Annotated in this window: 44 protein-coding genes, 1 tRNA gene and 1 pseudogene (1 of these 46 running past the window's edge); 21 read left to right on the top strand and 25 right to left on the bottom strand. The window is 62.2% G+C overall.

The window, feature by feature from the left end; all coding sequences use genetic code 11:
- From QYH69_RS13820 to QYH69_RS13765, 12 genes are all read left to right on the top strand, one after another.
- Positions 1 to 648, top strand: partial view of an HlyD family secretion protein gene (locus QYH69_RS13820; RefSeq protein ID WP_308832432.1) — the 3' portion only. The gene continues 447 nt to the left of window position 1, outside the view; 648 of the gene's 1,095 nt are visible here — the last part of the coding sequence; its start codon lies beyond the left edge, outside the window; it ends in the stop codon at positions 646 to 648.
- 86 nt (positions 649 to 734) lie between these two features.
- Positions 735 to 2,315: a DHA2 family efflux MFS transporter permease subunit gene (locus QYH69_RS13815; RefSeq protein ID WP_308832431.1), complete on the top strand. Its 1,581-nt coding sequence runs from the start codon at positions 735 to 737 to the stop codon at positions 2,313 to 2,315.
- A 22-nt stretch (positions 2,316 to 2,337) separates the two neighbouring features.
- Positions 2,338 to 3,840: an efflux transporter outer membrane subunit gene (locus tag QYH69_RS13810; protein ID WP_308832430.1), complete on the top strand. Its 1,503-nt coding sequence runs from the start codon at positions 2,338 to 2,340 to the stop codon at positions 3,838 to 3,840.
- Between the two features lie 113 nt (positions 3,841 to 3,953).
- The gene (locus tag QYH69_RS13805; RefSeq protein WP_308832429.1) at positions 3,954 to 5,138 is read left to right on the top strand and encodes a thiolase family protein; all 1,185 of its coding nucleotides are present in this window, start codon (positions 3,954 to 3,956) and stop codon (positions 5,136 to 5,138) included.
- Positions 5,139 to 5,299: 161 nt separating this feature from the next.
- Positions 5,300 to 6,238 carry a 2-dehydropantoate 2-reductase gene (gene panE, locus QYH69_RS13800; protein ID WP_308832428.1) on the top strand — a complete coding sequence of 313 codons (939 nt, stop codon included), beginning with the start codon at positions 5,300 to 5,302 and terminating at the stop codon, positions 6,236 to 6,238.
- A gap of 63 nt (positions 6,239 to 6,301) precedes the next feature.
- On the top strand, positions 6,302 to 6,604 hold the full coding sequence (locus tag QYH69_RS13795) for a hypothetical protein (protein ID WP_308832427.1): 303 nt from the start codon (positions 6,302 to 6,304) through the stop codon (positions 6,602 to 6,604).
- Positions 6,605 to 6,707: 103 nt separating this feature from the next.
- Entirely contained in the window at positions 6,708 to 7,130 is a 423-nt protein-coding gene (locus QYH69_RS13790) for a hypothetical protein (RefSeq protein ID WP_308832426.1), read from the top strand.
- Between the two features lie 451 nt (positions 7,131 to 7,581).
- On the top strand, positions 7,582 to 8,028 hold the full coding sequence (locus QYH69_RS13785; protein WP_308832425.1) for an HU family DNA-binding protein: 447 nt from the start codon (positions 7,582 to 7,584) through the stop codon (positions 8,026 to 8,028).
- Between the two features lie 577 nt (positions 8,029 to 8,605).
- Positions 8,606 to 10,015: a circularly permuted type 2 ATP-grasp protein gene (locus QYH69_RS13780; RefSeq protein WP_308832424.1), complete on the top strand. Its 1,410-nt coding sequence runs from the start codon at positions 8,606 to 8,608 to the stop codon at positions 10,013 to 10,015.
- A 22-nt stretch (positions 10,016 to 10,037) separates the two neighbouring features.
- Positions 10,038 to 10,988 carry an alpha-E domain-containing protein gene (locus QYH69_RS13775; protein ID WP_308832423.1) on the top strand — a complete coding sequence of 317 codons (951 nt, stop codon included), beginning with the start codon at positions 10,038 to 10,040 and terminating at the stop codon, positions 10,986 to 10,988.
- A 24-nt stretch (positions 10,989 to 11,012) separates the two neighbouring features.
- Positions 11,013 to 11,819, top strand: a complete 807-nt coding sequence (locus tag QYH69_RS13770; protein WP_308832422.1) for a transglutaminase family protein — start codon at positions 11,013 to 11,015, stop codon at positions 11,817 to 11,819.
- 139 nt (positions 11,820 to 11,958) lie between these two features.
- Positions 11,959 to 12,864, top strand: a complete 906-nt coding sequence (locus QYH69_RS13765; protein ID WP_308832421.1) for a proteasome-type protease — start codon at positions 11,959 to 11,961, stop codon at positions 12,862 to 12,864.
- A 136-nt stretch (positions 12,865 to 13,000) separates the two neighbouring features.
- Here QYH69_RS13765 and QYH69_RS13760 read toward each other — a convergent pair whose 3' ends face one another.
- Positions 13,001 to 14,206, bottom strand: coding sequence for a porin (locus tag QYH69_RS13760; protein WP_308832420.1), 1,206 nt, complete (start codon positions 14,204 to 14,206; stop codon positions 13,001 to 13,003).
- A gap of 376 nt (positions 14,207 to 14,582) precedes the next feature.
- A complete protein-coding gene (locus QYH69_RS13755; protein ID WP_308832419.1) occupies positions 14,583 to 15,956 on the bottom strand; it encodes a YhjD/YihY/BrkB family envelope integrity protein in 1,374 nt (457 codons plus the stop codon).
- A 246-nt stretch (positions 15,957 to 16,202) separates the two neighbouring features.
- Here QYH69_RS13755 and fdnG point away from each other — a divergent pair, with 246 nt between their 5' ends.
- The 7 genes and pseudogenes from fdnG (at position 16,203) to QYH69_RS13720 (ending at position 25,494) form a co-directional block, all read left to right on the top strand.
- Positions 16,203 to 19,274: a formate dehydrogenase-N subunit alpha gene (fdnG, locus tag QYH69_RS13750; RefSeq protein WP_308832418.1), complete on the top strand. Its 3,072-nt coding sequence runs from the start codon at positions 16,203 to 16,205 to the stop codon at positions 19,272 to 19,274.
- 8 nt (positions 19,275 to 19,282) lie between these two features.
- Positions 19,283 to 20,245, top strand: a complete 963-nt coding sequence (fdxH, locus tag QYH69_RS13745; RefSeq protein WP_308832417.1) for a formate dehydrogenase subunit beta — start codon at positions 19,283 to 19,285, stop codon at positions 20,243 to 20,245.
- Positions 20,242 to 20,733 (top strand): annotated as a pseudogene (locus QYH69_RS13740) (formate dehydrogenase subunit gamma); the annotation flags it as partial. The gene fdxH and the pseudogene QYH69_RS13740, both read left to right, overlap by 4 nt.
- Positions 20,734 to 21,037: 304 nt before the next feature.
- Positions 21,038 to 21,970 (top strand): formate dehydrogenase accessory protein FdhE, encoded by a 933-nt coding sequence (gene fdhE / locus QYH69_RS13735; protein ID WP_308832416.1) that lies wholly within the window; start codon positions 21,038 to 21,040, stop codon positions 21,968 to 21,970.
- Between the two features lie 82 nt (positions 21,971 to 22,052).
- Positions 22,053 to 23,462, top strand: coding sequence for an L-seryl-tRNA(Sec) selenium transferase (gene selA / locus QYH69_RS13730; RefSeq protein WP_374992415.1), 1,410 nt, complete (start codon positions 22,053 to 22,055; stop codon positions 23,460 to 23,462).
- Positions 23,459 to 25,384: a selenocysteine-specific translation elongation factor gene (gene selB / locus QYH69_RS13725; protein WP_308832414.1), complete on the top strand. Its 1,926-nt coding sequence runs from the start codon at positions 23,459 to 23,461 to the stop codon at positions 25,382 to 25,384. The genes selA and selB overlap by 4 nt, the downstream gene beginning before the upstream one ends.
- Positions 25,385 to 25,401: 17 nt before the next feature.
- Positions 25,402 to 25,494: transfer RNA gene (locus QYH69_RS13720), tRNA-Sec, on the top strand.
- Positions 25,495 to 25,611: 117 nt separating this feature from the next.
- Here QYH69_RS13720 and QYH69_RS36095 read toward each other — a convergent pair.
- The gene (locus tag QYH69_RS36095) at positions 25,612 to 26,253 is read right to left on the bottom strand and encodes a helix-turn-helix domain-containing protein (protein ID WP_374992406.1); all 642 of its coding nucleotides are present in this window, start codon (positions 26,251 to 26,253) and stop codon (positions 25,612 to 25,614) included.
- Positions 26,254 to 26,607: 354 nt separating this feature from the next.
- Here QYH69_RS36095 and QYH69_RS13715 point away from each other — a divergent pair, with 354 nt between their 5' ends.
- Positions 26,608 to 27,003 carry a TetR/AcrR family transcriptional regulator C-terminal domain-containing protein gene (locus QYH69_RS13715; protein ID WP_308832413.1) on the top strand — a complete coding sequence of 132 codons (396 nt, stop codon included), beginning with the start codon at positions 26,608 to 26,610 and terminating at the stop codon, positions 27,001 to 27,003.
- A 94-nt stretch (positions 27,004 to 27,097) separates the two neighbouring features.
- Here QYH69_RS13715 and QYH69_RS13710 read toward each other — a convergent pair whose 3' ends face one another.
- From QYH69_RS13710 to QYH69_RS13645, 14 genes are all read right to left on the bottom strand, one after another.
- Positions 27,098 to 27,238: a hypothetical protein gene (locus QYH69_RS13710; RefSeq protein ID WP_308832412.1), complete on the bottom strand. Its 141-nt coding sequence runs from the start codon at positions 27,236 to 27,238 to the stop codon at positions 27,098 to 27,100.
- Positions 27,238 to 28,296, bottom strand: a complete 1,059-nt coding sequence (locus QYH69_RS13705; protein ID WP_308832411.1) for a GntR family transcriptional regulator — start codon at positions 28,294 to 28,296, stop codon at positions 27,238 to 27,240. The genes QYH69_RS13710 and QYH69_RS13705 overlap by 1 nt, the downstream gene beginning before the upstream one ends.
- 18 nt (positions 28,297 to 28,314) lie before the next feature.
- Complete coding sequence (locus QYH69_RS13700) at positions 28,315 to 29,493, bottom strand: extracellular solute-binding protein (RefSeq protein WP_308832410.1); 1,179 nt, start codon at positions 29,491 to 29,493, stop codon at positions 28,315 to 28,317.
- A 62-nt stretch (positions 29,494 to 29,555) separates the two neighbouring features.
- Positions 29,556 to 30,650: a GTP-binding protein gene (locus QYH69_RS13695; RefSeq protein ID WP_308832409.1), complete on the bottom strand. Its 1,095-nt coding sequence runs from the start codon at positions 30,648 to 30,650 to the stop codon at positions 29,556 to 29,558.
- Positions 30,647 to 30,970 carry a hypothetical protein gene (locus QYH69_RS13690; protein WP_308832408.1) on the bottom strand — a complete coding sequence of 108 codons (324 nt, stop codon included), beginning with the start codon at positions 30,968 to 30,970 and terminating at the stop codon, positions 30,647 to 30,649. Before QYH69_RS13690 ends, QYH69_RS13695 begins: the two co-directional genes overlap by 4 nt.
- A gap of 15 nt (positions 30,971 to 30,985) precedes the next feature.
- Positions 30,986 to 31,744, bottom strand: a complete 759-nt coding sequence (locus QYH69_RS13685; RefSeq protein ID WP_308832407.1) for an SDR family NAD(P)-dependent oxidoreductase — start codon at positions 31,742 to 31,744, stop codon at positions 30,986 to 30,988.
- A gap of 40 nt (positions 31,745 to 31,784) precedes the next feature.
- The gene (locus tag QYH69_RS13680) at positions 31,785 to 32,540 is read right to left on the bottom strand and encodes an SDR family NAD(P)-dependent oxidoreductase (RefSeq protein WP_308832406.1); all 756 of its coding nucleotides are present in this window, start codon (positions 32,538 to 32,540) and stop codon (positions 31,785 to 31,787) included.
- A 23-nt stretch (positions 32,541 to 32,563) separates the two neighbouring features.
- Positions 32,564 to 33,901: an MFS transporter gene (locus tag QYH69_RS13675; RefSeq protein ID WP_308832405.1), complete on the bottom strand. Its 1,338-nt coding sequence runs from the start codon at positions 33,899 to 33,901 to the stop codon at positions 32,564 to 32,566.
- A 78-nt stretch (positions 33,902 to 33,979) separates the two neighbouring features.
- A complete protein-coding gene (locus tag QYH69_RS13670) occupies positions 33,980 to 34,861 on the bottom strand; it encodes a polysaccharide deacetylase (RefSeq protein WP_308832404.1) in 882 nt (293 codons plus the stop codon).
- A 493-nt stretch (positions 34,862 to 35,354) separates the two neighbouring features.
- Positions 35,355 to 36,371: an alpha/beta fold hydrolase gene (locus tag QYH69_RS13665; protein ID WP_308832403.1), complete on the bottom strand. Its 1,017-nt coding sequence runs from the start codon at positions 36,369 to 36,371 to the stop codon at positions 35,355 to 35,357.
- 13 nt (positions 36,372 to 36,384) lie between these two features.
- A complete protein-coding gene (locus QYH69_RS13660; RefSeq protein ID WP_308832402.1) occupies positions 36,385 to 38,088 on the bottom strand; it encodes an amino acid ABC transporter permease/ATP-binding protein in 1,704 nt (567 codons plus the stop codon).
- 59 nt (positions 38,089 to 38,147) lie between these two features.
- Entirely contained in the window at positions 38,148 to 39,152 is a 1,005-nt protein-coding gene (locus QYH69_RS13655; RefSeq protein WP_308832401.1) for an ABC transporter substrate-binding protein, read from the bottom strand.
- A complete protein-coding gene (locus QYH69_RS13650; protein WP_308832400.1) occupies positions 39,076 to 39,978 on the bottom strand; it encodes a polysaccharide deacetylase family protein in 903 nt (300 codons plus the stop codon). The genes QYH69_RS13655 and QYH69_RS13650 overlap by 77 nt, the downstream gene beginning before the upstream one ends.
- Positions 39,979 to 40,104: 126 nt before the next feature.
- Positions 40,105 to 42,498, bottom strand: coding sequence for an acetamidase/formamidase family protein (locus QYH69_RS13645; RefSeq protein ID WP_308832399.1), 2,394 nt, complete (start codon positions 42,496 to 42,498; stop codon positions 40,105 to 40,107).
- A 510-nt stretch (positions 42,499 to 43,008) separates the two neighbouring features.
- Between QYH69_RS13645 and QYH69_RS13640 the strand changes: the two genes are divergently transcribed.
- Positions 43,009 to 48,060, top strand: a complete 5,052-nt coding sequence (locus tag QYH69_RS13640; protein WP_308832398.1) for an AAA family ATPase — start codon at positions 43,009 to 43,011, stop codon at positions 48,058 to 48,060.
- Position 48,061: 1 nt separating this feature from the next.
- Here the strand turns inward: QYH69_RS13640 and QYH69_RS13635 are convergent, their stop codons facing one another.
- The 8 genes from QYH69_RS13635 to QYH69_RS13600 all read right to left on the bottom strand — a co-directional run.
- Positions 48,062 to 49,354 (bottom strand): FAD-dependent monooxygenase, encoded by a 1,293-nt coding sequence (locus tag QYH69_RS13635; RefSeq protein WP_308832397.1) that lies wholly within the window; start codon positions 49,352 to 49,354, stop codon positions 48,062 to 48,064.
- Positions 49,355 to 49,485: 131 nt separating this feature from the next.
- Entirely contained in the window at positions 49,486 to 49,926 is a 441-nt protein-coding gene (locus tag QYH69_RS13630) for a MarR family winged helix-turn-helix transcriptional regulator (protein ID WP_308832396.1), read from the bottom strand.
- An 81-nt stretch (positions 49,927 to 50,007) separates the two neighbouring features.
- Positions 50,008 to 52,773, bottom strand: a complete 2,766-nt coding sequence (locus QYH69_RS13625; protein ID WP_308832395.1) for a molybdopterin cofactor-binding domain-containing protein — start codon at positions 52,771 to 52,773, stop codon at positions 50,008 to 50,010.
- A 1-nt stretch (position 52,774) separates the two neighbouring features.
- On the bottom strand, positions 52,775 to 53,605 hold the full coding sequence (locus QYH69_RS13620; protein ID WP_308832394.1) for an FAD binding domain-containing protein: 831 nt from the start codon (positions 53,603 to 53,605) through the stop codon (positions 52,775 to 52,777).
- A gap of 47 nt (positions 53,606 to 53,652) precedes the next feature.
- Positions 53,653 to 55,110, bottom strand: coding sequence for a sodium:solute symporter (locus QYH69_RS13615; RefSeq protein WP_374992405.1), 1,458 nt, complete (start codon positions 55,108 to 55,110; stop codon positions 53,653 to 53,655).
- Positions 55,111 to 55,130: 20 nt separating this feature from the next.
- Positions 55,131 to 55,337 carry a permease gene (locus QYH69_RS13610; RefSeq protein ID WP_308832392.1) on the bottom strand — a complete coding sequence of 69 codons (207 nt, stop codon included), beginning with the start codon at positions 55,335 to 55,337 and terminating at the stop codon, positions 55,131 to 55,133.
- A 226-nt stretch (positions 55,338 to 55,563) separates the two neighbouring features.
- Positions 55,564 to 56,556, bottom strand: a complete 993-nt coding sequence (locus tag QYH69_RS13605) for a zinc-dependent alcohol dehydrogenase family protein (RefSeq protein WP_308832391.1) — start codon at positions 56,554 to 56,556, stop codon at positions 55,564 to 55,566.
- Between the two features lie 50 nt (positions 56,557 to 56,606).
- Positions 56,607 to 57,671 (bottom strand): AraC family transcriptional regulator (locus QYH69_RS13600; RefSeq protein WP_308832390.1); only part of this gene is annotated, 1,065 nt, incomplete at its 5' end.

Raw genomic sequence — 57,671 nt, 5'->3', positions numbered from 1 at the left:
GCAGATCAGTATCGCTATCGCGCACTCGTGAAGGACGAAGCCGTATCGGATCAGGTGGTCGAGCGCGCCGATGCGGACCTGCAGAAAGCCCGTGCCGCCGTCGATCGCAGCAATGCGTCGCTGGTTGCCGCGCAGCGTCAGCTTACCGTGCTCGATGCGCAGATTGGCGACGCACAGGCGCGTGTGGCGACGGCAAATGCCGCGCAGCGCGTCGCGGAACTGAATGTCGAATACACGACGATCCGCTCGCCCGTAGACGGTTACATCGGCAACCGCACGGCGCGCGTCGGCATGCTCGCCAATGCCGGCATCTCGCTGTTGACCGTGGTGCCCGAGCACGGCCTGTGGATCGATGCGAACTTCAAGGAAGACCAGCTCAGGCACATGCAGGCGGGCGACAAGGTCGACGTGAAGCTAGACGCATCGAGCGAACCGCTTACCGGCGTCGTGCAAAGCCTCGCACCGGCCACAGGCGCGACCTTCAGCATCCTGCCCGCGGAAAACGCGACCGGCAACTTCACGAAGATCGTGCAGCGGGTGCCCGTGCGCATCTGGCTCGACGTGCCGAAGAACCTGCATCACGTACTGCGGCCGGGCCTGTCGGCGACGGTGAGCGTGCATCTGAACGAACAGCGCGCAGGCGCATGACCGACCCCAACGCAAGCGCTCGCAACCACTCGCAACCGATCGCGACCGCTCGGTAAGCGCGTGCCGCGCAACGGAAAACGCTCACCATGACCCACCCCGCCGCCCCCCCGATCGACCCGATGAATCTGCCGATGCGCGAAAAAGTCTTCGCGTTCACGCTGATGTGCATCGGCTTTTTCATGGCGACACTCGATATCCAGATCGTCGCTTCTTCGCTTCGAGACATCGGCGGCGGACTTTCCGCGAGCCAGGACGAGCTGTCCTGGGTGCAAACCGCGTATCTGATCGCTGAGATTCTCGTGATTCCGATGTCGGGCTGGCTCACGCGCGTGTTCTCGACGCGCTGGTTGTTTACCGCATCGGCCTTCGGCTTCACGGTGACGAGCATGCTGTGCGGCCTTGCATGGGACATCAATTCGATGATCCTGTTTCGAGCGCTGCAAGGCGCACTCGGCGCGGCGATGATCCCGACCGTGTTTACCACTGCATTCATGATATTCCCGGGCCGCCAGCGCCTGATTGCGTCGACGGCGATCGGCACGCTTGCGACGATCGCGCCGACCATCGGCCCGGTGATCGGCGGCTGGGTGACCGACCAGTGGTCATGGCACTGGCTGTTCTACCTGAACCTCGTGCCCGGCGCGCTGGTGACGGTACTGGTGCCGCGCTTCGTACACGTCGACCACGCCGACATCTCATTGCTCAAGCGCGGCGATTACCGCGGCATTGTGCTGATGAGCGGTTTTCTCGGCTGCCTCGAATACATGCTCGAGGAAGGCCCGCGCAAAAACTGGTTCGGCGACCCTGTGATTCTCGCGTGTGCGTGGATTTCCGGCATCTGCGGTTTTCTGTTTTTCGTCCATGCATTCACCGCGAAAGATCCCATTGTCGACCTGAAGGCGCTGGCGCTGCGTAATTTCGGCATCGGTAGCCTGTTGTCGTTCGTCACCGGCATCGGCATTTTCTGCACCGTGTATCTGACGCCGGTGTTTCTCGCACGCGTGCGCGGCTTCGATTCGCTGCAAATCGGCCTTGCGCTGCTTTCGGTCGGCGTGTTTCAGTTGATGGGGCTCGTCATGTATACGACCGCTGCGCGGTTTATCAGCCTGCGCACGCTGCTCGTATTCGGGCTGATTCTGTTCGGCCTCGGCTGCTATCTGTATGTGCCGATCACGCACCAATGGGGCTGGTATGAGTTTCTGATTCCACAGGCGCTGCGCGGCTTCGGCCAGCAGTTCTGTATCGCGCCGATCGTCACGATGGCGCTCGGTTCGCTGCCGCCGTCGCGGCTCAAGTCGGCGAGCGGACTTTTCAATCTCATGCGTAATCTTGGCGGCGCGATCGGCATCGCCGTGGTCAGCACGATGTTGAACGACCGGTTCAATCTTCATTACGAGCGGCTCGACGAACACGTCACCGCTGGCCGGCCTGTCGTCGAATCGTTCCTGCGCGATCGGGCCGCACATCTGTCCGCGGCCGGCGGCGATATGGTCAACGGTCTGCAGGGCAGCGTCGCATCGCTGCATGCGCTGTTGACGCGCGAAGCGCTGACGCTGACTTTTTCCGACACCTTTCTGGCGGTCGCGCTGTGTTTCGGCGTCGCGCTCCTCGCGATGCTGTTTTCAAAACCGTTTGGCTTTAACGCGCCGCCCCCCGATGCTCACTAGAAGATTCAGTCAAGGAACCGCCATGAAACCGATTCTGATGAAAGTGCTGGCTGCCGCAGCGGTGCTGACGCTCGCGGCCTGCGCGGTTCAACCCGCGACGCACGCCGATTTGCCGGAAACGGTGAAGACGGCTGCGCCGGCCGCCTGGAGCGTCGATGCACCGCAAGATAACGTCGACGCGAACAGATGGTGGACGCGATTCGGCGACCCTGTCATGCACGATCTCGTGCAGTCGGTGCTTAACGATAACCTCGATGTGAAAGCGGCTGTCGAGCGCGTGAAGCAGGCGCAGGACGACGTGAAGCAACGCCATGCGGCGCTGCTGCCGGAGCTCGATGCGACCGCGATCGCGTCGCATACGCGGCAGATTCTGCCGCCGCCGCTCGGTTACGTCGATGCCGCAGGCGCGGGGCTTTCGGCAAGCTGGCAGCCGGATGTATTCGGCGGCGAACGCCTTGCCGTGCTCGCGGCCAGGGCGCAGGTCTCGGGACGCGAATCCGCGCTGAACGAATTGCGGCTCGCGCTTGCCGCAAACACCGCGGCCGCCTATATCAATCTGCGCTGGGCGCAATCGGAACTGCAGATTCTCAACGACAACGAGCAGATCCGCAGCCGCGCGCTGAAGCTCACGCAGGACAGGCTCCGCTACGGCCTTTCGACGCAGCTCGACGTCGCGCGTGCGCAGAACCAGTTGCAGGACCTGCAGGCGCGCATTCCGCGTGTACAGTCGGAAATTCAGCATCAGCTGAGTCTGATTGCGGTGTTTTCGGGCCGCACGCCCGAAAGCGTCGGACAGCTCGTCCTCACCGATGCGCGTGCGGTTCCGGTGCCGTCGCAGGGTGTGCCCGTAACGCTGCCGTCCGAGGCATTGCTGCGCCGTCCCGATGTGCAGACCGCGTACGCAAGAGTCGAGCAGCGCGCTGCGGAGGTCGGTTTGGCACGTTCCGAGCGTTACCCGAAGTTTGAACTTAATCTGACGGACGGGTTGCTTGCCGCATCGTGGGTCGGTACGCCGACGCTGACCGATAACCTGTTTAGTGCCGCATTGAGTGCGACGAGCCCGATATTCAACGCGGGCCGTATCAACGCGAATATCGACGCAAGCGAAAGCCGGATGCGCGAATCGCAACTCGGGCTGCAGCAGACGATGCTCAACGCGCTTAAGGAAATCGAGGATACGCGCAGCGACCTCGTTAGCGGCGCAACGCAGGTCGACCGGCTGGGCGGCGCGCTCGATTCATCGAACAAGGCATTGAAGCTGTCGACGCAACTGTATAAGAACGGCGCGTCGAGTTTTCTGGATGTGCTCGATGCGCAGCAGGCCTACCTCGTCGACGCGGAAGCGTTGAACGAAGCGAAGCGCACGCATGCACAGGCGGCCGTCGCGCTGTACCGGTCGCTCGGCGGCGGATGGAATGCGCCGGCAGCGGACAGCGCGACGGCAGCGAATGCGGGCAGGCCGGTTATGCCATCACCGGCTGCTGCGTCGATGGCAACGGCTGCGGCGGCCGTCGCCGCAAACTGATTGGCGGGTGAGCCGGGCTGCAAGCCGCTTCGACCGCCGCCTATGAACATCGGCGCCTCGCGTGCGGCGCGAGCGAGGCTTCCACGTGTAGCACTTCCTTGTGAGGAGCAGCAATGACTACTCGAGAAATCGTGATCAGCAATCCCGTCAGAACCGCAATCGGCGCGTTTGGCGGCACGCTCAAGGACGTACCGGCCACCGACCTCGGCGCGCTCGTCGTGCGCGAAGCGGTGCGCCGCAGCGGCTTCGATGCGAGCAGGCTCGGCTCCGTCGTCATGGGCAACGTCGTGCAGGCCGGCAACAAGATGAACCCGGCACGCCAGGCCGCGATTGCCGGCGGCGTGCCCGTGTCGGTGCCGTCGCAGACAGTGAATCGCGTATGCGGCTCGGGCGCACAGGCGGTCGTGTCGGCCGCGCACGAAATCTGGCTCGGTTTCGGCGACGTCGCGGTGGCGGGCGGCATGGAGAACATGGACCGCGCGCCGTATCTGCTCGACAAGGGCCGCTGGGGTTACCGCATGGGTAATGCGCAGATCTACGACAGCGCATTGCACGACGGTCTCGTCGACGCGTTCTCGGGCGAGCATTCGGGCTGGCACACCGAAGATCTCGTTACGAAGCTTTCGATTACGCGCGAAGCGCAGGATCGCTGGGCCGCGCGTTCGCATCAGCGGTTCGCGGCCGCGCAAGAGCGCGGCGCGTTCGAAGCGGAACGTGTGGCGGTCGAAGTGCAGGGCCGCAAGGAAACGATCCGCTTTACCGACGACGAGCAACTGCGTCCCGATACGACCGTCGAAACGCTGGCGAAGCTGCGTCCCGCGTTTCGCCGCGATGGCAGGATCACGGCCGGCAATGCGCCGGGCCTGAATTCGGGCGCGGCGGCAATGCTGGTTGCCGAACGCGCTTACGCGGAAGCGAACGGCATCGAGCCGCATGCGCGGCTCGTCGCCTATGGCATCGGCGCGGTCGAGCCCGGCATGTTCGGCCTGGGCCCGGTGCCGGCGGTGCGCATGGCGGTCGAACGGGCGGACTGGAAGCTGACCGACGTCGAGCGCTTCGAGATCAACGAAGCGTTTGCCGCGGTGCCGCTCGCGATCATCCAGCAACTGGGTCTCGCTGAAGACGTGGTCAACGTCGAAGGCGGCGCGGTCGCGCACGGCCATCCGATCGGCGCGACAGGCGCAATTCTCACCACGCGTCTGATTCATTCGATGCGGCGCGACGGCCTCAAACGCGGCGTGGTCACGCTGTGCATCGGCGGCGGGCAGGGCATCGCGCTCGCGCTTGAAATGTTCTGACTCGTTAACGTTTATCGGCGCATGCGGGCCCAAATGTCGCCGCGGGGCCGAGCGGTGGTCTAGGCGGCTCGCGGCATGCGCCGCGTGCCGCACGCGTTCCAGGCTTCTCCTGCATACTTGCGTACGTTTTTATCCGGCACTCGACAATCGAAGGAACGAAGATGCGAATTCTCGTAGTGGGCGCGGGTGCGCTAGGCGGTTATTTCGGCGCGCGCCTGATCGAGGCGGGCCGCGACGTGACGTTTCTCGTGCGCGCCGGGCGTGCGGAGGAACTGAGACGCTCGGGTCTCGTGGTCAGAAGCACGCATGGCAACGCAACGCTGCACGATGTGCCGACGGTGCTCGCCGACGGCATCCGCGAACCGTACGATCTCGTGTTGCTGAGCTGCAAGGCCTACAACCTCGACGACGCAATCGAGTCGTTTGCGCCCGCGGTCGGCCCGTCGACGATGATCCTGCCCGTGCTCAACGGCATGAGCCATATCGATACGCTCAAGGCGAAATTCGGCGCCGCGAACGTGCTCGGCGGCATCGCGTTCATTGCTGCAACGCTGAATCGCAACCGCGAGATCGAGCATCTGAACGACTCGCACTCGATCGCCTACGGCGAGCTCGCTGGCGGCATGTCGGACCGCATCCGCGAAATCGAGCGCACGTTCGACGGCGCCAACTTCGTTTCCCAGGCGGTCGACAACGTCGGCCAGCGGATGTGGGACAAATGGACGTTCCTCGCAACGCTTGCCGCAAGCACCTGCGTCACCCGCGCAGCGATCGGCGACATTCTGAAGACGCGGGACGGCAAGCGGCTGATCGAAGGCATCTACGGCGAGTGCCTCGGCATTGCGCAACACAACGGCTTTCCGGTCAGCGACGCCGTGCAGACGCGCGACCGCGGCGTCCTGCTCAAGGAAGGCTCGCCGCTGACCGCTTCGATGCTGCGCGACATCGAGAATCGCTCGAAGATCGAAGCCGACCATATCGTCGGCAATCTGATCGAACGGGGCGGCGAGGCGCAACGGGCCGCGGCGCCGCTATCGCTGCTGCGCGTCGCGTACACGCATCTGAAAGCCTATGAAGCGCGGGAAACGCGCGGCGGCTGAAACGTCAAATGCTTGAAGTAGAATCGACGGCACGATAAAAAGCCTTGTGACAGGAGGTGAACCATGCCGAGTCCCCAAGGATCGGTGGTGGCGATCAGTTCCGCTTCGGCAACGGTCTTTTCGATCGGCATGGCGTTTCTCGGCTACTGGGGAATCAACGAGCCAGGCGGCTGGACGCGCGCGGACCGGCTCATCGCGGCACTCGCGCTGATCGGATTCGCCTGCCTCGGAGTCGTGCCGTGGATGGCCACCGCGCCTGTCGAACCCGACACCCCCGACGCCAGGATGCGCATCGCGCGGCATCTGTTTATGGCCGGTGCCGCGTTTATCTGGATCGCAATCGTGGTGGCGGTGGTGCTCATCTGAGCAGCGCTCGAGGCCGGAGCCCGTATCCGCGTCCACCCGTTTCCGCATTCGTGTGCCGCAGTCAGTCCTGCGAGTCAGCTTTGCCAGTTAGCCCTGCAATACGATGACAGACATATTGCGAACCGCCATCATCTACATCGCTTATCTGATCGATCCGCACGCCTACCCAACCGGTAGCGCACTGCCGCGCCTGATTCTCTACGTTGCCGCTGCGCAAGTCGCAGTGGCCGCGCTGCTGTTCGTGAGGCGCGTGCGAAAAAGCGCATGCTTCGGCGTGCTCGCGTTGCTGAGCGCGGTGATCGTGCCCATCGGTTTATGGCTTGCCGGCACGGGCGAGGCAAGCATATTGACGAGCGTACCGGTGTGGATCTTCTGCGCGCTGCAACTGGTCGTCGCGCTCTATTGGCTCGCGATGCGGCACGCGCGAGCCGTCGCGCACGTTGCGTTATTTATGGTGTTTGCCATGCCTTGCGTGAGCTTTGTCGTTGCCTCGCATCTCGCCGACCCTTCCCATCGCACTTACTGAACGCCATTCGGATCAACTGAAGCGGGCGGCGAAGCGGACCCGGCGAGCGGCCGGAGCCGGCGGACCTGCACTAACGGCGCAGCCGGCTCGTGAGGGTACGCGATGGCACGCTGATGGCCGAAGGCCGGCACGCGGCCGTCGCTGGGGCCGAAGGTCTTCGGGTGTCCGGGCGTCGCCGCGCATCGGGACGAGCGCCTCATTCAACGTGCATCCCGACAGACGCCCGATTCCAAAAGGTGGTGTACAGGTACCTACGAAATGCGACGGGATGACTTTTAACCCGTAAAACAAGCGTCAAAATGTGTCGCGTAGTCTGCGGCACGCAACAAAAGAACGTATCGACGCATAAAAGATTCGCGCGAAACGCCTTTGCGCTTGTAGAATCCCGCGTGAAGCGTACACATGTCGTGTACGCTTCGTGGCTCACTGACCAACAACAGGTAGGAGAAACATGCCGACTTCCGCAAAGAAGGTTGCCAAGAAGGCGACCACCGCAGCGACCAAGAAGGCCGCTGCAACGAAAGCTCCCGCAAAGAAAGCCGCGGCTAAGAAGGTCGCCGTGAAGGCGTCCGGCGTACCGTCGCCGATCAAGGACACCTTCACGAAGGCCTCGCTGGCCAATCACGTGGCTGAACGCGCGGGCGTTGAACCGAAGTCCACGAAGGCTGTTCTGGCCGCGCTCGAAGACACGATCCTCGGCGCAGTTCACAAGAAGGGCGCCGGCGAATTCACGCTGTCGGGTCTTCTGAAGATCTCGGTGCAAGCTGTCCCGGCCAAGAAGAAGCGCTTCGGCAAGGACCCGTTCACGGGTGAAGAGCGCTGGTTCCCGGCAAAGCCTGCTTCGGTGCGCGTCAAGGCACGTGCGCTGAAGAAGCTGAAGGACGCGGCATCGGCCTAAGGATCGGCACGGCGTGGTTCGATCGTCGCCGTCTTCGGGCGGTGGCGATGGACCCACCGATGTCTGTCTTTGAATCCCCGCGAGGAACACTCGCGGGGATTTTTTTATTCCGCGGTCCTGGTAACCGCCGGACTTATCCAGCCGTGTTCGTGTAGACGGCTTCCTTTGACTGCGCGCTTTTAACCGGCTGCTTTTCTCCACCTGCTTTTAGCCTGCTACTTCCCGCTGGATTCCCTAACTCGGGTCGCCGCTGCATCGAACCGGTCCTGGTGCGCTGCATCGCGCACCTTGGTAGCGCATCGCCGCCCTGCGCGGTACGATCGAATCAAGCCATTTGCGGCCTCGCTCAACGCTCGGGCAGCTTCTTCGGGCAGCTTCTACGTTATTGCGCGTTCGCAGTGCATAGCGGTGTGCATTTCGCTCGTCGCCATGGGTTACATTGTGATGCCCGGGCCACGTCCATTGCCCCTGCAAAACACGGCCTGTCGGCTCAATGGCATAACGCTTGCTTGAAACAGCCGGACACCGAATGCGCAGCGCATTCGCCTTCTATCCGACAAAAAGAGCGGGGCGTGACATGCGATGCTATGACGAGATGCGTCATCACGACGAAGCCGTGCGGCCGCACTACACGCGCTTTGCGAACTGGCTCGAGCAACAGGGCAATGAAGCGATTGCGCGCAAACGCGCCGAGGCGGATCTGCTTTTCAGGCGCGTCGGCATTACGTTCGCCGTGAATGGCGACCTGTCCGGCACCGAGCGGCTCATTCCATTCGACCTGATTCCCCGCATCATTCCGCGCGACGAGTGGCGCACGCTCGAAGCCGGCTTGCGCCAGCGCGTGCAGGCGCTGAACCTCTTTATCCATGACGTCTATCACGAGCGCAATATCGTGCGCGCCGGCGTCGTGCCCGCGGACCAGGTCTACACGAATGCGCAGTACCGGCCCGAGATGCAGGGCGTCGACGTGCCGCTCGGCGTGTACGCGCATATCGCCGGTGTGGACGTGGTGCGTGCCGGGATGGACGGCGAGTTCTATGTGCTCGAGGACAACCTGCGCGTGCCGTCCGGTGTCTCGTACATGCTCGAGAACCGCAAGATGATGATGCGGCTCTTCCCCGAGCTGTTCGTGCAGAACCGTATCGCGCCGGTCGCGCATTATCCCGACCTGCTGCTCGACATGCTGCGCTCGGTCGCGCCGGCGGGCGTCGACGATCCAGTCGTCGTCGTGCTGACGCCGGGCATGTACAACTCGGCATACTTCGAGCACACGTTTCTCGCGCAGCAGATGGGTGTCGAGCTCGTCGAAGGCAAGGATCTGTTCGTCGACGACAACTACGTATTCATGCGCACCACGCAAGGACCGCGGCGCGTCGACGTGATCTACCGCCGCGTCGACGACGATTTTCTCGATCCGCTCGCGTTCCGCCCGGATTCGGCGCTCGGCGTGCCCGGGCTTCTCACGGCATATCGCGCCGGCCGCGTCGCGCTCGCGAATGCGATGGGCACCGGTATCGCCGACGACAAGTCGATCTATCCGTACGTGCCGCAGATGATCGAGTTCTACCTTGGCGAGAAGCCGATTCTCAACAACGTGCCGACTTACCAGTGCCGCAAGCCCGAGGATCTCGCCTATACGCTCGCCCACCTTCCCGAGCTCGTCGTGAAGGAGGTGCACGGTGCGGGCGGCTACGGCATGCTCGTCGGCCCGGCAGCGACCGCGGATGAAATCGAAGCGTTTCGCGCGCGCCTCCTCGCGCGGCCGGCCGGCTATATCGCGCAGCCGACACTCGCGCTGTCCGCGTGTCCGACCTTCGTCGAAGCCGGCATCGCGCCGCGCCATATCGACCTGCGTCCGTTCGTGCTGTCCGGCAAGACTGTGACGATGGTGGCGGGCGGCCTCACGCGCGTCGCGCTGCAACAGGGGTCGCTCGTCGTCAATTCGTCGCAGGGCGGCGGGACGAAAGACACGTGGATGGTCGACTGAACAACAATAAAGGAAGGTCATCATGCTGAGCCGCACTGCCGACCACCTGTTCTGGATGGCGCGCTACATGGAGCGCGCCGAGAACACCGCGCGCATGCTCGATATCAACCTGAAAGCACAATTGCTGCCGCAGACGTCCGAACAGGAAGCCCGCACGCAGCGCGCGGTGCTGCGCATTTCCGAGCTCGAAAGCGCCTTTTCGCAGCGTTACGCCGAACCGGCGCGCGAGCATGTGGTCGACTTCATGGTGGCCGATGCGGCCAACCCGTCGAGCATCCACTCGTGTCTGCAGGCGGCGCGCGAAAACGCGCGCGCCGTGCGCGGCACGCTGACGACCGAATGGTGGGAAACGATCAACGACACATGGCTCGAGTTCAACGAACGCATTGCGGCGGGCCAGCTGGCCGTCAATCCGGCCGCGCTTTTCGAGTGGGTGAAGTTCCGCTCGCACCTGTCGCGCGGAGTGACGATCGGCACCGCGTTGCAGGATGACGCGTTTTTCTTCACACAGCTCGGCACGTTTCTCGAGCGCGCGGACAACACCGCGCGGATTCTCGACGTGCGTTTCGCCGACGCGGCGCCCAATTCGCGCGACGCCGCGCGCCAGCTCGAAGACTTCTATTACTGGACGTCGATCCTGAGTTCGGTGTCGGCGCTCGAGATTTACCGCAAGGTCTATCGCGATGTCGTGACGCCGGCGCGCGTCGTCGAGCTGATGATCCTGAACTCGCAGATGCCGCGTTCGCTGCTCGCGTCGCTTGACGGCGTGTGCGCGAATCTCGCGATGCTGCGTACCGAAGGCTCGAATACGTGCGAGCGGTTTGCGGGCAAGCTTCGTGCCGAGCTGTTATATGCCGATATCCGGCAGATTTTCGAAGCGGGGCTGCATGCATGGCTCACGCAATTCCTCGCGCGCGTGTTCGAGCTCGGCAATCTCGTCGCTCGCACCTATTTACTGCTGCCGGTGGCCTGAAGAAAGCCTGTACGGAGTGCCCTTATGTTTCTGACGATCCGCCATGAAACGGTCTATCGCTACGATGCGACGGTCCACTATTCGATCCAGCAACTGCGGCTGACCCCATTGAGCGGTTCGTCGCAGACCGTGCGGCGCTGGTTTCTCGACGCACCCGGCAAGCTCGATTCGGCGTTCGACGCGTACGGCAACGTGCTGCACACGCTCGTAATGAACCGTCCGCACGACGAGATTCGTGTGCATGTGTCGGGCGAAGTCGAAACCATACCGCTTTTCGACGGCTGTCTGAACGAAGACGCCGGTCCGATTCCGCTCGAACACTTCACGTGCGCGACGCGTTTGACCGACGCCGATCCGGCGATCAGCGAACTCGCGCACGCCGCGCCTCCGCTCGACACGCCAGCCGCGCTGATTACGCTTGCCGAGCGGATCGTCGAACGCGTGCCGTTCCAGTCGGGCATCACCGAGGTGACGAGCACGGCGGCGCAGGCGCTCGCGCTTGGCCGCGGCGTCTGCCAGGACCACACGCATCTGATGCTTGCCTGCTGTCGCGCGCGCAACGTGCCGGCACGCTATGTGAGCGGCTATATCGAGCCCGGCGAAGTCGACGACGCCGCGAGCCACGCATGGGTCGACGTCTGGCTGACGGGCGTCGGCTGGGTGTCGGTCGACGTCACGCATGCGGCGTTTGCTTCGAACGTGTATTGCCGGCTTGCCGTCGCGCGCGACTACGAAGCGGCGTCGCCCGTGCGCGGGCGACGCATCGGCGGCCACGGCGAACGGCTCGACGTAACGGTTGCAGTCAGCGCGTTCGAGCAGTCGCCGCAATAGCAGCAATAGCGGCGATCGCATCGATCGCATCAGTCGCACGGATAAAGTCGGAGGCCAAGCGGTCTTAGGAAGACAAAACATTCTACCAACTCCTTGGCTCACAGAACGACATGGCTACGATCCGACTTAGGAATTTGTCATGACGTATTGCGTCGCACTGAGCGTCGATGAAGGAATCGTGTTTCTGTCTGACACGCGAACCAACGCCGGCGTCGACCATATCAGCACGGCACGCAAGATGTCCGTGTTCGAGCAGCCGGGCGAACGCGTGCTCGTGTTGCTCGGCGCCGGCAACCTGTCGCTCACGCAGGCGGTGCTGCGCGAATTGTCCGAACCGTCCGACCCGCTCGAGCCGACGCTGTGGACCGTGTCGACGATGGCCGATGCGGCGGCCGTGGTCGGCCGCGCGGTGCGCAACGTGCATCAGCGGGATTCTCAGGCGTTGCAGCAGTTCGGCGTCGAATTCAATTGCAGTTTCATTCTTGGCGGCCAGATCGCGCAGGGCGATGCCGGTGACGCCGACGAACATGCTCCCCGTACCGTGCCGCGGCCGCGCCTTTTCATGATCTATTCGGCCGGCAATTTCATCGAGGCGTCGAGCGTGAATCCGTATTTTCAGATCGGCGAATCGAAATACGGCAAACCGATTATCGACCGTGTGCTCGTGCCGCAGACGCCGCTCGACGAAGCGGCCAAATGCGCGCTGATTTCGATGGATTCGACCTTGCGCTCGAATCTGTCGGTCGGTTTGCCGCTCGATCTGCTTGTCTACGAGAAGGATGCACTGCGCGTCACGCGTTTCGTGACAGTCACGCAGGATAACGCCTACTACCAGATGATTCACCGCACATGGGGCGACCGGTTGCGGCAGGTGTTCGCCGAAATTCCGGACCCGGACTGGCGCGATACGGCGGCGATTCCGCACGCCGATATCGAAGGCGAGAGCCTGCTGGTTCGCGCACCTTCGGCCGCTGCTCACGATGCGCTCGACGTGCGGCCCGCTCAAACGCTGGCCCAGTCCGACAAGCCGAAAACGCCGCGCTGAACGGCCGCCGGCCGCCGAACATCGAACAACCGCACACAAGAACGGACACAAGAAAAAAGCCAGCCTCGGCTTGCGCCTTCGGCTGGCTTTGAACTGCAGCGTAGAGCTTCACGCTGCGCAGTTTTTGTTGTTGCTTTTAGAACTTGTGACGGATACCGATGCTGACCATTTCCTGCGTGTTCGAGCCAGCCTGGAAGCCGTACGAACCGATCGAAGCCTTCGCGTCGGTCGTCGTCGTCGCGTCGACGCGTTGCGTGCCGCTCGCGTGCTGGTATGCGCCCATCAGGTAGACGTCGGTACGCTTCGACAGCGAGTAGTCGGCACCGGCCGAAACCTGGTGGTAGTTCGATGACGTATCGCCCGCACCGTGCGTCCAGGTGTAGCCGAGGCCGAGCAGCAGGGCCGGCGACAGCTGGTAGCCCGCGTAAGCGCCTGCGACGTGGTACTTCTCCTGATTGCTGAACGCCGAGAATGCGTCCGGCTTGTACTGTGCGAAGCTGTAACGCGCGTTGAACGTGAACGGACCGACCACGTACTGGGCAGCCGCCGACGTGATGCTGATCGACTTCGCCGATGCGTAGGCGCTGTTGATCGTCGAGCCGTCGAACGTAGCGTCCGACGTCGCGCCCGTGCTCCAGCCCGGCGCCGTGCCGAGCGGGTTGGCGGCCGTCGGCAGTGCGCCGCCGCGAGCGGCGAAGCCATTCGCGTTGTCCATGCGGAAGTAGCCCGCGGCAACGTTGAACGGACCCATGCCGTACGTTGCAGCACCGCCCCACGACTGGCCGGAACCGGTCGTGCCGGCCACGCCGCCGAACGCGTACATGCCTTCGAACTGGAAACCGCTCCAGACCGGCGAGACATACTTGAACGAGTTGTTCGTACGCGAGCTGTTGTCGTTGTTGTCGACGTCGCCCGGCGTGGCGAACATGCTGCCCCAGAAGTTGTCGGCGGTGATCGGCTGGATCATGTCGACGAGCGGGTCATACTGGCGGCCCACCGTCAGCGTGCCGTACTGGTCCTGCGTCAGACCGACGTATGCCTGACGGCCGAACAGGCGACCGCCCTGGCCGGCCCTGCCGTTATTCGGATCGAAGCCGCTTTCCAGCTGGAAAATCGCCTTGAGGCCGCCGCCGAGGTCTTCGGTACCTTTCAGACCCCAACGATTACCTTGGATGTTTCCTGACTGCAGGTGATAGAGGTTGTCATTCGCCGGGTTCGCGTGGTGTACCCACTGGAACGCATCGTCGAGGACGCCATACAAGGTCACGCTGCTCTGGGCGTGCGCCGCGCTGGTAGCACCGAGCAGAGCCAACGAGAGGGTAGACAGTGCGATTCGTTTCATCCAAATCTCCACGCAGATGATTGTTTAGTTGTTGCGAAACGGAGAATAACGCAGGGGGTCCATGCACAAGAAACGAAAAAAATAAAGGTGTATCGAAAATGTGACAGGTAGGCGAAACCCTTGTCTAACAAGCCCAAACGTGATTATTGCAATATGGGCAATGTTTTATCATCGAACCAGCATTATTGTCGATTTGGTGTGATATATCGTCCGGCGATTGCATAAGTGGCTGTTCGGTGACAGTTTTTTGTAATGTATTTGTCCGGGACGAATCGCTGGCTGGGCGGGAAGTAAACATGTTAACTGTCCGCTTTCAATCAGAGCGGATGGACAGTCGTGCGCAAATGTGGTTTGACGCAGAGGCGGCGTAGCTGATCTAGCGGTTGTCGCCGTTGCGGCCGGCCACTGCGGCGACGACGATCGCCGTGCCCGCCGCGACCAGCACCGAGCTCCACGGGTGTCGTCGCACGTAGCGGTCGGCCGCCGCCGCGGTGCGTCCCGCCTGGACGAGCGTCACGGCCGCGGCCTGGGTCGCCCGCGTTTCGGCGTGCGCGACCGAGCGGCACACGCGGACGGCTTTGCCGATTGCGCCGGGCTTATCGCCGGGAGTCTGTTCGATGCCGCCAGCCGTAGCGGTTGGAGCGGCAGATTCAGCGGCGGTTCGAGCGTATCCACCCACGCTCGCGGCTTTCGTCGCAGCCGGCGCTTGCGCCGCGTTCAGCGTTTCCGGCGCTGCTTGCGCGAGATCCTGCGATCTGCCGCGCAGCGCCGCGCCGCGGCGCGCGGGATCGACGCCGGCTGTCGGCGCGGCGAGGACCGATGCGATCATCGCGCGACTGCCCGGCGGCGTCGCGTGCAGAAATGCCCATGCGCCGCGCGGGTCGTGAAGCCGGCCGCGCGCCGCGGCGAACTCCGCGCCGAGCAGCAGTACGAGTGCCGAGAAGTACAGCCACATCAGCAGCACCGCAAGGGAACCGGCCGCACCGAACGAATTGGCCGTGCCCGCATGCGCGAGATATAGCGCAAACAGCTTCTTGCCCGCCGAGAACAGCACGGCCGCGACAAAGCCGCCGACCAGCGAATCGCGCCAGCGCACGGGCGCATCGGGGAGAAACTTCAGCAATCCCGCAAAGGCCAGCGACAGCACGAGCAGCCCCACGCCCAGTTGCAGCAGATTGCCGATCACGACATAGGGTGAATCGCCCCACAGCCAGTTGCCGACGAACGTAATGCCCGCATCGAGCACGAGCGACACAATGAGCAGGAAGGCGACGCCGAGCACGAGGCTGAACGAAATCAGACGCACACGCACGAGCGCGATGACGCTCGACGCACGCGGGCCGGTCGAGGGCCACACGATATTGAGCGCGCTATTCAGCGACGAAAATGTTGCGGATGCACCGATCGCAAGCAACACGAACGAAATGATCGCAGCGGTGCCGCCCGCGCCGCCGCTGCGGTGCGCGTTCTGCACGATGGTCGTGATCGCGGCTGCGGCGTCGTTGCCGAGCACGGTATGCACCTGACGGTAGAGCTCGCCGCGCGCGGCTTCGCCGCCGAGAAACCAGCCCGCGACCGCGATCACCATGACCAGCGTCGGCGCGAGCGAGAACGCTGCGTAGAAGGCGATACTCGCGGCCAGTGCCGGACACCGGTTTTCGATGAACTGCCGCAATGCGCCGACGGCCCACGACGCCTGCAACCGGGCGGCTTTTTCGATCTTTTGCGCGGAAAGAGATTCGAGTTCCATGGCGATTCTTCCTGTCCGGGGGATGACACGGGAACTGCTCGGCGACCCAGGAGACTGACGACCGACGGCGCGCTGCCCACTGCGCCGGTAGCGGTGCAATCCGTATGCCCGTTGTTGCGGTGCGGGGCTCGCCCCGGTTCGCTGTCTGCCAGCTTAACCGCGTTTTCCCGCATATTGGCCGAAGCTAACAGGCCGCGATAACGACTTATACTTTTTATTACCCCACCACCGAACGCGAGGGCTTCCATGCTACAGATGTCCCGGCGTCAGTTCCTGAAGGTGAGTGCAACCACACTCGCGGGGTCGAGCCTGGCTTTGCTCGGCTACTCGCCCGACGTTGCGCTTGCCGAAGTGCGGCAATACAAACTGTCGCGTACCACTGAAACCCGCAACACATGTCCTTATTGCTCGGTCGGCTGCGGCATTCTGATGTACGGTCTCGGCGACGGTGCGAAGAACGCGACCGCAAGCATCATTCATATCGAAGGCGACCCCGACCATCCGGTCAATCGCGGCACACTGTGCCCGAAGGGGGCGAGCCTGATCGACTTCATTCATAGCGAGAGCCGGTTACTCGTACCCGAGTACAGGCCGCCCGGCGGCAAGGACTGGCAACCGATCTCGTGGAACGACGCGCTCGACCGCATCGCGAAGCTGATGAAAGACGATCGCGATGCGAATTTCATCGAGACCACCGCGGACGGCAAAAAGGTCAACCGCTGGCTCACCACCGGCATGCTGGCCGCGTCCGCGAGCAGCAACGAGGTCGGCTATCTGACGCACAAGGTGATCCGCGCGACAGGGATGCTCGCATTCGATAACCAGGCGCGTGTCTGACACGGCCCGACGGTGGCAGGTCTTGCCCCGACGTTTGGCCGCGGCGCGATGACGAACCATTGGGTCGACATCAAGAACGCCGACGTGATTCTGGTGATGGGCGGCGACTCGGCCGAGGCGCACCCGTGCGGTTTCAAATGGGTCACCGAGGCGAAAGCGCATCGCCGCGCAAAGCTGATCGTCGTCGATCCGCGTTTCAACCGCACCGCGTCGGTCGCGGACTTTTACGCGCCGATCCGGACCGGGACGGACATCGCGTTCCTCGGCGGCGTGATCAATTACCTGTTGGCGAACGACAAGATCCAGCACGAATACGTGAAGAGCTATACGGACTTCACGTTCCTCGTGCGCGAAGATTTCGCGTTCGACGACGGCATTTATTCAGGTTACGACGCGCAGAACCACAAATACGCGGACAAGACCTCGTGGAATTACGAACTCGGCGACGACGGCTTCGTGAAAACCGACGAGACACTGCAGAATCCTCGTTGCGTCTACAACCTGATGAAACAGCACTATTCGCGCTACACGCCCGAGATGGTCGAAAAGGTGTGCGGCACGCCGAAGGACAAGTTCCTCAAGGTCTGCGAAATGCTCGCGACCACCGCGACACCGAACCGTGCCGGCACGATTCTCTATGCGCTTGGCTGGACGCAGCACTCGATCGGCTCGCAGATGATCCGCTGCGGCGCGATGGTGCAATTGCTGCTCGGCAACATCGGAATTGCGGGCGGCGGCATGAATGCGTTGCGCGGACACTCGAATATTCAGGGCCTAACCGACCTCGGTCTGATGTCGAATCTGCTGACCGGGTATATGACCCTGCCGAACGAGGGCGAACAGGATTTCGAGGGATATATCAAGAAACGCGCGGCGCAACCGTTGCGGCCCAACCAGTTGAGCTATTGGAAGAACTACCGCGCGTTCTTCGTCAGCATGATGAAGTCGTGGTACGGCGACGCGGCAAGCGCCGACAATAACTGGGGCTACGACTATCTGCCGAAGCTCGACAAATCGTACGACATGCTGCAGATCTACGAACTGATGGCACAGGGCAAGGTGAATGGCTATCTCGCGCAGGGCTTCAACCCGCTTGCATCGGCGCCGAACAAGGCGAAGATGACTGCGGCGTTCTCAAAGCTCAAATGGCTCGTGATCATGGATCCGCTTGCCACCGAGACATCCGAGTTCTGGAAGAACTACGGCGAATATAACAACGTCGATTCATCGCAAATCCAGACTGAGGTGTTCCGGCTGCCTACGACCTGCTTTGCCGAAGAGCGCGGCTCGCTCGTCAGTTCGTCACGCGTGCTGCAATGGCACTGGCAGGGCGCGCAGGCGCCGGGCGAAGCAAAGAGCGATCTCGAGATCATGTCGGGCATTTTCCTGCGGATGCGCGCCGCTTATCAGAAAGACGGCGGCAAGTATCCCGATCCGCTGCTGAAGATCAACTGGCCGTATGGGCATCCGGACAGCCCGACGCCGGAAGAGATCGCGATGGAGTTTAGCGGCAAGGCGCTCGCGGATGTGACCGATCCGAAAGATCCGTCGAAGGTGCTGGCCAAGGCCGGCGACCAGCTATCGAGCTTTGCGCAACTGCGGGACGACGGCACGACCGCGAGCGGTTGCTGGATTTTCTGCGGCTCGTGGACGCAGGCCGGCAACCAGATGGGCAGGCGCGACAATTCGGATCCGACCGGCATCGGTCAGACGCTCGGTTGGGCATGGGCGTGGCCCGTGAATCGCCGTGTGCTGTACAACCGCGCCTCGTGCGACCTGAACGGCAAACCGTTCGACCCGTCGCGCAGGCTTATTTCGTGGAACGGCAAGGCGTGGACCGGCGCCGATATTCCCGACTTCAAGGCGGACGAGAATCCGGACGCCGGCATGGGTCCGTTCATCATGAACCCCGAGGGCGTCGCGCGTTTCTTCGCGCGCGATGCGATGAACGAAGGGCCGTTTCCGGAGCACTACGAGCCGTTTGAAACGCCGCTCGGCTACAACCCGTTTCACCCGCAAAATCCGCTTGCGACGAATAACCCCGGTGCGCGGGTATTCCCTGACGATCGCGCGGCGTTCGGCAAAGCGTCGGCGTTCCCGCATGTGGCGACCACCTATCGCATCACCGAGCATTTCCACTTCTGGACCAAGCACGCGCGCCTCAATGCGATTACTCAGCCGCAGCAGTTTGTCGAGATCGGCGAAGACCTCGCCAACGAGCTCGGTGTGGTGGCGGGCGACCGTGTCAGGGTGTCGAGCAACCGCGGTTATATCGTCGCGGTAGCGGTCGTGACGAAGCGGATCAAGCCGTTGACGGTCGACGGCAAGAAGATTCAGACCGTCGGCATTCCGCTGCACTGGGGGTTCAAAGGCCTGACCAGGCCCGGCTATCTGACGAACACGCTGACGCCGTTCGTCGGCGACGCTAATACCCAGACGCCGGAATTCAAGTCGTTCCTCGTGAAAGTCGAGAAGGCATAGGGGGCGCCATGGCACTGCAATCACTCGATATCAGACGCCAGTCGGCTACCACCGTGCAGCCGCCGTCGGTGCGCGAACCGGCTACCGGCAGCGTCGCGAAGCTGATCGACGTTACGAAGTGCATCGGCTGCAAGGCGTGTCAGACCGCATGTATGGAATGGAACGACTTACGCGATGAAATCGGCATCAACACGGGCGTCTACGACAATCCGCGCGACCTCACCGAACATTCGTGGACGGTGATGCGCTTTGCCGAATACGAAAACCCGAACGGCAATCTCGAATGGCTGATCCGCAAGGACGGCTGCATGCATTGCGAGGATCCGGGTTGTTTGAAAGCGTGTCCGGCGCCGGGCGCGATCGTGCAGTACACGAACGGCATCGTCGATTTTCATCAGGAAAACTGCATCGGCTGCGGGTATTGCATTGCCGGGTGTCCGTTCAATATCCCGCGAATTTCGAAGGCGGATCATCGCGTCTACAAATGCACGCTCTGTTCCGATCGCGTCGCCGTAGGCCAGGAGCCCGCTTGCGTGAAGACGTGCCCGACCGGTGCGATCGTGTTCGGCACCAAGGTCGACATGATCGCGCATGCGGAGGAACGCATCGTCGACCTCAAGGAGCGCGGCTTCGAGCATGCGGGCTTGTACGACCCGGCCGGCGTAAGCGGTACGCATGTGATGTATGTGCTGCACCATGCGGACCAGCCGTCGCTGTATCACGGTTTGCCCGACAACCCGGCGATCAGCCCGATGGTGCGCGTCTGGAAGGGCATTGCCAAGCCGCTTGCGCTGGCAGGCATCGCGCTGACCGCGCTTGCTGGCTTCTTCCACTACACGCGCGTGGGTCCCAACGAAGTGAGCGAAGACGACGAAGTCGCGGCGCGCGACGAGGCCCGCAGAATCCGCGAGCGGCGCGGCACGCAAACCGTCGACATGCCGGAAGGCAAAACCGAGGAGCCGACGAAATGAAAGAACACGATCCGAACCTGATCGTGCGCTATACGGCGAACGAGCGCACGAATCACTGGATTACCGCGATTACGTTCGTGCTGCTCGCGCTATCCGGTCTCGCGATGTTTCATCCGGCCATGTTCTGGCTGTCCGCGCTGTTCGGCGGCGGACAGTGGACGCGCATTCTGCATCCATTCGTCGGGCTCGTGATGTTCGTGTCGTTTCTGATTCTTGTGCTGCGATTCTGGCGTCACAACTATCTCGACGACAACGATTGGCAATGGATGCGTCAAATGGACGACGTAATCGCCAATCGCGAGGAAAAACTGCCGGAAGTCGGGCGCTACAACGCCGGGCAGAAGCTGCTGTTCTTCGTGATGGTGGCGTGCCTCGTACTGCTGCTGCTGAGCGGCATCGTGATCTGGCGCGCGTATTTCTCGTTTTATTTTCCGATCGGATTCGTCAGGGCGGCGGCGCTCGTGCATGCGATCACGGCGTTCGTGAAGTCGGAGGCCAAGCGGTCTTAGGAAGACAAAACATTCTACCAACTCCTTGGCTCACAGAACGACATGGCTACGATCCGACTGGCACGGTCACGCTCGGTTGGGCCAGAAAACATCATCCGCGCTGGTTTCGCGAGAGCATCAAATAGCGTGCGCCGACGCATGCGTGCATGCGTGTGGCCGGCGATTCGCGCAGGCTGGGGGTTTTGCGCTTGCCGATCGGCGAAACCGACGCCAGAATCGGGAATGGCAGGCACGCGTTAGCGTGTGCCGATCATCCACATGACGCGCAACCGGAGCCACGCAATTGGTGCAGCGCATACTCGAGCCGGGGCAGATCGAATCGCTCGATCCGTCCGCCATCCCGCGCATCCGTCTGCCCGAACGGGCATCGTTCTTTTCCACCCGCGCGGCGCGCTTGCGTACGCTGGCGAACGGCAATCCGATCGGCGGCTATTTGCGGCTGATGGCGTCGCTTGCCGAGGCGCAACAACAGGTGCTCGCAAAGTTCGAGGCGGCGATGCCGGACGCCGACGCAATTGCGCGGGCACAGCAAACCTCGATGCCTCTCTTGCCGGCGCTTATGCCGCAACGCGACCCCGCATGGCGCGACGTGTTGCAACGCGTGCTCGATCGCATCGAGGCCGCGGGCGCGGTGTCGCCCGCGCTCGGCAAAGTGCTCGACGGACTGCGTCTGGCGAGCGCCGCGCAGCTCGATGCGCAAGCGGACGCGATTCTGTCGCAGCGCTTCAACGAAGTCGATCCGGCTACCGCGCCATTCATCGTGGCTGCGCTGCAGGTCGTATGGTGCGATCTGGCGAGCCGGCTCGACCTGCGCGACATTCCTTATCTCGACACGCCGGGCGCGTGCCCGGTCTGTGGTGCGCAACCGGTAGCAAGCGTCGTGCGCATCGGCGGTCCGTACCAGGGTTATCGCTATCTGCAATGCGGATTGTGTGGCACCGAAACGCATATGGTTCGCGTGAAATGCTCGAATTGCGATTCGACGAAAGGCATTGCGTACCACGGCGTCGAAGGCGGCAACGAGGCGTTGAAAGCCGAATCGTGCGACGAATGCCATACGTACCGGAAGATCGGATACCTCGAAAGGGATGTCGATATCGAGCCGCTTGCGGATGATCTCGCCAGCCTCACGCTCGATCTGCTGATGAACGAAGCGGGCTATCGGCGCAGTGCGCCGAACCCGCTGCTGTGGCCTGAAGCAACCTCGGACCGTTAAGCGGGAGGCACGCGTGAGCGATGCGGCGACGAGTGAGCGGCGGCGCGCGCAACTGGCGCGCTTGCCTGCAGTCGAGCGGGTGATGTCGGCGCACGCGGTGCAGCCGTTGAGCGACGCATATGGGCGCACGCAGGTCCTCGATGCAGTGCGTGCAGCGCTCGATACGTTGCGCGCGGAGTTGCTCGCGCAAGCGTCGGCGAACACCGATGCAACGGCTGCGACGGATGCGAACCAATTCGACGGCGCCGGTGCTTCGTGCGAAGAACGAATCGTCGCGCACGCGAGCCGCATGCTCGAAGCACGCGCGCGCAGCCGTCTGCGCGCCGTATTCAATCTCACTGGCACGGTTTTGCATACGAATCTCGGACGCGCCTTGTTACCCGATGAAGCAGTGCGCGCGGTCGTCGGTGCGCTGACGCGGCCCACCAATCTCGAATTCGATCTCGCTACCGGCGCGCGCGGCGACCGCGACGATCTGATCGACGATCTGATCTGCGAACTGACGGGCGCCGAAGCGGCAACCGTCGTCAACAACAACGCGGCCGCGGTTTTACTGACCCTGTCGGCGCTTGCGCCGAAGCAGGAAGTGGTTGTCTCGCGTGGCGAACTCGTGGAAATAGGCGGCTCGTTTCGAATTCCCGACATCATGTCGCGTGCCGGCGCGCGGCTGCGCGAAGTCGGGACGACGAACCGCACGCATGCAAAAGATTACGAAGAGGCGATTAACGCGCGCACCGCGTTGCTGATGAAAGTGCATTGCAGCAACTATGCGATCAGCGGTTTTACGAAGAGCGTCGATATAGGCGAACTTGCGCAGATTGCCCATCGTCACGCGCTGCCGGTTGCGTACGATCTCGGAAGCGGTACGTTGATCGATCTCGCGCAATGGGGCCTGCCTGCCGAGCCGACCGTGCGCGGCACGATCGACGCGGGCGCCGATCTCGTCACGTTCAGCGGCGACAAGCTGCTCGGCGGTCCGCAGGCGGGTTTGATCGTCGGGCGCGAAGCATTGATCCGCAAGATCAAAAAGCATCCGTTAAAGCGCGCGCTGCGCGTGGGCAAGCTTACGCTGGCGGCGCTCGAACCGGTGCTGCAGTTGTATCGTGCGCCCGAATTGCTCGCACAAAGGCTGACGACGTTGCGTCTTCTGACGCGTTCCGCGGCCGATATACACGCGGCGGCACTGCGTGCGCAGCCTGCTTTGCAGCTCGCGCTCGGCGAACGTTACGCAGCCGCGGTCGAGCCGATGCTCAGCCAGATCGGCAGCGGCGCATTGCCGGTGGATCAGTTGCCGAGCTATGGAATCGCCGTGCGCGTTGCCGGCGCGAAGCGCAGCGGCCGCGCGCTGATGCAGCTCGAAAAAGCGTTGCGCGAATTGCCGCGCCCGGTGCTCGGCCGCATCGCCGACGATGCCTTGTGTCTCGATCTGCGTTGCCTCGAGGCCGCGGACGAAGCAACGTTTATCGCGCAATGCGCGGAGCTGCGCCTATGATCGTCGGCACCGCGGGTCATATCGATCACGGCAAAACGACGCTCGTGCGTGCGCTGACTGGCGTCGACACCGACCGCCTGAAAGAAGAGAAAGCGCGCGGCATTTCGATCGAACTTGGCTATGCGTATACGCCGCTCGCCAACGGCGAGGTGCTTGGCGTGATCGACGTGCCGGGTCACGAAAAGCTTGTGCATACGATGGTGGCGGGTGCGTGCGGCATCGACGTTGCGCTGCTCGTGATTGCCGCCGACGACGGCGTGATGCCGCAAACGCGCGAGCATCTGGCGATTCTGGAATTGCTTGGCGTGACACGAGGCGTCGTCGCGTTGACGAAGGTCGATCGCGTCGATGCGGCGCGGCTTGCGCAAGTGCGCGATGAGATCGGCGCGTGGCTTGCATCGACCGTATTTGCTGCGGCGCCGGTTTTCGAAACGAATGCGACTGTTGACGGCGATGCCGGTGTTGGCAAACTCAAGGGCTGGCTTCGCGATGTTGCGGCGCCTGTTATGCGCGAGCGTCGCGATGATGCGCTATTCCGTCTGGCAATCGATCGCGTGTTTACGCTTGCCGGCCACGGAACGATCGTAACGGGAACGGTTTTCGCCGGGCGCGTGACGGCGGGCGGAACGTTGGTGCTTGCGCCGGCGCTCAGGCCGATTCGCGTGCGCAGCGTCCATGCGCAGAATCGCGCGGCGGACAGCGCTCACGCGGGACAACGTTGCGCGCTCAACCTTGCCGGTATCGACAAGGATGCGATTGGGCGCGGCGACTGGATCGTCGATGCGGGCCTGGCAAAACCATCGGAGCGGCTCGATGTCGAGCTGACGCTGCTCGAAGAGGCGAGCGTTACGTTGCAACACTGGACGCCGTTGCACGTTCATCTCGGCACGACGCATCGCGTCGCGCATGTCGCTTTGCTCGATGGCGATGCGCCGACGGCCGGCCAAAAGGCGCGTGCGCAACTAGTGTTCGATACGCCGCTTTGCGCGCTGCCGGGCGATCGTTTTATTGTGCGCAACGCGCAGGCGACGCGCACGGTCGGCGGCGGGCGTGTGCTCGATCCATTCGGTCCCGCGCGCAAGCGTAGAAGCGCCGAACGACGCGCCTGGCTCGATGCCTTGCGGATCTGGCTGGACGAGCGGCGCATCGAGGCGCTGCTCGATCACGCGCCGCGCGGAATGCAGCGCTCGACGCTCGTATGTTTGACAGGGGTGCCGCACAACGCGCTACAGTTGCCGCGTGACGTAATCGACATTGCGATACACGGCAAAGCGGCCGATGACGGGTTCGTTGTGCTGAGGCGTCACTGGGACGCAATGCGCGAGCAGGTCACCAGTGCATTGCAGACCTTTCACGCGCGGTTTCCGGATGAGCAAGGGCCGGATTCCGCGCGTCTGCGGCGCATTGCAGCGCCGTTGCTAGGCGATGTGCTGTGGCGGGCGTTAATCGATGCACTTGTTTCCGAAGGCCTTGTTTCGAGGAGCGGGCCATGGCTGCATCTGCCTGAGCATTCGGTGTCGCTCGACAAACAGGAGGAAGCGCTTAGGCTAGTGCTGTTGCCTTTAATCATGGAAGGGCGCTTCGATCCGCCCTGGGTGCGGGAGCTCGCTGCAACCGTGCATCGACACGAAGACGACGTACGTGCGCTGCTGCGCAAGCTTGCGCGGCAGGGCGACGTGTATCAGGTGGTGCGCGATCTTTTTTACCACCGCGATGCAATGCGCGAACTTGCACGCGTCGTTGCGCAACTGGCGGCGGAGCGTGGCGGGGCGCTTTCGGCAGCGGCATTTCGCGATGGAACGGGGCTTGGACGTAAACGCGCGATTCAGGTGTTGGAGTTTTTCGATCGTGTCGGTTATACGCGTTTTCAGCGCGACGTTCATTTATTGCGCGTGGACAGCAGATTAAGCGAGATGTTGTAGAGCAACGGGTTGTCAACGGAAGGCATATGCATCTGGTGGTGCGGCCGGGCTTCAAACCCGGTAGGGGGTGTCAGACACTCTCTGGCAGGTTCGACTCCTGCTGCCTTCCGCCGTTTGACGAACTGGCGATGCCTTGCGCACCGGCTTTCGAATTACCCTTCCGATGTCGTTTACGACAAGCGTAGGTAATGTCGATGGCCAAGTTGTCTGTCAAACTTTGAGGGGTGTCAGTCAATCCTCGTTGAAGGGTGGGGTCCGCGCTTGCTAATTCGCGAGGCAGCGTGGGCTTTGTCGTTCGCTCGTCTAGTCTCTGCATAGCTAAGGCGAATCCCCTGCTCGTTGAGCTGCTTCATAACTTTTCGTCTCGATGGATAAACCCCTTGATTCGCGAGCGCAAAGTGAGACGTCCTGTACGCAACGTCCTTCGCTTCTTGCTTCGCCTGAGAAGTCCGCTGTCTGTGTAGCCTGCCGGCGTTGACAAGTGCATTCTTTTGCGACGGAAAGTTTGCACGAAGGAATTTTGGCGACACTTCTAGGAAGCATGCCGCGTCTTGGGCGCACGCATTGGGGTTCCTCTTCATAAAGGTCAAAAGTGAAGCAAGCAGTTCCCGGCGAGGCGTCTTATGGCCGACCTTGCGCGGCAGGCCAAATAAGCCGCATGATAATTTGCAGCCTTGACGCAACCTCAGCCTGGCCTTGTTGCCCAAGAGAACATCCGCAATTGTGCACTCAAATGCGTAGGCGATTCGAATGACGCCCGGAAAACTCGGCCTAGTCCTATCGTTCATCCAACCGTGGATTTGTGACTTGGAAAGCCCGAGATGCCGGGCAAGGGCTGCGGAATTCCCGCTGAACAGGGAATCGGACACGTGAGTCAGAAAACTCGAGATTCGGGACGCTTTCTGTGCGCTGACTCGAGATATATCCTCTAGTAGCTCGCAAACCAAATTCGCCACGACTATCTCATACTCGGAAGCTTTTTTGCTAGCACATTTAGACAGACTCGTACCGTCGATTCTTGAAACGCCGGGAACCGTAAAAGGCAGCGGACGACGACCGTTGAATGAGGGCTCAAAGATTAGGCGACACTTATGCTTTGGGCACGCAGTAACATCACGGACAATCCATAGGAGCCTGTCATACTTCGGGCGACCGGCCCGCTCATCCTTGAAGAACTGCTGGAAGGGCAGTTTCCTCCTGCGACGCTTCCCCCGCTCGAGCGGTTGCGCGGCTTCATCCGGAATTACCGTGCGATCGCGATCCGTCACCCACGGGCGTTTGTTTTGCTCGCCACACGGCGCTTCAACACGGACCAGACGTTTGCTTTGTACGAAGAAATTCTGAAGACATTTGCGGCGCTCGGTCTTGACGCTGCGCGAACGGCATTCTGGTTCCGGCTGATCGGCGGTTATGTCAATGGAGCCGGGATGGCGGAAGTTGCAAGTCGCGAACTGGAGGACGAGCCAACTCCCCTGTTGCTGCAGCATGCGCCACAACAGATTCCATATCCGCATGTTCGCGCAATCGCCCCTCATCTGAGCGTGGGCAACCTCGAGTCAGTCTTTGAGCAGAGCCTGGACCTGCTTTTCGATGCGTTAGCCGCTGACGTTGCCAGGTAGCCTTGGGCCGCGCTTGCCGAGACATGTGACGTTGTCGAGCTGAAAGCGGTCAAATCGCGGTTGAAAGTCACTGGGTCGATTGGGAACGATCGAGCTAAACAAATGTGATTATCAATAACGGGCCGACGCTGTAAGCCGCCTGTTCCTGCGCGACTGCCATGCCGATCTGCACCGACAGGCCGCTGGTGCGTTCGAGCAGCCATTTGACGAGCTGCGGCCCGATGGCGTTGGCCACTACGCGATTCGTTGCATATAAGGCGGCAATTCAGGTTCCGGCAACACCGCCATCACTTTCAGACGTTGCAGCGTGCGCTTTTGCCCCGCGCGCAGATGTTCCGCGAGTAACTGCGCGGCAGCAGGCACGTCGCCGCGCGACAGCTGCTCGAGCACCGCACGGTGCTCGAGCAGCATGCCGCGATCCGGATGCAGCCCGAAGGCTTCGTAAAACGCGTGATTGACCGTCAACGGCAAATGCGCGCGGCCGATCGTTTCGAGCAGTTTGCGGTTCGGCGCGTAGTGCAGGAAATCGGCATGCAACGTCATCTCGAGCCGATACAGTGCGGCGGCATGGACGGAGTCGGGATCGGCAATCGCCTGATCGAGTTCCGCGAGCGCCGCCTGTACGCGCTCGGCCGGCACCGCGCGCGCCGCTGCAATTAACGCGGCGGGTTCGAGCAGGACGCGCAATTCATAGTCTTCGGCGACTGCACGCGCCGTCAATGGCCCGCACAGCCAGTGCGAATACGCGGACTTCTCGACCAGCCCGAGATCGCGCAAACGGCTCAACGCTTCGCGCACGGTGCCGCGGCTCACGCCGAAGCTCTGCGCTGCATGACTTTCGTCGATGCGGAAATGACCGAACACGATGCCGAGCGAAATTGCCCCTTCGAGCTGCTCGTAAATGCGCTCGCTGTGCGAGCGCGTATCGAGCGGCTGCGGCGGCTCGGCAAACCCGAGTGCAGCCTCGGATAAGGGCATACGCACCGGCGCTGCTGCGCTGCCGTCGGGCCGCGCCGCAAGATAGCCGCGCCCGTCGAACGTATGCAGCAGGCCGCCCGCGTGCAGCATCTCGAAAGCCTTGCGCACTGGCTCGCGGCTGGTGCCGAAGATACGTGCCACCGGTCCCTCGAGCAGCACGAGGCCCGGCGTGATGCGCCCGTGGGCAATCGCGCTTTTCAGCTGATCGTGAATCAGCCGGTAGCGCAACCGCGCATCGCTGCCGGCGAGACTCTGCTGCGCGCGGCCGGCCGCCGCGGCTTTGGCTACAGGTGTGGCGCTTGCGCGTCTTGTCATCGTCTTGGCACGGTGCGCTCAGGACCGCATGAATTCGGTCCAGCGGCGCACCAGGTAGTTATGCTCGTCCATCACCGAATTCCACACGGCAATCCGGCTCATGCGCGACGTGTAGCTGCCGCCGTCGCGCTGCTGCCCAACATGGACCAGATGCTTGCGTGTGGGTCCCGGCAATTCCGCCGAAGCGGGCGCACCATCGTACCAGTACGCCCATTCGCCGTCGCTGAGGAAGCCACGGGTGCGCTCGGGGTTCGCGATGTAATATCCCTGCCGCGCCATCGTCGCGCCGGCCCAGCCGTCCATCCACCAGTTCAGATATGCGTATGCCGCATCCAGTACGCGGCCATGCGCGAGCCGCGAGATCGACATGCCGCCGAACCATGCGCGATAGCCTTCCTTCGGGCAGGCCAGCCGGAAACGCAAGCCCGCGCGTTCCAGTTCGACGGTCGCCGGCGACCAGATACTCTGAATGACCACGCGCTGCGCGATGGCCAGTTGCGCGGCATCGGCGAAACTCGACCAGAAGCCGGCGAAATGGCCGCGTCGTTTGAATTCGATCAACGTGCCGATCAGCGCGTCGATTTCCTCGATGCTCAGGTTGCCGATATTGGCGAAGCTCATCAAACCACTGGCTTGCACGGCGAGCGCCGCATCGATCGCGCCGATCGCCGGGTCCGCCTGCAACGCGACGCGGCCGGCCAGTTGCGGTGCGAGCAGCCATGCCCAGCTTTCTTCGCCGGCCAGCAGCGTGTCGGGCAGTTCGTCGGGCAGATAGACGAAGCTATCGGCGTTATGCGTAAGCGGCAGCATGCTGATCGATCCGCTCGCCGCGCTACCCAGCGAACCATCTGGCTGCACATACAGGCGCTCTGCCGGCACGCTGCCTGCACTCACGCCCGCGCCGCCTCCGATATGGCCGGTGCGCGGCAATGCGTTGATCTCGTCCCAGCGCGCGATCCGCCGCAGCTCGATCGGCTGCAGCGCGCGCGCCGGCCACAGGCAATCGATGCTGTGAAACCACTGGTCGTAGAGGTCATAGCAGTCAGGCCGCATCACGCCGTCGCGCTGCACGTCGGAGCCGTCCGCGACGATAAAGCGCAAGCGGATGCCCAGATCGTGCGCGGCCTGCTTGCGGATGTGCTCCTGCAAGGTCACCGAGGTGCCGAGAACGCGCAATTCGATTTTCGAGCGATGCACGGCGGGCGCCTGCGGCCCGCTTGCAGGGCGCCCATCGGCGCGCTGGCTGGAACGCGTGGAATTCAATGGACGGATTCGGCTGATTGTAGATGTCGGCAAAAGCGCTGCCATGAAGCGGCCACCGCGGCACGCGACACGCCGCTGGTGATAAACACCAGACGAGCAGTGCGATTCGCATCGGGCCAGTCGTCCAGATGCAGCACTGGATGAACCAGATGATGCACCGCATGCACGACTACCGGCTGCTGCGCACCGGCCACTGCCAGCAGGCCCTTTACGCGCAGGATGTTATCACCGTGGCGGTTCAGCAGGAGCGTGAACCAGAGCGTGAACACCGGCCACTCGACGGGTTCGTCGAACGCGATGCAGAACGATTCGATGCGGTCGAGATGATGTGCGTCGGCGGGCAGCGGTACGGCAAGCGGGCCTGCGTGTGCGGTGCCCAGCGGCACGAGCGAGTGCGTGCGCGCCTGTCCGGCCTCGAATCTGCGCGCCGCATTGCCCGCGCGAGCGGCGATCGCGCCGAGATCGGGCACTGTCTGCGACGCGGCAAACAGGCACGCCGCATCGTCGCTGGCGCTGCGCCGCATGATTTGCGCGGCGGGGTTGATCTGTTGAAGTTGCGCGCGCAACGGCTCCAGTGTCGCCTCGTCGGCGAGGTCAGCCTTGCTGATCACGATACGATCGGCCGCACTGACCTGCGCCAGCCATTCCGGGTGCCGCGTGCGCTGATAGTCGGCCTGCACGGCGTCGACCACCGTCACCGTCGCGTTCAGCACGTAGTGAGGCGCAACCAGCGGATCGGCCAGCAGCGTCGCGACGATCGGCGCCGGTGTGGCCAGGCCGGTGGTTTCCAGCACCACGCGCGAAAACGGCGGCAGCTCGCCGCGTGCGCGCCGCGAGAATAGCGACGCAAGCGCCTCTTTCAGATCCGAACGGATCGCGCAGCAGACGCAGCCGTTGTCGAGCAGCACGGTCTGCGCATCGATGGCGCCGAGCAGTAAATGATCGAGCCCGACCTCGCCGAACTCGTTGACGAGCACCGCCGTATCGCGTGCGGCCGCGCCATGCAGCACGTCGGCCAGCAAGGTCGATTTGCCGCTGCCCAGAAAGCCGGTGACGATCGTCACCGGAATCACGTCGTACGCGAGACTCATCGGTGTTCCTGCACCGCGGCGCTGCTCGCGCCGTCTTCATCGGCGAACAGCGTCAACGGATCGAGCGGCCGGCCGAGCATTTTTTCCGCCGTCTGCCATACCCGCATCAGGTCGCCGGCCATCTCGCTCGCGCCGGTCGGCGACGACAGCACGAACGACTGTCCGTGGAAATCGTCGAGCCGCAAGCGGAACGGCGCCAGCACGCGGTTTGCATGCGCGACCTGCACGAGGCGCTGCCGGCGCGCATTGACGTCTGCGCCGGGCGCCACTGTATTGGACCAATGGCGCCCGCCGCCGAGCAAACCGCACATGCCGCACATACTGCACCTCCGGATTCAGGGCATCACGTCGCCCGAGTTCGGTCCGAGCGTTTGCCCGACGAACAGGTTGCCGCCCGGATCGGACGCTAGCAGCAGCGCCGTCGGCGCCACCTCTTCAGCCAGACCGAAACGGCGCAACGGGAGTTCCGCCGATTTCGCTGCTTTCCACGCGGCGCTGATGCCATCGACGAGAGGCGTTTCGATCGGGCCGGGCGCAATCGCGTTGACCAGCACGTTATGCGGCGCGGCCTCGAGCGCCAGCGACTTGGTAAAGCCGATCACGCCCGCTTTCGCCGCCGAGTAATGGCACAGCTCCGCACCACCCTTGATGCCGAGTTGCGAGGCGATATTGATCACCCGGCCCCAACGCTGCGCGATCATCGGAGGCAGCGCGCGGCGCGTGCACAGAAACACGCTGCGCAGATCCACTCGCATCATTTCGTCCCACATCCCGGCGGTCAGTTCCGTGCAGCGCGCCTGGGTCAGCATGCCCGCGTTGTTGACCAGCACGTCGATGCCGCCGAATGCTTCGATGCAGCGCGCGACGATCGAATCCGCACCCGCTTCTTCGCCGACGTCGGCGGTGACGGTCTCGACCGCCGCCCCGCGCGCGCGGCACGCATCGGCTTGTTGCGCGAGGCGTTCGGCATTCAGATCGGCGAGCACGAGGCGCGCGCCCGCCGCTGCATACGCCAGCGCAATCGCCGCGCCGATGCCGCTGGCGGCGCCTGTGACGACCGCACGGCGGCCATCGAGCGAAAACGGTGAAGTCATTTTGTCGTTCCTGTCATCTATTCGCGTATGCGCCTGCCATTCAGCTCGGCCAGCGCACGGTCAATCCGCCATCGGCGATGATCGACTGGCCGGTGATATAAGACGCGTCGTCGCTGGTCAAAAAGCGGATCAGCGCAGCGATTTCGTCGGGGCGTCCGACGCGTTTGAGCGGAATGCCGCGCGCCGCATCGCGCAGGCCTTGCGGGCCGAGCGAATTGACCGCATCGAGCGACTGCGGCGTTTCGATCAGCCCCGGAATCACCGCATTGCAGCGGATGTTGCGCGGCGCGAGCTCCATCGCCACAGCCCGGCACAAGCCGGGCACGCCGGCTTTCGCGGCCGAATAATGCACGTGGTTTTCCCAGCCGTACACGCCCCCCGCAATCGACGACACGGCGACCATCGCGCCACCGTCGGTCATCAGGCGCGCGGCCGAGCGAAATGTGCGCATCACGCCGGACAGATCGACGTCGAGCATCTCGTGCCATTGTTCGTCGCGCATTTCGGTGAGCGGCGCGGCGCGCAGCAGGCCGGCATTGGCCACCGCATAATCGATGCGGCCGAAGCGCTCGATGGCCGTCTGCGCAAAGGCATCGACCTGTGCCGCCGACGCCACGTCGACGGGCTGCATCGCGCATTGGCCACCCGCTTCACGCACGGCACGTTCGGTGCTGGCGGGATCGTGCGGATCGCCCGGGAAAAAGCCGCCCACTACCGCAACACCGCTCTTCGCATACGCAACGGCCAGTGCCTGGCCGATGCCGCTGGCCGCGCCGGTCACGATGGCTACTTTCATGGCTCAACCACTCCTCGAAATCGTTATTTAACCGCGGCAGGATCGACATGTTTTGCGAAAAAGATCAACACGCCCGACAGAAAGCACGGCAACGCACCGAACCACAGCGCCGCATGCATCCAGTCGCTGCCGCTGTTCAACATCGAGGTCACGCCGATGCCGGCCAGAATCGCGCCGATCGGCCCCATCGCATGCACGATCGAGCTGCCAGTGCCGCGAATCGCGGTCGGGTAGCTCTCGCCGATAAAAAACAGCGCGGCAGAATAAGGCCCGATCAGAAAGAACAGGCCGAGGCTGTACAGCGCAACCACCACGCCCTCGGTGCCCGGTCCGTACAGCATTGCGGCAAACGCCGCGCCGCCGAGCATCCAGCCGAGTCCGAGCGTATTGCGGCGCCCGATCTTGTCGCCAATCCAGCCGTGGCACAGATAGCCGCAATAGCCGATCACGTTGGACAGCACCAGAATCAGCAGCGAATTCTCGAACGACACGTTGTGCACCCGCGTGAGCACCGTGGTGCCGAGCACGCTGAACACCTGGATGGCCGACCAGTTCAGCAGAATGCCGCCGCCGAGCACCAGCGTCGCGCGCAATGCGCTGCCGCGAAACGCTTCGCCGAGACCCGCGCGGCTATGCTCTTCGTAATCGACGCGGTGCTCGCCGGCCAGCGACCGTGCCTCGCTGTGCTGGCCTGCTTCGCGCAATTCCTTGATGCGCTTGTGCAGCAGGAACTGCGGGCTTTCCTTTAGCCGCCGCGTCATGAAGAAGATCACGATCGCGGGGAACGTCGCGAAGATAAAGCAGCCCTGCCAGCCGATCCGCGGCAACAGCAGCGCGGTGAGCCCCGAGGCGATCAGCGCGCCGATCGGCCAGCCGCCCTGCACGAGGCTATAGATGAAGCCCTTGTTGCGGTTCAGCTTCGGATCGTTGGCAGCGGAATAGAGTTCGTTCAGGTAAGTCGCATTGACGGTTTCTTCCGCGTACCCGAGTCCTGATAGCGAGCGGATCAGTACCAGCGGCCACTGGCCGAGCGCACCGCCGGCCACTGTCAGACCCGAACACACGGCAGCGCCCGCTACCGTCCACAACAATCCGGCGCGGCGGCCGAGCCGGTCGAGCAATGGCCCGATCGCAAACGCGATCACCGCCGTGCCGATCGCGACGAAGGTGGCGATCTCCGCCTGCGCGGCCGCATCCCAGTTGTAGCGCTTGCCGATTTCTGGCAGCAGCGTGCCGAACAGAATGAAATCATAGACGGCGAATACCCACGCGAAGAAGGCGACGATGGTCGCGCGCTTCACATCGGCCGGCAGAATTTTTTCAAGCTTGAGGCCAGAGGCCGACAGCGGATTCTCTTGCATCGTTGCGCTCCTTCACGGGGCAGACGGGGGGTGACTTCAACAGCGGCGGACCAGCTCAAGCTGAAACCGGGCAAAAAACTACGCAGCGCGCGGATGACGGCGCAGGAAGTCGTCGGCGATTTCGTCGCAGGTGCAAAAGCGCACGCCTTCATGGCCGCGGAAATGAGCGATGAGACGCTCGAGCATCATCAACACCTGTGGACGGCCTGACACATCGGGATGAATCGTTATCGGGAACACCGCGTAGTCGTGCTCGCGGTACACCCAGTCGAACTGGTCGCGCCACATCTGCTCGATATCGCGCGGATTGACGAAGCCGTGGCTATTGGGGGCTTTCTTGATGAACATCATCGGCGGCAGATCGTCGAGGTACCAGTTCGCCGGAATTTCGACGAGGCCCGTTTCCTTGCCGCGCGTGAGCGGTTTCATCCACGTATCGGGATGCTTGCTGTAGTCGATCTTCGTCCACGCATCGCCGACGCGCACGTAGTACGGGTGGAAGTCGTTGTGCATCAGGCTGTGGTCGTACTTGATGCCGCGCGCCACCAGCAGCTCGTTGGTGACGGTGCTGAATTCCCACCATGGTGCGACGTATCCGGTCGGGCGGCGGCCCGACAGCTGTGTGACCAGTTCGATGCTGCGATCGAGCACCGCCTCTTCCTGCTCGCGCGTCATCGCGATCGGATTCTCGTGGCTGTAACCGTGAATGCCGATTTCGTGGCCTGCGTCCGCGACGGCTTTCATCTGCGAGGGGAAGGTTTCGATCGAGTGGCCTGGAATGAACCACGTGGTGCGAATCTTTTCGCGCTCGAACAGCTTCAGCAGACGCATCGAGCCGACTTCGCCGGCGAACAGGCCGCGCGAGATGTCGTCGGGCGAGTCTTCCCCTCCATATGAGCCGAGCCAGCCCGCGACTGCGTCGACGTCGATGCCGAAGGCAACCAGAATCTCTTTAGCCATACGTGTCTCTCCTTGGGTAAGACCTGTGTGGTGCCACATGCAACCGCACATGCACCAACACGGCGCCGCGCATCGCAGTGCATCCGGTGCGTAGAAATGCATTTCGTTGACAACATACGTTTACACTGGACATGTCAAAAACATGCGCATATAAGGGTTTTCCTGTAGCGAACACAAAAATGAAACGGCTCAAGACGAACGCCCCTTGCCAGTGCGGCGGAATTGAGGTGCGCGGCACTGTTTTGCATCACTGAGCGATTGGGGGCCCGGACCGGGCGGCCGGGCCTGTTGCAGAAAGAAGCGGTGCCGAAAGCGGTGCGCCGCTGGCGCGGCGCTTCATTACGCTTGCAGGGGGATTGCTGGCACCGGTGCGCGAACCACGCGTTGTTGCACAGCACGCGACGGGCTCGTGCAACGTACGGGCACTGCAGCCGGTGGCGGTACACCTGCAGTGATGCAGGTAGGGCGGTCCGCCTCCGTTAAATCACGACCATCACATCGCCAGGATGTCCCTCACTGCTCGATCGATAAACTTGACGTCGGTGGCATTGGCCGCGGGGCCACCGGCAAAATGTCCCCAGACCGACTCGATAGGCCGCAGCTCTGCATTGGGCATCTTCGAGACTTCGTACGCGCTGTCTTCCGGCGGGAAATACAGATCGGTGCGTCCGGGCATCACAATAGCCCTCGCCGTGATGCTGCCCAACGCCCGGTCGAAATCTCCCGTATAAAGCGGATTCGCAGAAATATCGGCGTTCTGCCAGCTCCACATCATCGACAAGATATTGTTCGCGTCCTTCCTCAGGAAATCGCCTTCCCAGAAATGGGTAATGAAGTCCTCGAGTGAGCCATATCCCATTGCTTCGATGTCAAGCCGCTGACGCAGAAATGCCTGTGAAAAACCCCAGCCAGCGAATACACGCGCAGCAGCTCGCATTCCACGCGTCGGCGGTGCGTCGTAAAAACCGTTCCTGAACTCCGGGTCCAGCATCAACGGCGCCTTCAGCCCCTCGATAAATACAAAGTTGTGCCGCGAGCACCGCGCCGACCCGCAAAGCGGCAGAATCCGCTCTACCATGTCCGGATACATCGCGGCCCAATGGTAGACCTGCATCGCACCCATCGACCAGCCGACGACGAGCCTTAGCGACTCGATGCCGAACTTCTCGGTCACAAGGCGGTGCTGCATCGCGACGTTGTCGTATAGCGTGACATGAGGAAAGCGGCCACGATCATAAGGTGGCGGATTATTGCTCGGCGAACTCGATACACCGTTGCCAAACATATTCGGCACAATAATGAAGTATTCCTTCGGATCGAGGCCCATGTGCTCGCCAATCAGCCACTCGTTGTCTGCGTGGCTGCCGCTATAAAAAGTCGGATAGACGATCGCATTGTCGCGTGCCGCGTTCAGCCGGCCATATGTCTTGTAGCCAAGCATCATGTCAGGCAGCGTCGCGCCGGACTGCAGCGTGACGCGGCCAAGATTGAAGGTTTCGAAGTCCGTCATTTGAGCCTCATAACTAGGTGGCGACGACGTTGAGGAATTTTCGCGTGCGTTCGTGAGTCGGGTTGCCAATGACTTGCTGTGGCGTGCCTTGCTCGATCACTTCGCCGCCGTCCATGAAGACGACACGGTCGGCAACGTCGCGGGCAAAGCGGATTTCGTGCGTGACCACCACCATCGTCATGCCGGCATGAGCGAGCCCGCGCATGACGCCAAGCACTTCACCGACGAGTTCCGGATCGAGTGCGGAAGTGGGTTCGTCGAAGAGCATCAACTTCGGCTTGATCGCGAGTGCGCGTGCAATCGCCACGCGCTGCTGCTGTCCGCCGGATAACCGATGCGGCATGGAGTCCGCATGCGCAGCCAGCCCCACGCTCTTCAACAGATCGCGGCCAAGCGCTTCCGCCTCGGCGCGCGGCACATCGTAGACCTGCCGTTGTGCTTCGACGATATTGTCCAGCGCACTCAAATGATTGAAGAGATTGAAATGCTGGAACACCATCCCCACACGCGCTTCGGCCCGCGCTCGTGCGAGGTTGTGCACGGGCCGAACAGCGCCACTGCCACCCGCTACTTCGCGATAGCCCACATACTGCGAATCGACCTTGATCGTGCCCCAGTCAAGTGGTTCGAGATGGTTGATTAGCTTGAGCAGCGTGCTTTTACCGGAACCGCTCGGGCCGAGAATCACGACCACTTCGCCATGCGCAATCGACAGGTCGACGCCGCGCAAGATCTCGCGTTTGGCATACGATTTCCAGACGTTCCTGCACGCGACAAACGGTTCATCGGGATGTCGCGGCGTGCGACTGTCGGCCGGCAGCAGCGTGCTAATCCATTCGTGATCGTTTGCTTCCGGCGTTTTGACGGTGGGTGACGAACCGGTCGGTACATCGACGGGCTTCGGGTCGGGTGCCGATGCGCGCAGTCCAAGCCATGTGAACGCGAGTTTCCGGTCGCGCTCGTGATCGAAGATGCCTTCGAGCCACACCTGAAGCAGTGAGATTGCGCTCGTCAGGAACAGATAGATGACCGCCGCCGCGCCGAACACCGTAAAGAACTTGAAGTTCTGCCCGACAATCTGTTGCGAGCGAAACGTGAGCTCGTTGACGAAGATCACGGATGCGATCGACGTCAGCTTCAACATGCCGATGGTGTCGTTGGCCAGACCCGGAATGACCGCGCGCATCGATTGCGGCAGAATAATGCGGCGCAGCGTCAGCAACGGTCCCATGCCGAGTGCGGCAGCCGCGGTCGACTGCGAACGGTTCACCGACAGGATCCCGGCACGGAACAGTTCGGCGCTGAACGCCGCCTCGTTCAACGCGAAGCCGATCACCGCAGTCGTGAATTCGTCGAAGCGCAGACCGATCAGCGGCAACGCGTCGAAGATAAACACGAGCTGCAGCAGTTGCGGTGTGCCGCGCACAAACCAGATATAACCCCAAGCCGCCGAGTTCAGGGCCTTGAACCGCGACAATCGCATCAGCGCGAGGCCGAGGCCGAGCACCAGCCCGATCGACATCGCTATCAACGTGATCTTTACCGCGATCCACGCGCCGCCAAGCAGAAAAGGCGACCCGACATAACCGCCGAGTTCCTTGAAGCCGTCGAACACCTGAATCCCGTCGAGACCGGCGGCGATGGCCGGCTGCCATGCAAGCATGGCGATCGCGCCGAGAACGCCGGCGAACGTGTGCTGGATACGTAATGCCTTCATGTCCAAACCTGATCCATGACGCCGGCCGGAGAACGACGTCGTGTGCCGCGCGGGCAACGTTATTGAGTAAGCAGCGTGGTCGGCATCTCCAGCGACGGATCGACGCCATACTTCTGGAAAGTCTTTTTCTGGGTCTGATTCGCCTGCATGATCTTTAGTCCATCGGATACGGCAGCGATCATGTCGGCATTACCTTTCTTCACGCCCACACCGATCTTCATGCCGCTCGTCACCATGAAGCCGCGCATGTAGAGCTGAGGATTCTGTTTTGCGAGACCGTCTACGAGCGCCAGGTCGTACATCATGACGTCGGCTCGATGGCTTGCGACGAGGCGCGCGCCCGACGCGATATCAGCCGACGTCATGATCGTCACGTCGGGTTTGTTTTCGGCCTTGCATTTGGCGGCCTGCGCTTGCGCCATCGTCAGCTCGACTGTGCCGATGCCGGCTGTGACCGTGAGGCCGCACAGTTTGGAGATGTCATCGATCTTCTTGGGATTGCCCGCTGCCACCAGGCCACCCGTGCCGGCCTGCATATACGTGACGAAGCTCGTCTCCTTCGCGCGTTCCGGTGTGTAGTACAGCAAGTCCCACATCACGTCGATCTGTCCAGCTCGAAGTGCAGGCAGCAAGCCCGGCCAGCCGGCAGTGAAGAATTCCGTCTTCACGCCGGCGCAATCGAACACGGCGCGGGCCATGTCGGCATCGGCGCCGATGATTTTGTTGAAGTCCTTGCTGTCACGAAATGCATACGGCGGCGACTCCGGGTCCACGCCGATCTTGATGGTCTTGCCCGCAAGCGACGGATATTTCTGAGCCACTTTGGACGGTTCGCACGATTGCGCGAATGCGCCTTGAGCGAGGAGGAGGCCGGTGAGCGCACATAACAGCAGCTTGAAAATCTTTGGCATGAACATGACGATTCCTTTCGAGGCTGAATAAATTGAACGAGGAAGAGGCGGTAGCACGAAGCGGAGATGCGGCGGTCTAGCGGCCGAGGAAGTCCATATGGCTTGCAATCGAACCGGGCGTGGTGATGCAGATCCGGCCTTCGTTGCGCGCACGGGCAATATGCTCGAGCGCCCTGCGCAAGTGACACAGGCGATGCGGTTGCCCCATCAGGTAGGCATGCAATGCAATGCCCATCACGAGTGGTTGGCGGTCGGATTGCCGCAGCATTTCCTCGAAGTGGTCGATGATCAGATCGGCGAACGACTTTGCGTCCATTTGGCGCGCGAGAATCATGGGGATGTCGTTGACCTCCTCCGGATACGGAATGGCCCACAGCGGCTGACCATTGCGCGTAAGCAAGCGTGTGGGCTGATCGTCATGGCACCAGTTGAGCGTGTACTGGTAGCCGGCTTCGGCTACCAGATCGCTCGTGACATAACTCTCCGAGAGCCACGGTGACAACCAGCCAGCCGGCTGCTGTGCACTCTCGGTCGCGATCCGCTGTCGGCATGCCACGATGAGTGCCCGTTCGTCGTCTTCGGACAACGTACCTTGCCGTTCCGAGTTCGTATGGCCATGCGCGACCAGTTCATCGCCACGCTGAGCGAACGCGGCGACGAGCTCGGGGCAGTGATCGTAGAGCGCCGTGTTGATGATGGCCGCAGCCGGTAGCGCAAGCTCATCGAACAGGTCGAGACAGCGCCATGCGCCGACGCGCAGCGCGTACTCACGCCACGCGTGATTGAGCACATCGGGCTCTGGCATCACCGGACCGATCGTCGGGCCCAGTCCTTCGCCAAACGAAAAGTGCTCGATGTTGAAGCCGATATAGACCGCTAGCCGGGATCCGTCAGGCCAGCGATAGACCGGGCGGTCGTTGATCGGCGAATATCGAAAGCGCCCGTGGCCGGGTACCGCGCGGTGTGCGGGAGAATCCATGGTCCAGTCAGTCCTGTCGAACGGCGCGTGCGCCTGTGTTCAAGTCAGAACCATGGTAAGGAAGTCAAAATAGCGGCATCGGACTTGCAGCGAACAAACTCTTGTCCGCATGCGCATTGAATCTCGTCACTCGCGACTTGAGTCCTTGAAAAGTGCCTTGCGGATGATGGCGTGCACACCCCAGTTGCCATCTACGACCTGCGTCACACCGAAATCGATCGCGACCGAGATAAGGGAGATCGCTTCATCTTCCGAAAGCCCCTTGGTGGTCATCAGAAAGCGCCGCGTTTTGATGAACGCGTCGCGCATCGCAAGATCGAGCGTGGACTTTTCGTACACAGCGCTTTGCGCGCTGGTGCCGAACTCGGCCAGATAGTTTGGATGACTGAAACCGTGAAGAACCCATTCCTCGGCGGTTTCCACTAGTGGATATGTAAGGTCCGAAAACTCCTGTTTGCCAAGCGTCTCTTTCTTGTGAAGCACCAGCTGGAAGTCGCCGGTGAGGGAACACTCGATCGCGGTGCCGCACAATTCCGAGTCTCCTTGCGATGCATGCGGGTCCCCAATGGAGAGCAGCGCGCCGGCTACCCCGACCGGCAAGAACACGCTCGCACCGCGCGTGACGCGCCAGTTGTCGAGATTGCCGCCGAACGCGGACGGCGGAATCGAATCGATCAGACCATCCTGTTGCGGAGCGACGGTGACCACGCCAAAGTGTGGACGCACCGGAATCTGGACGTCTTTCAGGATGTCGTGGTTCTCGACGACGGTCGAATGATCGACGGGCACGCCGGGATAATCGATCGTCGGATGCATCACGCCAAAAGGATCGCGCTGAGGTGTCCAGCGGAAGTTATAGACGGCGCGCGCACAGGCGCGTTCGCCCGCGGTGGCGTCGGTGTCGAGCTCATAGATGGTGACGACCTCGCGCGGTTTCGGCTCGGTCAACAGTTCGCGATAGTGGAAACCCCACCAGGCAGCGGCATTGCTGCCGAACGCGCGGCCAGCGAACTTGGGATTGGCGCAAAGGCGTGGGTGAATGTCGAGGATACGGACTTCCAGCACGTCGCCGGGTTCCGCACCGCGCACGGCGATCGGTCCCGTACAGATATGCACGCCGAAGCCCTCTCCAGCGCCGCGTCCATAGATGGACGCGTCCATCGGGCCCGCTCCGCGCCGGTTGACATTCTTGCGGTGGGCGGTCCAGTGGAACACGCTTTCCGCGCCGGGGTCGCCCTGCACCATACGCTCCCAGTCGTCAGCCGCGTGCTGCGTGAGCGTTTCGATCGTCACCTTGTCGCCGCTGTCGACTTCGAGCACCGGCTTGAGATCGTGGCTGAAGTAGCCCCAGTGAATCGTATTGGCCGTTGCGCGTAGCAGATGATGGCGCGGCTTGCCGGACGTGCGCGGCGGTGGGGCGGACGATGCGTCAGGCGGCTCGACGAAGCCGCTCTCGGCTATGTCTGCAACTTGATGAACGGCGTCCTGCGCGGCGAGTTGCGCATGCGCGAGCAAGCTCCCGGCGTTGACCGGTAATCCGCGTGAAATTCGCTGCACGAGATGGCGCGCGAGTTCAAGCCCTCCTTCGTGCCGGAAAGTGCGCGGCGACGCGCCATATTGTTCGCGAAACGCGCGGCTGAAATACGCGGAATCGTTGAAACCCCAGCGAAAGCAGACATCGGCAATCGAAACTTTTTCATACAGCGGATTGGCCAGATCCGCGCGGCAGCGCTCCAGTCTGCGTGAGCGCAGGTAAGTAGAGAAATTCTGCCCAACCGTCTCAAACAGCTTCTGCAGATATCGCGGCGAGACGCGTTCTTCCTTTGCTATCGATGCCAGTCCGAGATCGGGGTTAGCGAGACTGCTCTCGATCGTCCGGCATACGCGGGAAAAGAGCGAGGCCTGAGAGGGCGTGAGGCCACTGAAGCCGCTGTTTTTGTGGTGACCGGCGAGACTCGCGATCAGAAACTCCGCGAGCGCGAGTTCGAGAGGCCGCAAGTCATCGAGTGACAACGTCTCCATGCTTTCGGCGATCGAGCACAAAAAGCCCGAGAACACATGACCGATGCCGGCCTCGCCTGGCAAACGGCCCGCATGCAGCGAGAACGGCGTTAGAAGGCGTGCGTTGATGGCAGAGCGGGGGACGCGGATCGCGAATGCGCGGAAGTCGGAAGTGAAGGACAGGTGAGCTTCCTCGCGCGACGACGCATAGACAATATCGCCGATAGCAACTTGCGCACGCACGCCGTTGGCGACGAGTGTCGCGCCACCGTCCAGATGCAGCACGATGGCGAGTGTGTCGGCGCCGTCGACCTTGAACTCGATGGTTTGCGCAAACGCGGCCAGCACGATCAGCTCAAAGCCGTTGTTCGACTTGCGCGACCTGATGGTTCCATGCAAGTGCTGTGCGCCTGCCTGACGTGCGCCGCAGCGCAGGCCGACCGCTTCGAGCGCCTCGCTCCATGCTCGCATGCGATCCACTTCGGCGTACGACTCGGTAGTGAAACGCAGTAACTCCAACGTGGGCTCCCGGACCCTGACGAACGTCAGCCGAACGACTGAAAAGCAATGTCCGCGCCATCGATGTAAACGTCATGGTCGCCGCCTCGTGTCCGACAGGACATGGAGACCGGTTGTCGTGCGGCACCTGCTTGTGCGTTAACGCACTGTGGCGGTGCACGCACGCACGCTTTACGCACGAGGGCTTTTTCTTCGGAGTTGATATGTTTTGGGAAGCCCACGCTCGAGCTTTGGGTGCGGACAGTTTGTAGTCTTACAGGCGTGGCTTCACGCTGCGAAACTTCTTTTTGAACACAGTTTTCGCGAGCAACTCGGCAGTCCCGTGAAGCATAGCGGACATTCACATAACGAAACGCATATGTATTCGAGCTCGAATGTCATGCGAGGTCGGGTTCGAGCCGGGATAGAATCGGGCTGGCCAGCGGAGTGTTTTTGAATGATGATCTCTGGCGCCGGTTTGAATGATCCGATCGAGACGCTCCGATAATCGTTGTTTCAGTCAACAGGCACATGATCGATCTGTCGACCCGGAGCATGACCCGTCTGTTCACGGGCGCTCAACCGTTGTTCCGTGCCTGGAAACCGGGCTCGCCGCCCGTCCTGATCGCTGGCGCAGCGACGGAAGATCCGGCGGAGATTGCCGCCTTGCAACGTGAGTATGCGATTCGCGCATCGCTTGACGACGATTGGGCGTCGGTGCCGCTCGGTTTGATCACCGACACGCACGGTACCCGGCTCGTTCTCAACGATCCCGGCGGCGAACCGCTCACAGTCGTGCCTGGCCGGATGCCGAATGTCGAAGACTTCCTTGAGCGAGCCATTTCACTTGCCGATACGGTGAACGCCATGCATGCCGCGGGTCTCGTGCATCGCGCAATCATCCCGGCGCGCTTCCTGATTGCCAACGACGGCACTGCCCGTTTATATGGGTTCGGTTGGGCGAGCCGTTCCGCCGAGACGTCATGCGCAGCGTTCGACCCTTGCGATGCCGCGAGCTTACCGTACATGTCGCCCGAACTCGGCGCGCGCATGAATCTGAGTGTCGATCGGCGTGCCGATCTCTATTCGCTTGGCTGCGTGTTTTATGAAATGCTCGCAGGTGTGACGCCCTTTGCCGCGGTGGACCCCGCTGCCCTGATTCACGCACACGCGTCGTGCGTTCCACGGCACATCGACGAACTCCGTCGCGATGTACCGCGTCAGGTGTCGCTCGTCGTCATGCGGCTTCTGGAGAAAGCACCCGACGCGCGATATACGAACGCGGCAGGATTGATCGCGGATCTGCGTCGATGTGGCGAACTGATGCGCCGGCACGGAGACGTGCCCTGCTTCCCGCTGGACATTCACACGGAGTTGTATCGCCTTCAGCAGGCGGACTGCATCTTCGGTCGCGAAGAGGAGGTCGCCGCTGCGGTGGCGCGATACCGCGCATTGCAGGACGACGGCACGGCACAGATAATGTGGATTTCGGGGCCGCCAGGCATCGGCAAGACCACGCTGTTGACCGAGATCGAGCGACGGATTCGCGGCATTGGCTCACCGCTCATCGTGTTTGGCACCAAGGGCGAGGGCCTCGGCAGCAAGCGTTACGCAATGGCCATAAGGCTAATCGAACAGTTGCTGCACTACGTGGCAGGTTGTCCCGACGACGAGTATCTGCGTTGGCGCGAGCGTATCGAAACGGCAGTCGCTGCTGACCATGCCCGCCTGTCGCCGCTGTTGCCGACTCTTTCCGCTACGCTCAGACCGGTCGCACAAGAAAAGGCCGTACCTGCGATGAATGAGGACGAACTCATCGCGGCCGCTATGGCGCGGCTCATCGCCTGCTTTGCAATGCACTCGCGACGGCTGCTCCTGTTAATCGACGATCTGCAATGGGCCGATCCCGCCACGCTTCGCGTGCTCGAGCAGCTACTGACCTGTCGCAGCGACGGTTCGATATGCCTGATTGGTGCGTTTCGGGTCGATGATATCGGCACCGACCATCCTCTGCGTTCAGGGGCGCTGGCGAAGGCGCGAACATCGCCGGACATCGAGCTCGGACCGCTCAGCGATGTCGCACTTCTCGAACTGATGTCTCGAACGCTGGGGCAAGACAGCCGGTTGCTCGCTCCGTTGTCGAAAGAGATCGGGCGAGATACGGGCGGTAATCCTTTTTTCGTTCATCAATCGCTTCGGCTTCTCGCCGATGACGGGCTGCTGGAATACGATGTCGAGAGTGCCGCGTGGCGCTGGAGTCTCGTGCCCATCGCAAGCAGACCCGATGAATTCGGGATAACCAATCATTTTGAAGCGCGGTTGGCGAGGCTGCCGTCTCTCACGCTGAAACTGCTTCGTGTGCTGGCGTGCCTGGGACCGCAAGCACGAAGCGAGACGCTCGCGATAGCCGCGGGCATTCCCGATTCTTCGCTGGCGCGCGAACTCGAGCCGGCGCTGGAAGCCGGCTGCGTCGCACGCGAGGGAAACGACTGGGTTTTGCAGCTCGAACGCGCCCGCGAAATTGCATACGCATCGATACCCGTCGCCGACCGTGCGCCGCTTCATCTGCAGATCGCGCGACGCCTCTTGAGCGATGCCGCATCGAATATGGATGTATTCGACCTTGCCGGACAGGCAAATCTCGCGAGAGCAGCCGTCAAGACGCGCGGCGAGCGCATCGAGTTCGGCGGCCTCTGCCTTGCAGCGGGCCGCCGCGCCATGACGGCCGCCGCCTGTCACACCGCGCTCGCGCATTTACGCGCCGCGCTGGATTTCTTCGGCGAAGACGATACGGGCGAAGACGCGCTGAACGCACGCAGACTGTGTAGTGAAGCGGAAATCATGACAGGCGCGTTCGAGACGGCCGAATCGCGGCTTGCGTCTCTTGCGGTGCAGGTGAACGACGACCTGTTCGGCGCGGACGTGGCGCGTCTGCGCGTTGAGCTCTACATGCACCTCGAACGCTTCGAACGGGCGCTCGAAGTCGGCCTCGGGTTTCTCGCGCGGGCTGGCATCGTCATGCCGGCGCATCCGCGCGTTGACGAAGTGGAAGACGAATGGCGGCGCTTTTCCGGTTGGCTCGACCGGCGTGGAGTCGATGGTCTGCGTGCGCTGCCCGACACGGACGACCGGCGGCAGCGAGCGCTCGCCGTGCTTCTTTCTGATCTGTTCTTGCCGGCGCTGCTTGCACGGCCCGATATGTCGGATCTGCTGGTATTGCGCACAGCGAATATCGCGGTACGAATGGGACTATCGGATGTGATCGCGATCGTGCTGCCGGGCGTGAGTCGCATCGCAATAGAGCGCTACGGAAACCCGGCGTTAGCGAAGGCAATGGCGCAGGCCACTCTCGATTTCATGAGCGAACGTGGGCTCGATAGGTTCGGCGAACGCGCTTACATGATGTCTGGCGTCTTTGCGGTACCGTGGATCTGGTCGGCGCGTAACAGGCAGCTCGAAGCACGGCAGGCCTTCGATGTCGCGGTTGGCAGCGGCGATCGACTTCTCGCAGGCTATTGTGCGACGCATGAGGCCGGCGCGATGCTATTTGCCGGCGATTTTCTGGGCGATGTCCTCGAGACTCTGACGCGTGGGCTTTCGCTCGATCGAAACCGGCGTTCGTCGCTGGCGCGCAAGGCTCTGCACGTGCAGCGGGAGCTTGTCGCGCAGTTGCGGGACATCGCTGCCCACAACGAGGTATCACGAGATTGGGACGACGACCGCATGCCTGCCACGGAGCCTGTTTTTGGCTATTGGGTATACCGCATGCAGGCGGCGTTGCTGTTCGACGATCTCCCGAAGGCGCTGCAATCACTGGCCGGGGCGGAGCAGTGCGGGCCGGCGGACGCGGGTTTCGCGCAAACCGGGGAGTTATTTTTCTATGGTGCGCTGACGCTTCTGGCGCTGCGAGATCGCGACGCGAACGGCGAGGCGGCGCTCGCGCGTTACGTCGATCTGCTTTCACGTTATGCACAGGCGTACCCTGCCAGCTTCGATGCCCGCTATGAGCTCGTGAAGGCTGAGATCCTCCGCGCGCGAGGCGATGCAGCCGAGGCGAGCGCGGGTTATGCAAGAGCCGTCAGGCTTGCGCGTTCTCACGAATTTATCCAGGTGGAAGCGCTCGCTTGCGAACTCGCGGGGCGCTTCCATGCAGGCCGTGCGGAGAGCGTTCCAGCGCAGGCCTATCTGCGCCAGGCGTACATGTCGTGGCAGCGGTGGGGCGCCACCGCGCGGGCAGACTGGTTAATCGCCAGACACCCCGAACTGTCTGTCACCGATGCCGTTGCATCCGCGCCGAGAAATCTGCATCGGCCGGATGTCCGGGCCGTGTTGCGCATCTCGTGCGCACTGGCAAGCAACATCGTTCCCGAGCGACTGGTCGAAACGTTCCTGGAAACTGCGCTCGAGGTCGCCGGCGGTGCCCGCGGCGCCCTGCTGTCATGCCGCGACGGCGTCTGGCTTATTCAGGCCCAGGCGCAGATGCAGGAGGGTGCGATTACGTTTTTTCCTCGTGCCGTCGCGCTCTCGTCCGAGGTCTTGCCCGTATCGCTGATTCATGCGGTCATCCGCAAGCAGGACGGCGTAGTCATCGACGATCTGCGCGATGAGCCGGCCTACGCTCATGACGAGTATGTGAGGCGACAGCAGCCCCGCTCGGCGCTGTGCATACCGCTGGTGCGTTATGCCAGCTTGGTGGGAGTGCTATATCTGGAGAATAACCTTGCCCCCAAGGTGTTTACGCCTGCCAAGGCCGCGTTGATGGAAGTACTGGCGTCGCAAACGGCATTCGCGCTGGAGAACGCGCGCCTGTATGACAGCCTGCGTGAAGAGAATCGCCAGCGGGCGCAAGCAGAGGAACAGTTACGCGCCGCGCTGACGGAACTGGCAATTGCTAGCCGGCTTAAGGCGATGGGTGAACTGGTCGCATCCATCGTGCACGAGGTGAGCCAACCAGTCGCGGCGATTGATACTTCTGCCAGTGCTGCACTGCGATGGCTTGACCGGGACGATCCGCAGGTGGAGGAGGCCAAAGACATACTCAGGAACGTTTCGCTCAGTGCCGCGCGTGCGGCTGCGATCATTCAGGCACTGCGTGCGAAGGCGAAACGCCCCGAGCCACTGTTCGCGCGGGTCGACCTCAGCGACGCATTGCATGAAGTCGCGACACTCGTTGCCGCGCCGCTCGAATCGCTGCAGGTCAATCTTCAGTTACGAGCTTCGGCAGATCCTATTTACGTGCGAGGAGACCGCATCCAGTTGCAACAGGTGGCCATCAATCTGTTGATGAACGGGGCGGAGTCGATGGCGGCGATCAAGGGCAGACCGCGCCGGCTTTTTCTCGACTGGGGCGTCGCCGCTGATGGCAGCATCTGCGTGACAGTGGACGACGAAGGCTGCGGCATCGCGCCCGACGTCGCCGATCGTATGCTCGAACCGCTATTCACTACCAAGGAGAGCGGCATGGGCATGGGCCTTGCAATCTGTAATTCGATCGTCGACGCGCATGGCGGAACGCTGATTCTGAACTCGCGCGAACTGGCCGGAACGCGCGCGACCTTTACGCTTCCAGCATGGTTCGGATGACTTACGGGCGTCCTGTGTACGCTTCAAGCGGCGAAATTTGCGCATCGAGTCCGGCAAGCGCACCTGCCGGAACGGCCGCATGGCGATCCGGAGCGCGGTAGATGGCGCCAGCCGTGTCTGCTTTGCGTTCATAGCGCACGACATCATTGTCGGCGGTCGTGTGCGCGTGATCGTGTATCAGAGGGGCGTCGAACACATCGTAGCCATAGAACCAGGATAAATCTTCGCTATCGCGCATCCATGCATTCTTCCTGGAAAGCCGCTGCGCCTTCGACGTGCGTTCGACGCGGTTGGCCCGGTAGAGTGCAAGTGCATGTTCGTGGCGTGCGACACCGGCTTCGTTGAGGCAGCGCGCGAGCATCGCCGCATCTTCGATCGCCATTGCGGTGGCTTGCGGCGTCGACTTCATCGGATGACAGGCGTTGCCGATCAGCACCAGCCTTCCGCAGCTCCAGACCGCGGATGGATCTTGATGCAAGAGTGGGCGGGCGCTCAATGTCGGAGAAATCTCCATGAGACGCAGGACGTTCGGATGGAATTCTGCGAACGCCTCGCGCATCTCGTCGCGCGTGTTGCTCATGGCGGTGATGCCATCAGGCCAGATTTCCTGTGGGACTCTCGTCACGAGGTGATATTCGCTGCGCGCGCTCGTGAGGTTATAGATAAGCAGATGCCGGTCGTGCGCGCACCATTTCACGCACATGTCGTAGGGGCGGCGGTTGAGCAATGAGGCTGGCAGGGTCCAGCGATGCGCGACGTAACCGCTGTAGCGTGGCGCGGGTACGTCGAGAATGCCGTTTCTCACCCTGGAGGCCGCGCCGTCGGCGGCGACGAGGAGGTCGGCCGTTTCAACGCTGTTGTCGGTGAAGGTCATTCGCACTTCGCTGCCTACGTCTTCCACGGACCGCAGGCACTTGTCATAGCGGATGCTGCCCGGCGCGATCGCTTTTGCCAACACGTCGTGCAAATCGCTGCGGCGCATCGTCAGATAAGCGGCGCCGTACGTCCCGCGCGCGTCGCCATCAAGTGAAATCTGTGCGATGGGCTGGCCGGATTCGGCGTCGCGGCTGATCCAGAAATTCGGACGCGCGCCGATTTCATTAAGTTCGCGCTCGCAGCCAATGCGACGCATTACCTTCATCGCGTTCGGGCTCAGATGTACACCGTCCATATTGCGCGACAGGCCCGGAGCCCGTTCGTAAACGGTCACTTCCGCACCGTTGCGCTGCAATAGCGCCGCGGCGACCGTGCCGCCGAGGCCGGCGCCAATGACCGCGATGCGCGGTTTGCCCATGATTTTCCCCGACGCGACAAGACATTGATTTGAATTTAGAGCGTACACGCTCTAAATCAGGCATTCAAGTTAAATCAGGGGAAGGGTTGCGGCGGGCGTGTACGAAGCGTGCAAGGATGGTTGAACGGTCGCTATGCCACGATGCCGATCATCTTTCTCAGCAGGAACAGCAGCGCCACGCACTCGGCCGGATTGAGCGTGCCGTAAGTCCTCGCCGTGACGGCAAAGGCAAACGGAATGATTCGCTCCACCAACATGCGGCCGGCTTCCGTGATGTCGATAATCAGCTTGCGGCCATCGTTAGGATCGGGGTTGACTTCCAGCAGGCTCCGTGACCTGAGCCGGTCCACGACGCCGCGGATCGTTGCCTGGTCGATCGCAGTCGACTTGACGACATCGTTGAGCGAACAACCGGGCGCGTCCTTGACGGAGCACAGCGTGACGAACTGCGCAGCGGTCAGTTCGGAATCTGGAATGGCTTCCTGAAAGATTGCAACGTGACGCTGGTAGGCGCGTCGCAGCAGATGCCCGATCTGGTCATGGAAGTCGTAAGCAGGGTAGTCGTCGGGCATGCTCATCCTCGATCCATGAAATTCGAGAGTGTACACTTATAATCGGATTGATCGAGCCCGCGGGCCAGAGCCCGCGGCAGATCAGTTGGGCGGGCCGGTGCGAAAGGCCTTCAGATGACGCAAAACGACTTCGGGCGTGGCCGGAATCTCGTGTATCCGTGAGCCGATTGCATCCGCAAGCGCGTTCATGACCGCGGCAGCGGTTGGTACGAGCGACGGTTCGCCGATGCCTTTCGCGCCATACGGTCCGATGGCGGCGGGATCTTCGACGAGAATGATCTCGATGACTGAGGGCATGTCGAGGGAGGTCGGCACCAGATAGTCGTGGAAGTTGTTTGTCACTCCCGGAATGAATCGCTCCATGAGTGCCATGCCGATGCCTTGGGCAACGGCGCCTTCGATTTGTCCTTCGAGCAGTGCCGGATTCACCGCACGTCCGACATCGTGAGCGGCGGTGTGACGCAGAACGCGTGTGGTGCCGGTGCGCGTATCGACTTCTACCTCCGCCAGCTGGGCGCCGAATGCATAGACCGCGTAGGGCGAGCCCTGACCATTTTCATCGAGAGCCGTCGACGGCGGATCGAAGGTTTCTTCGGCCATGAATGCATAACCGAATTCGTTCACGGCAAGCGCGCTGAGATCGAGCGTCGCGTCGGCGGCTCGAATGGCGCCTCTGATGAACTCGATATGCAGACGGGATTCCGGATCGAGCGCCAATCGCGCGAGAATGTCCCGCCGCAGCCGCTCGCCTGCGCGTTGCGCGGCCTTGCCCGTCACGAAGGTTTGACGCGACGCGGACGTGCGTCCACAGTCGGGCGTCAGGTGCGTGTCGGCGCCGACGCATTTGAGCCTGTGCAAGGCGATGCCCAATGCGTCCGCCGCGATTTGAGGGATCACGGTGTTCGAGCCCTGGCCTGCGTCGACGGCGCCCTGATGAAGCACGACGTCGCCGTCCGGCGTGACGCCGAGCCGGATGGTTGAAGGATTGCTCATTGCGGTGTTGCCGCAGCCGTACATCATCGCAGCAAGGCCCACGCCGCGTCTAAGCCGCGAATGGACATCCGTGTTCGCCAGAGCTGCCGCCGCGACCGCTTCATTCCAGCGCGGCTGCAACGCCTTCAGACACGCTTCGATACCGACGCTGTCCGCCAGCCTTTGGCCGGTGACGAGTGTGTCTCCTGAGCGAACGACGTTCCTCAACCTGAACTCGAGACGGTCGATGGCCAGACGGTTCGCGAGTTCATCGATCAGCTGCTCCTGTGCGACTGCCGTTTGCGGCACTCCGAAACCGCGAAACGCACCCGCAGGCGTGACGTGGGTATGAACGGCACGCGTCAGCGCGCGATAGTGCGGGACCTTGTAGGGGCCAGACGCGTGCACGGGAACCCGGCTCGCGACGGTCGTGCCCCACGATGCGTAGGCCCCCGTGTTGAAATCGCCGTGAAAAGCGATGGCGCACAGCCGGCCGGTCGCATCGGCGGCGATACGGCTGCGAATTCGCGCGGGATGCCGCTTCGTGGACGCGGCGATCGACTCCTCGCGTGTGAAGACCATGCCTACGGTCTTGCGCAGCGTCCACGCGGCGACGGCGATAAGCGGCTGCACGCTGAGATCGAGCTTACCGCCGAAGCCTCCACCGATCGCTGTCGGTATCACTCGGACCCGATCCTCCGTGCAGCCGAGCACGCGTGCCAACTGCGTGCGATGCGGATGCGGCGCCTGCGTCGGCGAAAAGACTTCGAGCGTGTCGCCCGCCATGTATGCCCAGCCAGCTTCGGGTTCAAGGTACGCGTGCTCGACGAAGCTCGTCTCGAATTCGCCTTCGACAACTGCGGCCGCATCGGCGAATGCACGGTCGGGATCGCCGCATGACACGCGGCCGCTGATCAGTGTGTTATTCGAACGATGCGCATGAATAAGCGGAGCACCGGCTGCGAGCGCCTCGTCAATGGTTAGTAGCGGCGGCTGCGGCTCCCACTGCAGGGGAAAATCCTCGAGGTTCAGGCGATCGATCGCCTCAGCGCTGCCAACGACGAGGGCCACTGCTTCGCCAAAGAAACGCACGCAGTCTTTAGCAAGCACGGGCTGATCCGCTAGCGCGGCAACGACGCCATGCTCGTTGATGCCCGGCACGCTTTCGGCGACGAGAACATGTTCGATTCCAGGGTGCCGCGCGAGGAACGCACCGACATCGCCGATGACAAAACGCGCGTGATGATACGGCGATCGCACCGCCTTCATCATTAGTGCATCGGCGGGAATTCCGTCCGCGCCGAATCGCTCGGTGCCGCGTACCTTTTCGCGACCGTCAAGACGCGTGACGGATGCCCCGACAGCCTTGTGCGGGGCAGGCGAATGCAAAGGCGGCGGCACGTCGCCGCGGCCGACCTGCACGATGGCCTTCACCAGCTTGCTATATCCCGTGCAGCGGCATAGCACGCCGGCGATTGACTCGCGCGCGCTCGGTTCGTCGGACACGTCGCGCCGGTCCAGCGCTGCGGTGGCGGCGCATAGCATGCCAGGAATGCAGAAACCGCACTGGATGGCCTGATGGGCGAGCATCGCCTGTTGCAGGATGGCGCCGTTGACGGTGCAGTCCGTCAGACCTTCGACGGTGACGAGCGCGCATCCGGCCACACGTCCCACGGGTGTAATGCACGCGTAGACCGCTGCTCCGTTCTCGATGACGGTGCAGGCGCCGCAGTCGCCTGTGCCGCAGCCGACTTTCGTACCGGTCAAACCGAGCGTGTCGCGCAGGAAGTCGGCGAGCATCATCGTCTGGTCTTTGGGAAGGCGCACTTCGCGGCCGTTCACGCTGACATGGTCGAACCGGATGGACTCCTGCATCTCATAACCTCAGTCTGGCGAGTTCGATGGCACGACGCGCCAGTTCCCTGACGAGATGGCGGCGATAGGGCGAAGTTGCACGGAAATCATCGATGGGCGCGATTTCCGGTATCGCGGCATGTTCAAGGGCGTCGTTACCGTGCGCCGGCGCGCAAGCAAGCTGCGCTTCGAACCCACGAAGCCTGACCGGCGCCGGCCCGACGCTGCCCGCCGCAATTCGACACAGCTCCGCATCGTCTGCCACGCGGACGGCTACCGAGGCGATCGAGATATTGAGTTGCCGCCGCACGCCGAACTTCACGAACGACGACGCGCAGCACGTCGGGGACGGCGGTAGCCAGACCGCTTCGAGCAATTCGCTCCGATGCAGATCGACTGCGTTCTTTCCTGTTAGAAAGCGCTGCAGCGGCAATCTGCGTGAATGAGTGCGACTTCCAAGTTCGACCTCTGCATCGAGTGCGAGTAATGCCACCGTGCCGTCCGCTGCCGGCGAGCCATTGCACAGGTTGCCGCCGACGGACGCGCGATGCTGGATCTGCGCCGAGCCGACCATCCGTGCCGCGTCCTGTAGCGCGCGCCACCTCGGCTCGAGCGGATAGCGCACTATATCGGACCAGGTGGTCGCGGCGCCGATTCTCAACCAGCCGTCGTTGAGCGAAATCGCGCGAAGTGCAGGAATGCGGCTGATGTCGACCAGTCCCACGCTTGCCGAGCGCGCCGCGCGGCCGTGCGGGCTCCCGAACCAGTCCGTGCCGCCGCACACGATGCGGAAGTCCGGATTGTCGAGCGCTTCGAGCGCCTCGCCTTCGCTTGCAGCGAGTACATAGGACATGCGTGTTCCCTTTACGGCAGCGTTAATGACGCGGCGCGCGTTACCTGTCAGGTTCGCACGTCAATGACCTTGTGCGCTGTGAGTGTGCTGACGGCAACCATCGTTGCGACGTTCAGAAGAAGGGCCACCAGTCCCGGATTGATATCGGCAATCCACGATTGCGAGGGGAAAAGGCCGGCGAACATGCCCCCGGTCCAGTACATGGTCAGCACGGCCGCGAGTCCGGTCGTCATCCCGACCGCGGCGCCGAGCCGATTTACCGGATTATTCGTCAGCAGGCTGGCAAGCAACGCGGGCAGCACCTGTGTGACCAGGTTGTAGCCCATGATGAGCAACGCAACGATGCTCTGTACGTCATAAAGCGCGATGGCAGCCGAGAGCAGGGTGAACGCCGCGGCAGCGAATTTCGCCACGCGTGCGAGGCGCTCATCGGTCGCACGTGGAGCCAGGGGACGGTAGACGTTCTGGGTGAACAGGGTCGCCACCGACACCAGCATGATGGAACCGGGGACGAGCGCGGTCAGCAAGCCGGCCGCGCCGATTACTCCGACCTCCCACGGGTTGAAGGTCGCGATCGATAGACGCAGCAGTGCGAGATCGATCTGTCCGCCCTTGAGCGGTGGAATCCGCAAAACGGCGGCCATTCCGACGAACATCGAGAAAAGCATGACAAGAGCGTAGAGCGGCATGACCGACGCGTTGCGGCGGAAATGATCGTCGCTTTTTGCCGTGAATACGGAACTGAACGTATGCGGCCACATGAACATCCCGAGCCCGCAGACCGTTATGGTGGATACATACCACGTGAGATTCTTGCCGTGCGCCGAAAGCGACAGGAAGCCGGGCTTTGCCGCATCTATCGCGCTGAACATGCCGGGCAGGTTTCCGTAATAGTGAATGGGGAGATAAACGCCAAGAAAGACGCAGACGCTCAGCACGAGCACGTCTTTCACGACGGCGGTAACAGCGGAGCCATGCATGCCGGCCGCCATGACGTAGACGCCCATGACAGCCGCACCGACCCAAATAGCTATTTTGCTCGATATCGAACCGTAGGACGTTGCCGATACCAGAATGCCAAGCCCCTTGAATTGCAGGATCAGATACGGCAGCAGCGCGGTGAGCGAGATGCACGCTACTAGCAGGCCGAGTGGCGTGCTGTCGTACTTCCTGGCAAAGAAATCGGCTTGCGTCAGCAGTTCGTTCTCTTTCGCGAACCGCCAGATGGCAGGCAGGAGCCAATAGGACAGGACGAAGGCCTGTGTCGTATAGACGATGATGTAGAGCGATGCGCCGCCGTAACCGTATGCAAACCCGCTTGCGCCTAGCAGCGTGAACGTCGTATAGATCTCGCCAGCCATAAGCACAAAAACGAGCGGCGCGGAGAAGCCGCGGCCGCCGATGCTCCATTCCTCCAGATTCATGCGAACACGTCGGCGAGCAGTCACGGCGAGCACAAGGACCGCAAGCAAGGTGAACGCGATGATAAGTAGAGGAGGGCTCACGGGGGGCCAATATCAGTAAGCTATGATGGATCCAGGGGGTCTTTCTTGACACACATGTCTAGAATGTAGATGAGTCGCATGACGATCGACGTGACAATTACGCATCCGACGACCCAGAACAGCATGGCCGGTATGCCGATGATGACATCATGCGGCCGGGTGGACAAAACGGCTCCCACCACGTTCAGTGAGGGGGGAATCAAGCCGAGCAGATAAATCTTCTTCATGTCATGGCGCCGTTCATGCTTTGGATGAGGCAGATCTACCGGCGATCCGCGATTCCAGGATTCAGTTATCCATGGAAATTTGAATCAACGAAAAGGTTATGAGACAAAGTGGGTTGCCTCGCGAGTTCCAACATTGGATCCGTGGTTATGAAAATGAAGGGCGGAATATTCCGCTCGCTCGCAGTCTTTCTCACTGGGCATAGTCGTTTCCGTTTTTGCTGCGCCGTCACTCAGCAATATCGACAATCAGTTTTCCCCTCGCGGCGCCTTCTGTAATGGTGCGGTACGCATCGCAGATGTCGTTCAGATCGAAGCGTCGCTCGTCGAGTATCGGCATCACCTGACCGGATTCGATCATGTGTCTGGCCCGCTCGAGAATGGCACGGTGGTGCCGCCGTCCGCTGCCCGACAGCAGCGGCGCCAGAATAAACACGCCTGAATACGTCGCTTCCTTGAAGGAAAGCGGGGCCAGCAGATGCGTGCCCCAGCCGAGGCAACTGACCACGTGCCCGAAGCGCCGCACGGCCTGGAACGATGCGTCCAGAGAGGCGCCGCCCACGGTGTCATAGACGCGGTCAAAACCGCGCCCCTCCGTCAGGCGTGCTATGTAGTCCGAGGGAGGTTCTGTGCGGTCGATGAAAACCGCGCCCAGGCGTTCGATGACAGCGCGGCTATGTGCCGATCCGGTTGCGAAAGGTACCGCTCCCAATGCGCGTGCGATCTGGATGGCGATATGGCCCACACCGCCGGCGCCGCCCTGGATCAGCACCGTTTCTCCGGTGCGGACGTTCATCCGATCCACTAAGCCGTTCCACGCGGTGATCAGCACGGTCGGCAGCGCCGCTGCCTGCCGCATTGAAATATTCGCTGGCTTGACTGCCAGCAGATCTGCGTCGACAGCGGCATATTCGGCCAGCGTGCCCTGTAGTCCCCCGACGCCGCCGGTCACGCCATAGACCGTGTCACCCGGCCGCAAGTCGGTCACGGCCGATCCCACTGCTTCGACGGTACCGGCAAGGTCCATTCCTGGAATCGCCGGCGCCGGATGGCGCGCGTGTTCCGCGGCACCGGCGTGGATTTTCGTATCGAGCGGATTGATACCGCTCGCGGCGATGCGTACGAGCGCCTCGCCCGGTGCGGGCGCCGGCACGGGGATATCCGCAATTCTTAACGGCTTTCCATACGTCTCGAGGATGGCGGCTTTCATCGTGTTGGTCATGATTTTTCCTTGGGCAAACATGGCGCTTCAATCGGGTCGCGTTGGGTCGATCAGACACTAAGATCGTGTTGCGCCCGCCACGCCGCTGGGGCGTAGCCAGTGTGACGCTTGAAAACCACACAGAAATGGGCGTGAGTGGAAAAGCCGCATCGTTGCGCGACGTCGAACACGGTCAGGCATGGTTGCCGCAGGAGTTCTTCCGAATGCTCGATTCGTCGGCGCAACAGATAGCCATGCGGTGAAAATCCGGTCGAGAGTCGAAACTGCGACGCAAAGTGCATTCGCGTCAAGCCGACGCATGCCGCAATGTCTTCGAGCCGGACAGGCGTCGCGAGGTTTTTCTCTATGTAGTCGAGCGCACGACGCAGTCGCCACAGCGGAAGCTTGTTAACCCGCGGCTGCGGTTGCCGCGTTGAAAGTCTGTCCAGCACGCGGGCGACAATCGCGTGCGCAATGCTCTGCGAATACAGTCGGCCAAGAGGCGAAACTATCTCCCGCGCGCTATTTAACGTACGCGCAAGGCGCTCGATCTCCATATCCGGATAGAGAAGAAAATCGGAGCGCCACTGATCGTGTATAGGGCTATGCCCGTGATTCGCCGCGTATGAAGCATCGATTGCTTTCACCGGGACAACGAGATGCAAAACTTCGCACGAGGAGCGAAACAGGACCCTGGTCTTCCTGTTTCGCGGGGTAATCTGGACCATGCCGGCCGTAACCGGGCCATCGAGTACCGACTGGCCGTGCAGCTTCAGGTCGACGTTCGTAGTCTTGAGATTCACCGCAATCGAGAAGTGGCTTTCGTCGGTTCGGCTCACCAGCTCTTCAGTGTGTGGCGTGGCCATTTGCCAACGAAAGATTTTGATCTCGTCGTGATCGTGCGTTCTGGTTCCTGCATCATTCGTTGGCGGCCGCCAGCCTGGTCCCTCCGCGGCCGCGCAGGAATTCCTTTGCCAGTATGCAGAAGAACAGAAGCTTCCGACATCGGGTTCAAGTGAAGCGTCAGCTGCGTAAAAGCCGGTTCTCGTCATGATCGGGGCGCAAGTCGGATCGTAGCCATGTCGTTCTGTGAGCCAAGGAGTTGGTAGAATGTTTTGTCTTCCTAAGACCGCTTG

Source organism: Paraburkholderia sp. SARCC-3016 (genome assembly GCF_031119615.1).
In the GTDB taxonomy this organism is placed as follows: Bacteria; Pseudomonadota; Gammaproteobacteria; order Burkholderiales; family Burkholderiaceae; genus Paraburkholderia.
The sequence above is the reverse complement of the archived record's forward strand: the minus strand, read 5'-3'. Positions and strand labels throughout refer to the sequence as shown.

Excerpts from the sequence above, each read along its gene's own strand:
- QYH69_RS13815 (WP_308832431.1), top strand. The coding sequence starts at position 735 with ATGACCCACCCCGCCGCCCCCCCGATCGACCCGATGAATCTGCCGATG.
- QYH69_RS13810 (WP_308832430.1), top strand. The coding sequence starts at position 2,338 with ATGAAACCGATTCTGATGAAAGTGCTGGCTGCCGCAGCGGTGCTGACG.
- QYH69_RS13805 (WP_308832429.1), top strand. The coding sequence starts at position 3,954 with ATGACTACTCGAGAAATCGTGATCAGCAATCCCGTCAGAACCGCAATC.
- panE (WP_308832428.1), top strand. The coding sequence starts at position 5,300 with ATGCGAATTCTCGTAGTGGGCGCGGGTGCGCTAGGCGGTTATTTCGGC.
- QYH69_RS13795 (WP_308832427.1), top strand. The coding sequence starts at position 6,302 with ATGCCGAGTCCCCAAGGATCGGTGGTGGCGATCAGTTCCGCTTCGGCA.
- QYH69_RS13790 (WP_308832426.1), top strand. The coding sequence starts at position 6,708 with ATGACAGACATATTGCGAACCGCCATCATCTACATCGCTTATCTGATC.
- QYH69_RS13785 (WP_308832425.1), top strand. The coding sequence starts at position 7,582 with ATGCCGACTTCCGCAAAGAAGGTTGCCAAGAAGGCGACCACCGCAGCG.
- QYH69_RS13780 (WP_308832424.1), top strand. The coding sequence starts at position 8,606 with ATGCGATGCTATGACGAGATGCGTCATCACGACGAAGCCGTGCGGCCG.
- QYH69_RS13775 (WP_308832423.1), top strand. The coding sequence starts at position 10,038 with ATGCTGAGCCGCACTGCCGACCACCTGTTCTGGATGGCGCGCTACATG.
- QYH69_RS13770 (WP_308832422.1), top strand. The coding sequence starts at position 11,013 with ATGTTTCTGACGATCCGCCATGAAACGGTCTATCGCTACGATGCGACG.
- QYH69_RS13765 (WP_308832421.1), top strand. The coding sequence starts at position 11,959 with ATGACGTATTGCGTCGCACTGAGCGTCGATGAAGGAATCGTGTTTCTG.
- QYH69_RS13760 (WP_308832420.1), bottom strand. The coding sequence starts at position 14,206 with ATGAAACGAATCGCACTGTCTACCCTCTCGTTGGCTCTGCTCGGTGCT.
- QYH69_RS13755 (WP_308832419.1), bottom strand. The coding sequence starts at position 15,956 with ATGGAACTCGAATCTCTTTCCGCGCAAAAGATCGAAAAAGCCGCCCGG.
- fdxH (WP_308832417.1), top strand. The coding sequence starts at position 19,283 with ATGGCACTGCAATCACTCGATATCAGACGCCAGTCGGCTACCACCGTG.
- selA (WP_374992415.1), top strand. The coding sequence starts at position 22,053 with ATGTCGGCGCACGCGGTGCAGCCGTTGAGCGACGCATATGGGCGCACG.
- selB (WP_308832414.1), top strand. The coding sequence starts at position 23,459 with ATGATCGTCGGCACCGCGGGTCATATCGATCACGGCAAAACGACGCTC.
- QYH69_RS13705 (WP_308832411.1), bottom strand. The coding sequence starts at position 28,296 with ATGACAAGACGCGCAAGCGCCACACCTGTAGCCAAAGCCGCGGCGGCC.
- QYH69_RS13695 (WP_308832409.1), bottom strand. The coding sequence starts at position 30,650 with ATGAGTCTCGCGTACGACGTGATTCCGGTGACGATCGTCACCGGCTTT.
- QYH69_RS13690 (WP_308832408.1), bottom strand. The coding sequence starts at position 30,970 with ATGTGCGGCATGTGCGGTTTGCTCGGCGGCGGGCGCCATTGGTCCAAT.
- QYH69_RS13685 (WP_308832407.1), bottom strand. The coding sequence starts at position 31,744 with ATGACTTCACCGTTTTCGCTCGATGGCCGCCGTGCGGTCGTCACAGGC.
- QYH69_RS13680 (WP_308832406.1), bottom strand. The coding sequence starts at position 32,540 with ATGAAAGTAGCCATCGTGACCGGCGCGGCCAGCGGCATCGGCCAGGCA.
- QYH69_RS13675 (WP_308832405.1), bottom strand. The coding sequence starts at position 33,901 with ATGCAAGAGAATCCGCTGTCGGCCTCTGGCCTCAAGCTTGAAAAAATT.
- QYH69_RS13670 (WP_308832404.1), bottom strand. The coding sequence starts at position 34,861 with ATGGCTAAAGAGATTCTGGTTGCCTTCGGCATCGACGTCGACGCAGTC.
- QYH69_RS13665 (WP_308832403.1), bottom strand. The coding sequence starts at position 36,371 with ATGACGGACTTCGAAACCTTCAATCTTGGCCGCGTCACGCTGCAGTCC.
- QYH69_RS13660 (WP_308832402.1), bottom strand. The coding sequence starts at position 38,088 with ATGAAGGCATTACGTATCCAGCACACGTTCGCCGGCGTTCTCGGCGCG.
- QYH69_RS13650 (WP_308832400.1), bottom strand. The coding sequence starts at position 39,978 with ATGGATTCTCCCGCACACCGCGCGGTACCCGGCCACGGGCGCTTTCGA.
- QYH69_RS13640 (WP_308832398.1), top strand. The coding sequence starts at position 43,009 with ATGATCGATCTGTCGACCCGGAGCATGACCCGTCTGTTCACGGGCGCT.
- QYH69_RS13635 (WP_308832397.1), bottom strand. The coding sequence starts at position 49,354 with ATGGGCAAACCGCGCATCGCGGTCATTGGCGCCGGCCTCGGCGGCACG.
- QYH69_RS13630 (WP_308832396.1), bottom strand. The coding sequence starts at position 49,926 with ATGCCCGACGACTACCCTGCTTACGACTTCCATGACCAGATCGGGCAT.
- QYH69_RS13625 (WP_308832395.1), bottom strand. The coding sequence starts at position 52,773 with ATGCAGGAGTCCATCCGGTTCGACCATGTCAGCGTGAACGGCCGCGAA.
- QYH69_RS13620 (WP_308832394.1), bottom strand. The coding sequence starts at position 53,605 with ATGTCCTATGTACTCGCTGCAAGCGAAGGCGAGGCGCTCGAAGCGCTC.
- QYH69_RS13610 (WP_308832392.1), bottom strand. The coding sequence starts at position 55,337 with ATGAAGAAGATTTATCTGCTCGGCTTGATTCCCCCCTCACTGAACGTG.
- QYH69_RS13605 (WP_308832391.1), bottom strand. The coding sequence starts at position 56,556 with ATGACCAACACGATGAAAGCCGCCATCCTCGAGACGTATGGAAAGCCG.